This window comes from Kitasatospora sp. NPDC056138 (assembly GCF_042264695.1).
In the GTDB taxonomy this organism is placed as follows: Bacteria; Actinomycetota; Actinomycetes; order Streptomycetales; family Streptomycetaceae; genus Kitasatospora.
The window spans coordinates 1-54,470 of sequence record NZ_JBHJVK010000009.1 but is presented as its reverse complement, the minus strand read 5'-3'; the positions used below and the strand labels follow the sequence as shown (position 1 = coordinate 54,470).

The 54,470-nt window shown below is 70.6% G+C and carries 61 protein-coding genes, 1 tRNA gene and 3 pseudogenes (1 of these 65 running past the window's edge); 41 read left to right on the top strand and 24 right to left on the bottom strand.

Annotation, left to right across the window (positions count from 1 at the left end; all coding sequences use genetic code 11):
- The 7 genes from galU to ACFC1R_RS09010 all read left to right on the top strand — a co-directional run.
- On the top strand, positions 1 to 788 hold the 3' portion of the coding sequence (galU, locus tag ACFC1R_RS09040; RefSeq protein ID WP_375935059.1) for a UTP--glucose-1-phosphate uridylyltransferase GalU. It extends 133 nt beyond the left edge of the window; 788 of the gene's 921 nt are visible here — the last part of the coding sequence; its start codon lies beyond the left edge, outside the window; it ends in the stop codon at positions 786 to 788.
- A gap of 70 nt (positions 789 to 858) precedes the next feature.
- Entirely contained in the window at positions 859 to 2,181 is a 1,323-nt protein-coding gene (gene glp / locus ACFC1R_RS09035; protein ID WP_375935056.1) for a gephyrin-like molybdotransferase Glp, read from the top strand.
- 146 nt (positions 2,182 to 2,327) lie between these two features.
- Complete coding sequence (gene moaC / locus ACFC1R_RS09030) at positions 2,328 to 2,768, top strand: cyclic pyranopterin monophosphate synthase MoaC (RefSeq protein ID WP_375935340.1); 441 nt, start codon at positions 2,328 to 2,330, stop codon at positions 2,766 to 2,768.
- The gene (locus ACFC1R_RS09025; RefSeq protein ID WP_375935054.1) at positions 2,765 to 3,265 is read left to right on the top strand and encodes a molybdenum cofactor biosynthesis protein B; all 501 of its coding nucleotides are present in this window, start codon (positions 2,765 to 2,767) and stop codon (positions 3,263 to 3,265) included. Before moaC ends, ACFC1R_RS09025 begins: the two co-directional genes overlap by 4 nt.
- Positions 3,262 to 3,888: a GNAT family N-acetyltransferase gene (locus ACFC1R_RS09020; RefSeq protein WP_375935337.1), complete on the top strand. Its 627-nt coding sequence runs from the start codon at positions 3,262 to 3,264 to the stop codon at positions 3,886 to 3,888. Before ACFC1R_RS09025 ends, ACFC1R_RS09020 begins: the two co-directional genes overlap by 4 nt.
- Positions 3,889 to 4,040: 152 nt before the next feature.
- Positions 4,041 to 5,138 (top strand): hypothetical protein, encoded by a 1,098-nt coding sequence (locus ACFC1R_RS09015; RefSeq protein ID WP_375935051.1) that lies wholly within the window; start codon positions 4,041 to 4,043, stop codon positions 5,136 to 5,138.
- 103 nt (positions 5,139 to 5,241) lie between these two features.
- Positions 5,242 to 5,315 (top strand) — tRNA-Ala (locus ACFC1R_RS09010).
- A gap of 405 nt (positions 5,316 to 5,720) precedes the next feature.
- Here the strand turns inward: ACFC1R_RS09010 and ACFC1R_RS09005 are convergent.
- Positions 5,721 to 6,887, bottom strand: a complete 1,167-nt coding sequence (locus ACFC1R_RS09005) for a serine hydrolase domain-containing protein (protein WP_375935049.1) — start codon at positions 6,885 to 6,887, stop codon at positions 5,721 to 5,723.
- Positions 6,888 to 6,994: 107 nt separating this feature from the next.
- Entirely contained in the window at positions 6,995 to 7,282 is a 288-nt protein-coding gene (locus ACFC1R_RS09000; RefSeq protein WP_375935334.1) for a DUF4190 domain-containing protein, read from the bottom strand.
- A 343-nt stretch (positions 7,283 to 7,625) separates the two neighbouring features.
- Here ACFC1R_RS09000 and ACFC1R_RS08995 point away from each other — a divergent pair, with 343 nt between their 5' ends.
- Together ACFC1R_RS08995 and ACFC1R_RS08990 are read left to right on the top strand one after the other, a co-directional pair.
- Positions 7,626 to 8,912 carry a histidine kinase gene (locus ACFC1R_RS08995; RefSeq protein ID WP_375935047.1) on the top strand — a complete coding sequence of 429 codons (1,287 nt, stop codon included), beginning with the start codon at positions 7,626 to 7,628 and terminating at the stop codon, positions 8,910 to 8,912.
- A complete protein-coding gene (locus ACFC1R_RS08990) occupies positions 8,909 to 9,613 on the top strand; it encodes a response regulator (RefSeq protein WP_375935044.1) in 705 nt (234 codons plus the stop codon). The genes ACFC1R_RS08995 and ACFC1R_RS08990 overlap by 4 nt, the downstream gene beginning before the upstream one ends.
- A 146-nt stretch (positions 9,614 to 9,759) precedes the next feature.
- On the opposite strand, the gene ACFC1R_RS08985 is transcribed toward ACFC1R_RS08990, so the two are convergent.
- Positions 9,760 to 10,455 carry a TNT domain-containing protein gene (locus ACFC1R_RS08985; protein ID WP_375935041.1) on the bottom strand — a complete coding sequence of 232 codons (696 nt, stop codon included), beginning with the start codon at positions 10,453 to 10,455 and terminating at the stop codon, positions 9,760 to 9,762.
- A gap of 301 nt (positions 10,456 to 10,756) precedes the next feature.
- Here ACFC1R_RS08985 and ACFC1R_RS08980 point away from each other — a divergent pair, with 301 nt between their 5' ends.
- The 19 genes and pseudogenes from ACFC1R_RS08980 (at position 10,757) to ACFC1R_RS08890 (ending at position 32,876) form a co-directional block, all read left to right on the top strand.
- Positions 10,757 to 11,473 carry a response regulator gene (locus ACFC1R_RS08980; RefSeq protein ID WP_375935038.1) on the top strand — a complete coding sequence of 239 codons (717 nt, stop codon included), beginning with the start codon at positions 10,757 to 10,759 and terminating at the stop codon, positions 11,471 to 11,473.
- 716 nt (positions 11,474 to 12,189) lie between these two features.
- Entirely contained in the window at positions 12,190 to 13,140 is a 951-nt protein-coding gene (gene aepX, locus ACFC1R_RS08975; protein ID WP_375935035.1) for a phosphoenolpyruvate mutase, read from the top strand.
- A gap of 39 nt (positions 13,141 to 13,179) precedes the next feature.
- Complete coding sequence (locus tag ACFC1R_RS08970; protein WP_375935032.1) at positions 13,180 to 14,514, top strand: LLM class flavin-dependent oxidoreductase; 1,335 nt, start codon at positions 13,180 to 13,182, stop codon at positions 14,512 to 14,514.
- Positions 14,515 to 14,520: 6 nt separating this feature from the next.
- Positions 14,521 to 15,303, top strand: coding sequence for a class I SAM-dependent methyltransferase (locus ACFC1R_RS08965; protein WP_375935029.1), 783 nt, complete (start codon positions 14,521 to 14,523; stop codon positions 15,301 to 15,303).
- A gap of 2 nt (positions 15,304 to 15,305) precedes the next feature.
- A complete protein-coding gene (locus ACFC1R_RS08960) occupies positions 15,306 to 15,812 on the top strand; it encodes a GNAT family N-acetyltransferase (RefSeq protein ID WP_375935026.1) in 507 nt (168 codons plus the stop codon).
- Positions 15,800 to 18,187 carry an acetyl-CoA carboxylase biotin carboxylase subunit family protein gene (locus tag ACFC1R_RS08955; RefSeq protein ID WP_375935024.1) on the top strand — a complete coding sequence of 796 codons (2,388 nt, stop codon included), beginning with the start codon at positions 15,800 to 15,802 and terminating at the stop codon, positions 18,185 to 18,187. Before ACFC1R_RS08960 ends, ACFC1R_RS08955 begins: the two co-directional genes overlap by 13 nt.
- Positions 18,187 to 19,374 (top strand): MFS transporter, encoded by a 1,188-nt coding sequence (locus ACFC1R_RS08950; RefSeq protein ID WP_375935021.1) that lies wholly within the window; start codon positions 18,187 to 18,189, stop codon positions 19,372 to 19,374. The genes ACFC1R_RS08955 and ACFC1R_RS08950 overlap by 1 nt, the downstream gene beginning before the upstream one ends.
- Before the next feature lie 60 nt (positions 19,375 to 19,434).
- The gene (locus ACFC1R_RS08945; RefSeq protein WP_375935018.1) at positions 19,435 to 20,475 is read left to right on the top strand and encodes a hypothetical protein; all 1,041 of its coding nucleotides are present in this window, start codon (positions 19,435 to 19,437) and stop codon (positions 20,473 to 20,475) included.
- A gap of 49 nt (positions 20,476 to 20,524) precedes the next feature.
- Positions 20,525 to 21,664: a hypothetical protein gene (locus ACFC1R_RS08940; protein ID WP_375935015.1), complete on the top strand. Its 1,140-nt coding sequence runs from the start codon at positions 20,525 to 20,527 to the stop codon at positions 21,662 to 21,664.
- 134 nt (positions 21,665 to 21,798) lie between these two features.
- On the top strand, positions 21,799 to 24,483 hold the full coding sequence (gene acnA / locus ACFC1R_RS08935; RefSeq protein ID WP_375935012.1) for an aconitate hydratase AcnA: 2,685 nt from the start codon (positions 21,799 to 21,801) through the stop codon (positions 24,481 to 24,483).
- A 367-nt stretch (positions 24,484 to 24,850) separates the two neighbouring features.
- The gene (locus tag ACFC1R_RS08930; RefSeq protein ID WP_375935009.1) at positions 24,851 to 25,147 is read left to right on the top strand and encodes a hypothetical protein; all 297 of its coding nucleotides are present in this window, start codon (positions 24,851 to 24,853) and stop codon (positions 25,145 to 25,147) included.
- Between the two features lie 534 nt (positions 25,148 to 25,681).
- Positions 25,682 to 26,263, top strand: a complete 582-nt coding sequence (gene sigK / locus ACFC1R_RS08925; protein WP_375935006.1) for an ECF RNA polymerase sigma factor SigK — start codon at positions 25,682 to 25,684, stop codon at positions 26,261 to 26,263.
- Positions 26,263 to 27,009: an anti-sigma factor domain-containing protein gene (locus tag ACFC1R_RS08920; protein ID WP_375935002.1), complete on the top strand. Its 747-nt coding sequence runs from the start codon at positions 26,263 to 26,265 to the stop codon at positions 27,007 to 27,009. Before sigK ends, ACFC1R_RS08920 begins: the two co-directional genes overlap by 1 nt.
- Positions 27,010 to 27,439: 430 nt before the next feature.
- Positions 27,440 to 28,702: an NAD(P)/FAD-dependent oxidoreductase gene (locus ACFC1R_RS08915; protein WP_375934999.1), complete on the top strand. Its 1,263-nt coding sequence runs from the start codon at positions 27,440 to 27,442 to the stop codon at positions 28,700 to 28,702.
- Positions 28,699 to 29,478: a DUF1365 domain-containing protein gene (locus ACFC1R_RS08910; protein ID WP_375934996.1), complete on the top strand. Its 780-nt coding sequence runs from the start codon at positions 28,699 to 28,701 to the stop codon at positions 29,476 to 29,478. Before ACFC1R_RS08915 ends, ACFC1R_RS08910 begins: the two co-directional genes overlap by 4 nt.
- Positions 29,475 to 30,758: a class I SAM-dependent methyltransferase gene (locus ACFC1R_RS08905; RefSeq protein WP_375934993.1), complete on the top strand. Its 1,284-nt coding sequence runs from the start codon at positions 29,475 to 29,477 to the stop codon at positions 30,756 to 30,758. Before ACFC1R_RS08910 ends, ACFC1R_RS08905 begins: the two co-directional genes overlap by 4 nt.
- Positions 30,759 to 30,844: 86 nt before the next feature.
- Positions 30,845 to 31,261, top strand: a pseudogene (locus ACFC1R_RS08900) (class I SAM-dependent methyltransferase); the annotation flags it as partial.
- Between the two features lie 56 nt (positions 31,262 to 31,317).
- Positions 31,318 to 32,055, top strand: coding sequence for a DUF1295 domain-containing protein (locus ACFC1R_RS08895; protein ID WP_375935331.1), 738 nt, complete (start codon positions 31,318 to 31,320; stop codon positions 32,053 to 32,055).
- Between the two features lie 134 nt (positions 32,056 to 32,189).
- Positions 32,190 to 32,876: an alpha/beta fold hydrolase gene (locus ACFC1R_RS08890; protein WP_375934990.1), complete on the top strand. Its 687-nt coding sequence runs from the start codon at positions 32,190 to 32,192 to the stop codon at positions 32,874 to 32,876.
- A 288-nt stretch (positions 32,877 to 33,164) separates the two neighbouring features.
- On the opposite strand, the gene ACFC1R_RS08885 is transcribed toward ACFC1R_RS08890, so the two are convergent.
- The 5 genes and pseudogenes from ACFC1R_RS08885 to ACFC1R_RS08865 all read right to left on the bottom strand — a co-directional run bounded on the left by ACFC1R_RS08885 (position 33,165) and on the right by ACFC1R_RS08865 (position 36,564).
- Positions 33,165 to 33,701 carry an FAD-binding domain-containing protein gene (locus ACFC1R_RS08885; protein ID WP_375934986.1) on the bottom strand — a complete coding sequence of 179 codons (537 nt, stop codon included), beginning with the start codon at positions 33,699 to 33,701 and terminating at the stop codon, positions 33,165 to 33,167.
- A 263-nt stretch (positions 33,702 to 33,964) separates the two neighbouring features.
- Positions 33,965 to 34,600, bottom strand: coding sequence for a B12-binding domain-containing protein (locus ACFC1R_RS08880; protein ID WP_375935328.1), 636 nt, complete (start codon positions 34,598 to 34,600; stop codon positions 33,965 to 33,967).
- A 144-nt stretch (positions 34,601 to 34,744) separates the two neighbouring features.
- Positions 34,745 to 35,014: pseudogene (locus ACFC1R_RS08875) on the bottom strand (MerR family transcriptional regulator); the annotation flags it as partial.
- Positions 35,015 to 35,464: 450 nt separating this feature from the next.
- Positions 35,465 to 35,920, bottom strand: a complete 456-nt coding sequence (locus ACFC1R_RS08870) for a DUF427 domain-containing protein (protein WP_375934983.1) — start codon at positions 35,918 to 35,920, stop codon at positions 35,465 to 35,467.
- 26 nt (positions 35,921 to 35,946) lie between these two features.
- Positions 35,947 to 36,564, bottom strand: a complete 618-nt coding sequence (locus ACFC1R_RS08865) for a sigma-70 family RNA polymerase sigma factor (RefSeq protein ID WP_375934980.1) — start codon at positions 36,562 to 36,564, stop codon at positions 35,947 to 35,949.
- 508 nt (positions 36,565 to 37,072) lie between these two features.
- Here ACFC1R_RS08865 and ACFC1R_RS08860 point away from each other — a divergent pair.
- From ACFC1R_RS08860 to ACFC1R_RS08835, 6 genes are all read left to right on the top strand, one after another.
- Positions 37,073 to 37,357 carry a hypothetical protein gene (locus ACFC1R_RS08860; RefSeq protein WP_375935325.1) on the top strand — a complete coding sequence of 95 codons (285 nt, stop codon included), beginning with the start codon at positions 37,073 to 37,075 and terminating at the stop codon, positions 37,355 to 37,357.
- A 137-nt stretch (positions 37,358 to 37,494) separates the two neighbouring features.
- Positions 37,495 to 37,926 carry an SRPBCC family protein gene (locus ACFC1R_RS08855; RefSeq protein WP_375934977.1) on the top strand — a complete coding sequence of 144 codons (432 nt, stop codon included), beginning with the start codon at positions 37,495 to 37,497 and terminating at the stop codon, positions 37,924 to 37,926.
- Between the two features lie 24 nt (positions 37,927 to 37,950).
- On the top strand, positions 37,951 to 38,754 hold the full coding sequence (locus ACFC1R_RS08850; RefSeq protein WP_375934974.1) for an SDR family NAD(P)-dependent oxidoreductase: 804 nt from the start codon (positions 37,951 to 37,953) through the stop codon (positions 38,752 to 38,754).
- An 80-nt stretch (positions 38,755 to 38,834) separates the two neighbouring features.
- Positions 38,835 to 39,038 carry a hypothetical protein gene (locus ACFC1R_RS08845; protein ID WP_375934971.1) on the top strand — a complete coding sequence of 68 codons (204 nt, stop codon included), beginning with the start codon at positions 38,835 to 38,837 and terminating at the stop codon, positions 39,036 to 39,038.
- Positions 39,039 to 39,316: 278 nt separating this feature from the next.
- Positions 39,317 to 39,589: a hypothetical protein gene (locus ACFC1R_RS08840; protein ID WP_375934968.1), complete on the top strand. Its 273-nt coding sequence runs from the start codon at positions 39,317 to 39,319 to the stop codon at positions 39,587 to 39,589.
- A 101-nt stretch (positions 39,590 to 39,690) separates the two neighbouring features.
- Entirely contained in the window at positions 39,691 to 40,332 is a 642-nt protein-coding gene (locus ACFC1R_RS08835) for a carbonic anhydrase (RefSeq protein WP_375934965.1), read from the top strand.
- A gap of 68 nt (positions 40,333 to 40,400) precedes the next feature.
- Here ACFC1R_RS08835 and ACFC1R_RS08830 read toward each other — a convergent pair whose 3' ends face one another.
- Both ACFC1R_RS08830 and ACFC1R_RS08825 read right to left on the bottom strand, forming a co-directional pair.
- A complete protein-coding gene (locus ACFC1R_RS08830) occupies positions 40,401 to 40,511 on the bottom strand; it encodes a hypothetical protein (protein WP_375935322.1) in 111 nt (36 codons plus the stop codon).
- Complete coding sequence (locus ACFC1R_RS08825) at positions 40,508 to 40,906, bottom strand: alpha/beta fold hydrolase (protein ID WP_375934962.1); 399 nt, start codon at positions 40,904 to 40,906, stop codon at positions 40,508 to 40,510. The genes ACFC1R_RS08830 and ACFC1R_RS08825 overlap by 4 nt, the downstream gene beginning before the upstream one ends.
- Positions 40,907 to 40,923: 17 nt before the next feature.
- On the opposite strand from ACFC1R_RS08825, the gene ACFC1R_RS08820 reads away from it, so the two are divergent.
- The 4 genes from ACFC1R_RS08820 (at position 40,924) to ACFC1R_RS08805 (ending at position 44,316) form a co-directional block, all read left to right on the top strand.
- Positions 40,924 to 41,490 carry a hypothetical protein gene (locus ACFC1R_RS08820; protein WP_375934959.1) on the top strand — a complete coding sequence of 189 codons (567 nt, stop codon included), beginning with the start codon at positions 40,924 to 40,926 and terminating at the stop codon, positions 41,488 to 41,490.
- Positions 41,491 to 41,982: 492 nt separating this feature from the next.
- Entirely contained in the window at positions 41,983 to 42,300 is a 318-nt protein-coding gene (locus ACFC1R_RS08815; RefSeq protein ID WP_375934956.1) for a hypothetical protein, read from the top strand.
- Between the two features lie 292 nt (positions 42,301 to 42,592).
- Positions 42,593 to 43,231 (top strand): hypothetical protein, encoded by a 639-nt coding sequence (locus tag ACFC1R_RS08810; RefSeq protein ID WP_375934953.1) that lies wholly within the window; start codon positions 42,593 to 42,595, stop codon positions 43,229 to 43,231.
- Positions 43,228 to 44,316, top strand: coding sequence for a YihY/virulence factor BrkB family protein (locus tag ACFC1R_RS08805; protein WP_375934950.1), 1,089 nt, complete (start codon positions 43,228 to 43,230; stop codon positions 44,314 to 44,316). Before ACFC1R_RS08810 ends, ACFC1R_RS08805 begins: the two co-directional genes overlap by 4 nt.
- A gap of 65 nt (positions 44,317 to 44,381) precedes the next feature.
- Here ACFC1R_RS08805 and ACFC1R_RS08800 read toward each other — a convergent pair.
- The 4 genes and pseudogenes from ACFC1R_RS08800 to ACFC1R_RS08785 all read right to left on the bottom strand — a co-directional run.
- A pseudogene (locus ACFC1R_RS08800) lies at positions 44,382 to 44,639 on the bottom strand (ISL3 family transposase); the annotation flags it as partial.
- 47 nt (positions 44,640 to 44,686) lie between these two features.
- Entirely contained in the window at positions 44,687 to 44,917 is a 231-nt protein-coding gene (locus tag ACFC1R_RS08795) for a DUF6296 family protein (RefSeq protein ID WP_375934947.1), read from the bottom strand.
- 142 nt (positions 44,918 to 45,059) lie between these two features.
- On the bottom strand, positions 45,060 to 45,560 hold the full coding sequence (locus ACFC1R_RS08790) for a hemerythrin domain-containing protein (protein ID WP_375934944.1): 501 nt from the start codon (positions 45,558 to 45,560) through the stop codon (positions 45,060 to 45,062).
- Position 45,561: 1 nt separating this feature from the next.
- On the bottom strand, positions 45,562 to 46,128 hold the full coding sequence (locus ACFC1R_RS08785; protein ID WP_375934941.1) for an STAS domain-containing protein: 567 nt from the start codon (positions 46,126 to 46,128) through the stop codon (positions 45,562 to 45,564).
- A 253-nt stretch (positions 46,129 to 46,381) separates the two neighbouring features.
- Between ACFC1R_RS08785 and ACFC1R_RS08780 the strand changes: the two genes are divergently transcribed.
- Positions 46,382 to 46,684 carry a helix-turn-helix transcriptional regulator gene (locus ACFC1R_RS08780; RefSeq protein WP_375934938.1) on the top strand — a complete coding sequence of 101 codons (303 nt, stop codon included), beginning with the start codon at positions 46,382 to 46,384 and terminating at the stop codon, positions 46,682 to 46,684.
- Positions 46,685 to 47,188: 504 nt separating this feature from the next.
- Here ACFC1R_RS08780 and ACFC1R_RS08775 read toward each other — a convergent pair.
- The 7 genes from ACFC1R_RS08775 to ACFC1R_RS08745 form a co-directional block, all read right to left on the bottom strand.
- On the bottom strand, positions 47,189 to 47,371 hold the full coding sequence (locus ACFC1R_RS08775) for a hypothetical protein (RefSeq protein ID WP_375934936.1): 183 nt from the start codon (positions 47,369 to 47,371) through the stop codon (positions 47,189 to 47,191).
- A 66-nt stretch (positions 47,372 to 47,437) separates the two neighbouring features.
- Positions 47,438 to 47,698 carry a DUF4235 domain-containing protein gene (locus ACFC1R_RS08770; protein ID WP_375934933.1) on the bottom strand — a complete coding sequence of 87 codons (261 nt, stop codon included), beginning with the start codon at positions 47,696 to 47,698 and terminating at the stop codon, positions 47,438 to 47,440.
- Between the two features lie 104 nt (positions 47,699 to 47,802).
- Positions 47,803 to 48,279 (bottom strand): ferritin-like domain-containing protein, encoded by a 477-nt coding sequence (locus tag ACFC1R_RS08765; RefSeq protein WP_375935319.1) that lies wholly within the window; start codon positions 48,277 to 48,279, stop codon positions 47,803 to 47,805.
- 190 nt (positions 48,280 to 48,469) lie between these two features.
- A complete protein-coding gene (locus ACFC1R_RS08760; RefSeq protein WP_375934930.1) occupies positions 48,470 to 49,390 on the bottom strand; it encodes a Rieske 2Fe-2S domain-containing protein in 921 nt (306 codons plus the stop codon).
- 122 nt (positions 49,391 to 49,512) lie between these two features.
- Positions 49,513 to 50,220, bottom strand: coding sequence for a glycosyltransferase (locus ACFC1R_RS08755; protein ID WP_375934927.1), 708 nt, complete (start codon positions 50,218 to 50,220; stop codon positions 49,513 to 49,515).
- 1 nt (position 50,221) lies between these two features.
- Positions 50,222 to 50,869, bottom strand: coding sequence for an SAM-dependent methyltransferase (locus ACFC1R_RS08750; protein ID WP_375934925.1), 648 nt, complete (start codon positions 50,867 to 50,869; stop codon positions 50,222 to 50,224).
- Positions 50,866 to 51,501: a PIG-L deacetylase family protein gene (locus ACFC1R_RS08745; RefSeq protein WP_375934922.1), complete on the bottom strand. Its 636-nt coding sequence runs from the start codon at positions 51,499 to 51,501 to the stop codon at positions 50,866 to 50,868. Before ACFC1R_RS08745 ends, ACFC1R_RS08750 begins: the two co-directional genes overlap by 4 nt.
- Before the next feature lie 248 nt (positions 51,502 to 51,749).
- Here ACFC1R_RS08745 and ACFC1R_RS08740 point away from each other — a divergent pair, with 248 nt between their 5' ends.
- A complete protein-coding gene (locus ACFC1R_RS08740; RefSeq protein ID WP_375934919.1) occupies positions 51,750 to 52,400 on the top strand; it encodes a hypothetical protein in 651 nt (216 codons plus the stop codon).
- A 58-nt stretch (positions 52,401 to 52,458) separates the two neighbouring features.
- Here the strand turns inward: ACFC1R_RS08740 and ACFC1R_RS08735 are convergent, their stop codons facing one another.
- From ACFC1R_RS08735 to ACFC1R_RS08725, 3 genes are all read right to left on the bottom strand, one after another.
- Entirely contained in the window at positions 52,459 to 52,632 is a 174-nt protein-coding gene (locus ACFC1R_RS08735; protein WP_375934916.1) for a hypothetical protein, read from the bottom strand.
- A 333-nt stretch (positions 52,633 to 52,965) separates the two neighbouring features.
- Positions 52,966 to 53,136, bottom strand: coding sequence for a hypothetical protein (locus tag ACFC1R_RS08730; RefSeq protein WP_045303992.1), 171 nt, complete (start codon positions 53,134 to 53,136; stop codon positions 52,966 to 52,968).
- A 148-nt stretch (positions 53,137 to 53,284) separates the two neighbouring features.
- Complete coding sequence (locus ACFC1R_RS08725; RefSeq protein WP_375934912.1) at positions 53,285 to 53,821, bottom strand: hypothetical protein; 537 nt, start codon at positions 53,819 to 53,821, stop codon at positions 53,285 to 53,287.
- 402 nt (positions 53,822 to 54,223) lie between these two features.
- Here ACFC1R_RS08725 and ACFC1R_RS08720 point away from each other — a divergent pair, with 402 nt between their 5' ends.
- A complete protein-coding gene (locus tag ACFC1R_RS08720; RefSeq protein WP_375934909.1) occupies positions 54,224 to 54,418 on the top strand; it encodes an HAD hydrolase-like protein in 195 nt (64 codons plus the stop codon).
- Positions 54,419 to 54,470: the final 52 nt, after the last annotated feature.

The following is a 54,470-nucleotide window of genomic DNA, read 5'->3' as shown; positions in this document are numbered from 1 at the left end:
AGTACGTCGTCGAAGAGGCCGCCGCCGCGGGGCTCTCCGACATACTGATGGTCACCGGGCGCAACAAGCGGGCCCTGGAGGACCACTTCGACCGGGCGTACGAGCTGGAGGAGCTGCTCGCACGCAAGGGTGACCGGGACAAGCTCAAGCGCGTCCAGGAGTCCGCCCGGCTCGCCAACATGCACTACGTCCGGCAGGGCGACCCCAAGGGCCTCGGGCACGCCGTCTCGGTCGCCGAACAGCACGTCGCGGGCCAGCCGTTCGCCGTCCTGCTCGGTGACGACCTGATCGATCCGCGCGACCCGCTGCTCTCCCGGATGATCCAGGTGCAGCAGGAGCTCGGCGGTTCGGTGGTCGCGCTGATGGAGGTCGACCCCTCGCAGATCCACCTCTACGGCTGCGCCGCCGTGAAGCCCAACGGCTTCGGCGACGACGTCTTCCGGGTCACCGACCTGGTGGAGAAGCCGGAGACCGCTGACGCGCCGTCGAACTACGCGGTGATCGGCCGCTACATCCTCGACCCGGCGATCTTCGACGTGCTGCGCGAGACCAGGCCCGGCCGGGGCGGCGAGATCCAGCTGACCGACGCGCTGCGCGAGCTCGCCCAGCGGGACGAGTCCACCGGCGGCCCGGTCCACGGTGTGATCTTCAAGGGCCGCCGTTATGACACGGGCGACCGCGCGGACTACCTTCGCGCTATCGTCCGGCTTGCGTGTGAGCGCGAGGACCTGGGGTCGGAGTTCCGTTCCTGGCTCAGGGAGTTCGTGGCCACCGAGATGCAGGACTGAGCTGCGGGCGATCGGCGGACGATCGGCCGCTGGGCTGCGACCGAGCTGCGAAGAAGGCGAGCGTGAGGCGATGACCGGGACGAACGACCCCTGCTGCGAAGGGACTCCGGTCCCGGCCGCGCCGCGGATGTGGACGGTCGACGAGCACCTCGCCGACGTCCTCGGGGGGATCGCCCCGCTCCCGGCGATCGAACTCCGACTGCTGGACGCCCAGGGCTGCACCCTCACCGAGGACGTCGTCGCCGCCACCGACCTGCCGCCCTTCGACAACAGCTCGATGGACGGCTACGCGCTGCGCACCGCCGACACCGCCGGCGCCACCGGGCAGTACCCCTCGGTGCTCACCGTGGTCGGCGACATCGCGGCGGGCGCGGGCGAACTGCCCAAGGTCGGCCCCGGGCAGGCCGCCCGGATCATGACCGGTGCCCCGATGCCGCCCGGCGCCGAAGCCGTCGCCCCGGTCGAGTGGACCGACGGCGGCACCGGCACCGGACAGGCTGCCGACAGCATGGGAGCTGCGGTCGAGAACGAGGAGGTACGCGTCCTGCGCCCGGTCGGCGAGGGCGCGCACATCCGCCGCCGCGGCAGCGACATCGCCGCGGGCGACCACGTGCTCCCGTCCGGGACGGTGCTCGGCCCGACCCAGCTCGGCCTGCTGGCCGCCATCGGCCGGGGCACGGTCCGGGTCCGGCCCCGGCCGCGTGTGGTGGTGCTCTCCACCGGCAGTGAACTGGTCCAGCCCGGCGAGCCCGTGGGCCCGGGGCAGATCTCCGACTCCAACAGCTACACCCTCACCGCGGCCGCCCGGGACGCGGGCGCCATCGCCTACCGGGTCGGCGGCGTCCCGGACGACGCCGCGACCCTGCGGGCCGTCCTGGAGGACCAGTTGGGCCGGGCCGATCTGATCATCACCAGCGGTGGTGTCAGCGTCGGCGCGTACGACGTGGTCAAGGAGGCCCTCCGGACGGTCGAGGGCGGTGCGGCCGCCGGTGTCGACTTCCGCCGGCTGCGGATGCAGCCCGGCAAGCCGCAGGGCTTCGGCCGGATCGGCGCGGGGGCCGGCGTGCCGCTGCTGGCACTGCCCGGCAACCCGGTCAGCTCGTACATCTCCTTCGAGCTCTTCGTCCGCCCGGTCATCCGCACCATGCTCGGTGCCACCGACATCCACCGCCCGGTCGTCCGGGCCGTCTGCCCGGCCGAACTGCGCTCCCCGGCGGGGCGGCGGCAGTTCCTGCGCGGCTGGTACGCGGACGGCGAGGTGCGCCCGGTCGGCGGCGAGGGCTCACACCTGGTCGGCGCGCTCGCCAGGGCCAACTGCCTGATCACCGTTCCGGAGGAGACCACCTCGCTGGCCCCCGGCAGCACCGTGGATGTGGTCCTTCTCACGGACTGAGCAGGGCGGGGAGGTACCGTAGCGCGGTATTCGTACCCGCAGCGCGGTGTTCGCGCCGCGCACCCTGGCCGTACCCATGGAGTTTCCCCGTGACCGCACCCTCCGGCGACCGTCTGACGCACGTCGATGACACCGGCGCCGCCCGCATGGTCGACGTCTCCGAGAAGGCGACCACCGTACGGACGGCCGTGGCCGCCGGACGGGTGCGGGTGGCACCGCGCGTGATCGAACTGCTGCGCGGCGAGGGCGTCCCCAAGGGCGACGCCCTCGCCGTCGCGCGGATCGCCGGGATCATGGGGGCCAAGCGGACCCCCGACCTCGTCCCGCTCTGCCACCCGATCGCCATCTCCGGCGTCAAGGTCGACCTGACCGTCACCGACGAGGCCGTCGAGATCACCGCCACGGTGAGGACCGCCGACCGCACCGGCGTCGAGATGGAGGCCCTCACCGCGGTCGCCGTCGCCGGCCTCACCGTGATCGACATGGTCAAGGCGGTCGACAAGGGCGCTTCGATCGAGGACGTCCGGGTGGTCAGCAAGACCGGCGGCAAGAGCGGCGACTGGCACGCGCCGGAGGCCTCGCGATGAGGGCACTGGCCGTCACCGTCTCCAACCGCGCCTCGGCCGGGGTCTACCAGGACAAGGGCGGCCCGCTGCTGGTCGCCGGTCTGCGACGGATGGGCTTCGAGGCGGACGGGCCGCGCGTGGTCCCGGACGGCGAACCGGTCGAGGAGGCCCTGCGCGAGGCCGTCGCGGCCGGGTACGACGTCGTGCTCACCACCGGCGGCACCGGGATCTCGCCGATGGACCTCACCCCCGAGATGACCGCACGGGTGATCGACCGCCAGATCCCCGGCATCGCCGAGTCGATCCGGGCGTACGGGCGCGAGAAGGTGCCCACCTCGGCGCTCTCCCGGGGCCTGGCCGGCCTGGCCGGACGCACCCTGATCGTCAACCTGCCCGGCTCCACCGGCGGCGTCAAGGACGGACTGGCCGTCCTGGAGCCGTTGCTCGCCCACGCGGTGGACCAGCTCGGCGGGGGCGACCATCCCTGGCCCGCCGCAGGCGAGGGAGACGGGAACTGAACGGCGGCTGGCAGGTCGAGCTCCACGAGGGGGACGTCACGCTGCGCCCGATCAGGGCCCGCGACCAACGGGCCTGGCAGGAGGTCAGCCGGCGGAACCGGGACTGGCTGCGGCGCTGGGAGGCCACCGTGCCGCCCGCGCAGCCCGGCCGGGTCTCCGGACCGCGTCCGACGTACCGGCAGATGGTCCGCTACCTGCGCGGCGAGGCGGCGGCCGGCCGGATCCTGCCCTTCGTGGTGCTGTACCGCGGCGAGCTGGTCGGCCAGCTCACGGTCGGCCAGATCACCTGGGGATCGATGTGCTCGGCCAATGTCGGCTACTGGATCGACGAGGCGGTGGCCGGCCGGGGGATCATGCCCACCTCTGTCGCGCTTTCCGTGGACTATTGCTTCGCGGTTCTCGGCCTGCACCGGATCGAGGTCTGCATCCGGCCGGAGAACGGGCCGAGTCGCCGGGTGGTGGAAAAGCTCGGCTTCCGCTCGGAGGGAATGCGTCCACGATATCTCCACATCGACGGGGACTGGCGGGATCACCTGGTCTACGCGCTGACCGCCGAGGAGGTCCCGGAGGGCATGCTGGCCCGCTGGCGTGCAGTCAGCGTACGAGGTCAGTACGGTAATTGAATATATGTTCGATAACATGATATCGATATGGCATCGCCACCCCCGCGAGTGGTCACAAATACCGGCAAAATAGTCGGAGAATCAGCTTGATCACACGACACGCCGTGCCAAATTGCTGCCGGGCCTTCCCTGACCCCCGTACCGTGTGAAAGGTGAGCAGTAGCGGCCTTATCTACGCGGTCATCGTAGGGGCCTGGGCTGCCTATCTGGTGCCGATGTGGCTCCGCAGGCAGGACGAGCTCAACGAGGCTCGTCCGACGGAACGCTTCAGTACCGCGATCCGCCTGCTGGCTGGCCGTTCGGCCCTGGAGCGGCGGGTGGCCCGGTCCCTCGGTGACGATGACGACAGTCCGGCTTCGGAGCCGGGTACCGACTCGGGCGCGGCCCCCTCGGGCCCGGCTCCGGCGTCCGACGGAGCCGGGGAGCGGGCCGAGTCCGCCGACCGCGGCGACGCGGACGCGGATCCCCAGGGTCCACCGCACCGGGGGGCGCAGGGGCGCCCCGCCGAGCGGCGGGCCCGGCTGCTGGCGCGGCGCCGGCGGATGGTCACCACGCTCTTCCTCGCCTTCGCGGCGGGCGCGGTGATCGCCGCGGTGGCGGGCGTGGCCTTCCTCTGGGTTCCGGGCGTCCCGGCGGTCCTCCTCACCCTCTACATCGGCCACCTCAGGCGGCTGGAGCGCCAGCGGTACGAGGTCAAGCTGGACCGCGCCCGTGCCGCCCAGGCCGCCGAGCGTCTCCGCGAGCGGGAGCGGGCCCGTACGGCCGACCCCGAGGCCGTCCTGGCCGACGCCGTGCGGCCGGGCGAGCGGGCGGCCGAGCTGTCCGAGGAGCGTGCGGCGGAGCGGGCGGACGACCGGCCGGCCGAGCGCGCGGCGGAGCACTCCGCCGACCCCGAGCGTCCGTACCTGCGCCTGGCCGCCGACCCGGTCGGCCACCGCGAACCGGCGGAGAACTCGGCCGCGGCCGTGGCGGAGGCGACCGACCACGAGGAGTGGGTGGACGGCATGCGGGAGAACGGTGCCGCCGGCCCCGAGTCCTGGGAGCCGGTCCCGGTCCCGCTGCCGACCTACGTCACCGCCCCGGTCGCCCCCAGGGTCACCCGCGGGCTCGACCTCAACGCCCGCGACGCCTGGGACTCCGGCCGTGCCGCCGAATCCCGCAGGACGCCCCTCTTCGACCAGTACGCGGAGGCCGCCCCGCCCCCGCCCGGCGAGGACTACCTGTCCCGCCCCCGGGCCGCCAACGAATGAGCCGCCCCGCCCCGCCGCCGGTCAGCGCCCTGCGGCGGGGCGCTCGGCTGTCAGGGGGGTGGTCACGAGCCCCCTCCAAAAGGTGCTAGAGTTCTTTCTCGTTGGGGCTGTGGCGCAGTCCGGTAGCGCACCTCGTTCGCATCGAGGGGGTCAGGGGTTCGAATCCCCTCAGCTCCACCCAACGTCAGAGGCCCTCCCGGGATCAACCGGGAGGGCCTCTGATCGTATGTGCGGCAGTGAAGTGCGGCAGTCACTCCGGAGCTTGCCCCGAGTGATCCACATCACCCGGGACGTGCCTCCGGATTTCTCCAGTGCGCGACGGGCCGCCTCCGAGGGCACGTGCGGGTGGAACTCCACCGTGACGGCGAGCCTGCTCTGCCGGAGGGTCGACATCGCGATCCGAGGGGTGCACGTCCAGGGCGGCGAGCGGCGGGCCGCAGGTGTGCCGGGCTCCGGTGAGCGGGACGCGGTCGGCGCTGCCCGGCTCGGCTTGTCGGGAAGCGGTAACTCGCTGCCCGGGGAACGGTCTTCGAGCGGTGTTCCCGGTGCCGTTCGTCCAGGGGCCCTCGTGGGAGGCGTGGTTCAGTGGCACAGGGCCGTGTCCACGGCGCTCTCGACGTGCTCCGTGGCCGCTTCGGACGGGATGCTGGTCACCGCGACGCTGGCGGCGCGGCCGTCGTCGGTGACTCCGCCCCGGGTCTCGTATCCCGGGATGTCACCGCCGTGGCCCCAGTAGACACCGCCGCACGACAGCGGCCTGCTCACGATCCCCAGTCCGTAGCGGACGCCGGAGCCCCCGACGGGGACGGTGGTGCGCATCTGGGCGAGCTGGGCCGCCGGCAGGAGGTGGCCGGTCAGGAGCGCGGTGAAGAACCGGTTGAGGTCGGAGTTGGTGGAGATCAGCTGGCCTGCCGCCCAGCCCGGAGAAGGGTCCATCTCCGTGAAGTCGTGCAGGGGTCCGCCTGCCGAATCCCGGTGGTAGCCCTCGGGGTGGGGCTCCCGGATGGTCATGTCACCGGGGGTGGGGAAGTAGGTGTGGCGCAGCCCGACGGGTTGGATGATGCGGCGGTCCATCTCCTCGGCGAGCGGCCGGCCGGTGACCTGCTGGACGATCAGGCCGGCCAGCACGTAGTTGGTGTTGCTGTACTCCCACTTCGTGCCGGGGGCGAAGTCGGCCTTGTGCCGGAGGGCGATGTCGAGCAGCTCGCGGGGTTCGAAGTACCGGTGTCGAACGGCATCGTCGTCGAGCTGGTCGCCGTAGTCGGGAAGCCCGCTGGTGTGCTGCAGGAGCTGACGGACGGTGATGCGGCGTCCGTCGATCCCGTCCCCGCGCACCAGGCCCGGCAGATAGGTGTCGACCGTGGCGTCGAGGCCGATCCTCCCTTCACCGACCAGTTGCAGCACGACCACCGCGGTGAACGTCTTGGTGTTGCTGCCGATCCGCACCTGACCGTCCTTGGGCACCTTCGAACCGGTGGCCAGGTCACCGACCCCTGCGGTGTAGGTCCGGGTGCGGCCTGCCCGGTCCCTGACGCTCGCCAGCGCGGCGGGCACGCCGTCGTCACGCACCAACGCGTCCAGGCGCCGCTGGACGCCGTCCGGTTCGGCGGCGGCCGCAGCCGCGGGCGGTGCCAGGGCGCCCATCGCCATGACGCCGACGACCACCGCGGCCGCGGCCGGCACGGCTCGTCGCCGGCCGCTCTGCTGTCGACTGGAGGATCGAAGCCTCCGCCGTGTCTGCTCGCGCATGAGTCAACTCCTGTGGAATCGTTGGGAAATCGGCGGTACGGGCGGAGTGGCCGCTCGGGTGGTGCGCCGGGGCCGTGGGCATGGCCGACTGCGCCCCCGGCCACCGGTCAGTCTTTGCCGAGCTGTTGGTGGACGCACTGCCTGTACTGCTGGAAGCTGTCGGGCTGGTAGCACTGCTGCGTCTTGTCGGCGTACCAGACCATGAGGACGGCGACCAGGACGGACACCAGGATCGCGATGGACGACGTCACCACGGCGGTGACGGACTCGCCCCGGCCGACGCCGGTCCGCCTGGCCGTCCTCAGGGCGACGATGCCCAGGACCAGGCCGATGCCGCCGAGCAGGCCACCGACGAAGACGATCGAGGTGGCCAGGCCGATGATGCCCAGCACCATGGCGGTCACGGCCAGTCCGTTCTTGCCGGCCGGAGGCCGCAGGCCGTAGCCGGGGCCCCGGGGGCGGGAGCACGGCTCCGCCCCGGCGGCCCAATCCGATGCCGTTGGACTCGGCGCTGCCCGGGCCGACGTCGACGCCGTCCACCTGGATGCGGCCCCAGCCGACGCCGGGTCACTCGGAGCGGTCTCTGTCCCTCGTGTGTTCATCAGTCGTCCTCTCGTCAGCCGGGCAGGACACGATCATGGGTTCCGGGGGCTCGGGTGCGCATCGCGGGCGGGAGGGAGAAAGTGCTCCCTCGATCGGGGGAGGCCGCCGGTGCGCCGCCCGGCCATACTGACGATCATGATCAGGGGAATCCGGCCGCTGCTGCGCGGCTCCACGTACGCGGGTGTGCTGTTCGCCTACTGCGGCGCGTTGGCGAGCCTTCCGCTGCTGCCTTTCGCACTGCTGCCGGCGGTGGCGTGGCGATCCGCTCCCGAGGGAGTGCGGATCGTTCTGGTCCTGCTGGTCTGGGCGGCACTGGTCGGCGTGGTCGGGCTGGCCCGCACCACGCGGCGGGTGCTGATCGTGTCGGCCCGTCGACTGCTGCGGGTGCCGCTGCCGGATCCGGTGGCCGGTCGTCGGCCGGCGAGCCCGCCCGGCACCGGGCCGGCTCCTGCCGCGCCCGTTCCCGCCGTGCCGTCCGGCGCCGACCGTTGGCGGACTCCGCTCTGGCTGCTGCTGCACGTGGCGCTGGGGTGGACGGGGGCGTTGGTGAGCGGTGTGCTGGTTCTCATGGGCCTGGTCATGCCGGGGGGTTGGCTCGGTGCCGAGGCCAGGGTGAGTCTGTTCGGCTGGTCGGTGCGGGTGACGGACGGCTGGAGCTGGGCGGTCGCGCTCGGCTGCGTGCTGCTGGCGGCGGCGGTGTGCGTGCTGGTGACGGGGACCCTGCGGTGGTCGGCGCCAAGGCTGTTGGGGCCGTCGTCGGCCGAACGGCTCGCGCTGGCGGCCGAGCGGGAGCTGCTGCTGGCCGAACGCAACCGACTGGCCCACGAGTTGCACGACTCGATCGGGCACACGCTGACGGCGGCCACGATCCAGGCGGCGGTGGCGGGCGAGGTGCTCTCCGCCGACCCGGTGGCGGCGCGGGCGGCCCTGCGCAGCATCGAGGAGTCGGCCCGGGCCGCGCTGGAGGACCTGGACTACGTGCTGGGCGTGCTGCGCGAGGAGGAGGCGGGGGCCGCGCCGACCCGTACCTTGGCCGACCTGCCCGAGCTGCTGGACCGGTTGCGGCACGCGGGCGCGGTGGTGGAGCCCGAGCTGGCGGGCGAGTTGGCGCAGGTGCAGGGGACGCTCTCCCGGGCGGCGTACCGGATCCTGCAGGAGGGGCTGACGAACGCGTTGCGGCACGGGACGGGCGGTCCGATCGAGGTCCGGGTGACGGCCGCGTCGGACCGACTGGAGCTCAGTGTGGTCAACCGGACGGGGGCGAGGACGGGCACGGGCACGGGTGCCTTCCCGACGTCCGGGCACGGCCTGCCCGGGCTGGCCGAGCGCGTGCGGCTGCTGCACGGTGAGATCGAGGCCGGCCCGGACGGGCCGCAGCACTGGCGGTTGGCGGTCCGGCTGCCGGTACGGTTGTCGGCGTGATCCGTTCCGATGCGGGCGAAGCCGCCGCCACCAGCCCGGCCGGCGCCGCCGTCGCACTCCTGATCGCGGACGACGACGAGGTGACCCGCAGCGGTCTGCGCACGCTGCTCGCGGCACAGCCGGGGATCGCGGTGGTCGGGGAGGCCGCCGACGGCGTCGAGGCGGTCGAGCAGGCGCGGCGGCTGCGGCCGGACGTGGTCCTGATGGATGTGCGGATGCCGCGCCGCAACGGGATCGAGGCCACCCGGCAGCTGCTGGCCGAGTCGGCCGAACCGCCGAAGGTCGTGGTGATCACCACCTTCGAGAACGACGGCTACGTCACCGCGGCGCTCAGCGCGGGGGCCAGCGGGTTCGTGCTCAAGCGGCTTCCGGTCCGGCAGATCGCGGAGGCGGTGCGGGTGGTGGCGGCCGGGGAGGCGATCCTCTTCCCGTCGGCACTGCGCCGGATGGTCGCCGTCCGCCCGCTGGGCTCCGCCGAGGCGTTGCCGAGGGCGGCGCTGACGGGACGGGAGGAGGAGGTGCTGCGACTGATGGCCACCGGCCTGTCCAACCCGGAGATCGCGCAGTCGCTCACGGTGACTCTGGAGACGGTGAAGACGCACGTCGGGAACGTGCTGACCAAGCTCGGCGCGCAGAACCGGACCCACGCGGTGGTGATCGCGTACGAGTCCGGTCTGGTGGTGCCGGGGTTCTCCGGCTGACGCGGCCTGAGGGGGCCTGCCAGGGCCCGAGGCGGGCCGAGAGGGTCTGAGGGGGCCTCTGGTCGTGCGGGCGTCGGCCGGTCCGGGAAGGAGCGGCCCTGAACGCCCGGTCGGGGCTTCAGGGCCGGGGGCCGGGTGCCGGCGGGTCAGTTCAGGCGGGCCAGGTAGCCGTTGTCGACCAGCCACAGGACGTTCAGGCGGGTCGGGGCGCCCAGGACGAGGGCGCCGTCGAGCTGGTACTGGAGGCCGTAGCCGGGCTGGCCGAACCACGGGGCGATCGGGCCGGCGTGGACGGTGAACGGCTTGAGGACGCGGTAGTCGCGGTAGTTGCAGCCGGCGGCGGGGTTGCCGTCGAGACTCTGCGGCGGGATGGAGCGGGCGGCGTACGGAATGCCCTCGGGGGCGAGGAAACTTCCGTACTCGCTGCCGTAGCGGTCGATGTCCTGGCCGGGGAGGAGACTGACGGTGAACTCGACCGGGGTGCCATCCGGGCGGAGCACGTAGCCGTCGGACGGCGGGTATATCCAGCCAGGGGAGCCGGAGTTGGCGGTGGGGCTGTAGTAGGTGGCGAGGAACTTCTCCTCGGTCAGGCCGCCGGTGCGCCGGTAGCCGGTCAGCTCGCGGCCGACCGGGCCGCTCCTGGGCAGGTCCTGCGGGCCGAGGCGGGGATCGCCGCCGTGGAAGCCGGCGGAGCACTCGTTCGCGGGAGTCGCAGCGCCGGCGGTGACGGGGCCGACGGCAACGGTGGTGGTGCCGGTTCCGGTGGCGGCCGAGGCCGGTGCGGCGGGGGCGAGCAGTGCGGCGGCGGCGATGACCGGCGCGAGGAACAGGCGAAGGCGCACGTTGTCTCCGTGAAGGGAGTGCGGGGCGGCCCGGAGGTGAGAGCTGTCACCCTCCGTGCCCGGGTCGTCGCATAGGCAATCCGATCGGATGACCGTCCGTCAATCGATCGACCGTAGAAATCGAAGCGGAGGACCGGATTTCGGCCAACCGCCCGCACTCCGCGCTCGCGGGGTGGTGCAGCGCGGCGGGGGGCGGGGGGGGCGGCCGCCCCCCCATCACCGCCAGCCGGCCCCCCCCGCGGCCTGACGTCGACCCGCCCGCCGCGCCCACCGAACTCCTCGCGACCCCGGAGCCCATCCGATGACCACGCCCCCTGCCACCACCACCGAAGTCCGCGTCCTGCTCGCCGACGACCAGCCGCTGGTCCGCGCCTCCCTCGACATGATCATCACCGACGCCCCGGATCTCACGGTGGTCGGCGAGGCCGGCACGGGCGCCGAAGCCGTCCGCCTGGCCGCCGAACTGCGGCCCGACGTCATCGTCATGGACATTCGGATGCCCGGTATGGACGGCATCGAGGCCACCCGGCTCATCACCGCGGGCGCCCCGGACGCCGCAGGCGTCCCGCGCGTCCTCATCCTGACCACCTTCGACCAGGACGAGCACGTCTACGGCTCCCTGCGCGCCGGCGCATCCGGCTTCCTCGTCAAGGACATGGCGCTGGACGACATCCTCGCCGCGATCCGCGTCGTGGCCGCCGGCAACGCCCTGATCGCCCCGACGGTCACCCGGCGCCTGATCGCGCACTTCGCGCGCCAACAGCCCGCGTCCTCCCCAGCCACGGAGCCGGCCAACGCAGTCGGCCCGGCGAGGCCCGCCGCGATCACCGACCGCGAGCGCGAGATCCTCACACTCGTCGGACTCGGCCGCTCCAATGCCGAGATCGCCGCGGAACTCTCCATCACCACCGCGACCACCAAGACCTACATCTCCCGCCTGCTCACCAAGCTCGACGCCCGGGACCGCGTGCAGCTGGTGATCACCGCCTACGAGTCAGGGCTGGTCGGGCGCAACTGACCTGCGGTTTTCACGATGCACACCGCTCATTGCGGGCCACGGCGAAACCGGTGAGGGGCAAGTGCGTAGAGACGGTCCGCGACGGCGTCGAACTCCTCCATCACCACTCCCGTACTCGCGTGGCGGCGCGCGGGGTAGCGGCAGGGACCTCCGCACGATCGGGGGCCCGGCGGGCGGTCCCTGCCGCAGGCGCGGCATCCGACCGCATCCCCACCCTGACGGACCCACCGCACCAAACGCCCGCCGGCTCGACCATTCGGCTGCACGTCCAGCGGCCTTCCATCGCGCGGTCCAGCGTTTGCAGCCCTGCCCGGAGGAATCGGAACTCATGACAGCTATGTAGGCGCAACTTGAGGGCGGCGGCCTCCCCGGGCCTCACTGTGCAGGGCGGCCGAAAAACGGGGTCGGTGACGGTTGCGTGCGCCATGACCTCGCCGATCCATTGCTTCGATCGCTGCTGGGGGACGGCCTTGGCGTGCCGGACCTCAGGACCGGGCCGATTCGGCCGGTAAGAACACCGAAAGCACACGTTCTATCGATCATATCCGGTGTGATCGCCGCAAGTTGACAGAGATGACCAGTTTCCATTGTCTGCTGCGCGCTCCGGTGGAAGGTTTGACGGCACAGTGAGAACTCCGGTCTGTAAGGGACGTACTCGCACTGCCTGGTGCACCGCCTTCCGGGCGTCCCGCAGACAGCAATCACAAGGGGACAGCATGCGCATTCAGTCCGTCACGAACGATGTCCGCCGGGCGAGTTTGAAGAGCCTCCTCTCCACCGGGGAATGCCTGCGAATCATCGAGGTGCACAACCCCGTCTCGGCGATCATCGCCGAGAACTCAAGTGCCCTCGCCGATGACGGTTCCGGTGTTGTCCGGTTCGACGGTTTCTGGTCCAGTTCGCTCACGGATTCGACGCTGCACGGGCTGCCCGACATCGAGGTGCTGGACACCAGGGCGCGGCTCAGCAACGTCTGTGACATCTTCTCGGTCACCAGCCGACCGCTGATCATGGACGGTGACACCGGCGGCCAGGTGGAGCACTTTGAGCTCGCCGTGCGGGACCTGGAGCGGGCCGGTGTCTCGGCCGTGATCATCGAGGACAAGACCGGCCTGAAGCGGAACTCGCTGCTCGGGACGGAGGTGGCACAGACCTCGGCCGACATCGACGAGTTCGCCGAGAAGATCCGGCGGGGCAAAGCTGCGCAGACCACCGAGGACTTCATGATCATCGCGCGGATCGAGAGCCTGATCCTCTCGCGCGGGATGCGCGACGCCCTGGAGCGGGCGGACGCCTATGTGGCCGCGGGGGCGGACGGGATCATGATCCACAGCCGTCAGGAGAACCCGGCTGAGGTGCTGGAGTTCGCCGCCGAATTCCGCCGCTCCTACCCCCGGGTGCCGCTCGTCTCGGTACCGACCACCTACAACTCGATCCACGCGGAGGAGCTCCGGCGGGCCGGGTTCAACATCGTGATCTACGCCAACCACCTGCTGAGGGCAGCCCTGAAGGCCATGCAGGACGTTTCCCACGACATCCTGCGCAGCGGCCGGACGGCCGAGGTCGAGGAACGCTGCATCGACCTCAAGGAGATCCTGCACATCTCACCCGGCGACCCGGCGTCGCTCCGTCCCCGGAGCGCCGATCTGGCGCTGGCGGCCCAGTAGTCCGGGCCGCGGCACGAACGACAGCGAGTGGTAAGGACAATGAGCCAGATCAAGCACAGGAAACTGGTGCTGGGCGCGTACCTCTCGTACGGCACCGGCCACCACGCCGCCTCCTGGCGGCATCCCGACGCCCAGGCGGACGGCGCGCAGAACATCGGACACTACGTCGACCTCGCCAGAACCGCCGAACGCGGGCTGTTCGACTTCATGTTCCTCTCGGACACCCCCTCGGTCTTCAACGACGACCGTGACGGCTACGGCAGCCGGGTGGTGGTCCTCGAGCCGATGACCCTCCTCTCGGCGCTCGCCATGCACACCACCCACCTCGGGCTGGTGGCCACCGCCTCCACCACGTACAAAGAGCCGTACAACATGGCCAGGGAGTTCGCCTCGCTCGACCTGATCAGTGGTGGGCGGGCCGGCTGGAACATGGTGACCTCATCCAAGAGCGACGCGGCGTACAACTTCGGGCTCGGCGCCCACCCCGACCACGGCGACCGCTACCGGCGTGCCTCGGAGTTCTTCGACGTGGTCACCGGGCTCTGGGACAGCTGGGACGACGAGGCGTTCGCCAGGGACAAGGAGGGAGGCGTCTTCTACGATCCGGCCCGCCGCCATGTCCTGGGCCACAAGGGCGAGTTTTTCGACGTCCGGGGAGAGCTCAACATCTCCCGCCCGCCGCAGGGCTACCCTCTGATCGTCCAGGCCGGCTCCTCCGAGGACGGCAGGGAACTGGCGGCCCGCACCGCCGAGGTGGTCTTCACCGCCCAGTCGGACCTGGCGAGTGCCCAGGAGTTCTACCGGGACCTCAAGGAACGGCTGCCGAAGTACCCGCGGCTCAACCCCGACCTGCTGGTCCTGCCAGGACTCTGCCCGTTCGTCGGCGCCACGGACGCCGAGGCGCAGCAGCGGTTCGAGGAGCTGCAGGGCCTGATCCACCCGAGGCTCGGCGTCAGCATGCTCTCCGACCTGGTCGGCGGCTTCGACCTGTCCTCGTACGACGTGGACGGCCCGCTGCCCGGGCTGCCGCCCTCCAACGGCAACCAGAGCCGGCGGAAGCTGATCGAGCAGATGGCCGAGGGGCTGACCATCCGGGAGCTCTACCAGCGGCTCACGGTCGCCCGCGGCCATGTGGTGATGATCGGCTCCTACCGCACGGTGGCCGAGCAGATGGCCGAGTGGCTGACCACGCGGGCTGCCGACGGATTCAACATCATGCCGCCCCATCTGCCCGGCGGGCTCACCGAGTTCGTCGAGCACGTGGTGCCGGAACTGCAGAGGCTCGGCGTCTACAAGGACGCCTACCAGCCCGGAACGCTGCGCACCAAGCTCGGTCTCGCGCGCCCCGGCAGCCGCTACTCGGAAGAAGGTTGACCGCTCATGGCGGAGCAGAAGCAGAAGTTCGACGGACTCTCCCAGGACTACGACCGGTTCCGGCCGCGCTACCCCGAGCAGCTGCTGCGGCTGCTCGTCGGCAGGCTCCCGGCCCGGGAGCGGCTGCTGGTGGTGGACGCGGGTGCCGGGACAGGGGTCGAACTTGAGGGGCTGACGCCGTTGTTGGCGGCGGACACCCGGTACCGGGCGGTGGACCTCTCCTTTGACATGGCGGCACAGGGGCAGGCCAAGTTCCCGCAGGTGGAGTGGACCGTGGGCGAGGCCGAACCCTTCCTGGAGCAGGCCGCGGAGGTCGACCTGATCATCGCCGCCCAGTCCTTCCAGTGGATGGACCGGCCGAGGTTCCTGCGGGCGGCGGCCGGCTGCCTGACTCCGGGCGGTGTCGTGGCGATCATCCAGAACAACCGGGACTTCGGCCGCAGCCCTTTCCTGGACGCCTACGAGTCGCTGCTGGAGGAGCTGAGCCCCGGCTACAGCCGCCACTACCGGGTGTTCGACTTCGCCGCCGAGCTCACCGAGGTCTTCGGTGCGGCCGGTGGCACGGTCGAGGTCGCCACCGCCGACTGGGCGACCACCATGAGCGCGCAGGACTTCGTGGGGATGTCCAAGTCCTCGACCCAGGCGCAGCGGGCCATCACCGCCCACGGAGAGGGCTACCTCAAGCGGCTCGAGGCCCTCGTCCGAGACTTCGCGACCGGCGGCGAACTCGAAGTCCCCTACCACAGCGAGCTGTTCACCGCTCAACTGCCAGCCGGCGGCAAGCGCTAGCGGTGGATACCACCGCGGCGGAGGCCACCGGCCACGACGTACCGCAGATCCTCGCCGTGCTGGCCGAGGCGTTCACCCCCTTCGGGGTAGCCTTCACACCCACCGCGTTGCGCCTCGACGAGGGGACGGTCCGCAGAGAGCTCCGGCACTGGCTGGTGGCCCGCAGCGGCGGTGCGGTGGTCGGCTGTGTGTTGCAGTACCCGGAGGACCAGCGCCCCGGCGACGGCAGCTACACCTTCTGCTTCCTGGCCACCCGGCCACACCTGCGCGGGCGCGGGATCGGCTCGGCGCTGGTCGAGGAGGTCGGTGAGCGGGCCCGGCGGGCCGGGTGCCGTCGGGTCCTCGTCGCCGTGCGGCGCACCCTGCCGGAGAACGTCGGATTCTTCACACGCCGGGGCTTTCGCTATCTGGAGCCTTTCGGAACCGGCCCGCACGACCTGTATCAGCACGACCTGTGCCGGCCCGGCCGGCAGCAGCTGGAAGCAGAGGCAAAGCCATGGAAACCGTGATCGTCCTTGGGTACCGCAAGGGCATGCAGGACGCGATCTCCCGCAGGGGGTTAAACGCGTTCTACGTGGTGGAGAAGTACAAGGAGGGCCTGGCCGGGCAGCGCTTCCGGCTGGTCCGGAGCCTGGAGGACGCCCAGGAGGTGCTGCGGGCGGTCCTGGGCGCCCAGCTCATCGACGTCGTCGGTGTGGTGACGGGCCATGAGGAGGGAGTGTTCAGTGCCGCCGTGCTGCGGGCCGCCCTCGGTCTGCCGGGCGACCGCGACTTCGCCGGAACACTCACCTTCCGGGACAAGTACCTGCAGAAGACCGCTCTGCCGGACAAGATCGCCCGTGCCCGGTGCGCGTACGTCGGGGCCGCCGGCTCCTTCGAGGAGCTGGCCCACGAGCTGGGCACGCCCTTCGTGGTCAAACCGGCCAACGGCTTCGGCTCGGTCCGTACGGCTGCCGTGGCCTCCGCCGGGGAGCTGGCCGAACTGGTCGGCTCCGGCCCGGCGGGCGGGGGCAGTTCGGATGTCGCCTTCGTTGCGGAGTCCTTCGTCGACGGTCCAGAGATCCATGCGGACGGCGTCTGGGAGGACGGCCAACTGCTCTGGTTCTCGGTCTCCCGCTACCACCAGGCGCCGATGCAGTGGTCGCAGGGCGGGATTTTGGCCGACCAGGTCCTGTCGGCCGAGCAGAACCCGGAGCTCTTCGCCAGGGTCGAGACCCTGATCGAGCAGAGCCTCACCGCCCTGGCTGCCCCGGACAGCGTCTTCCACCTGGAGGCTTTCGACACCGGCGAGGAGCTGGTGTTCGGAGAGTGCGCTGTGCGGATCGCGGGCGCGCTCGCGCCCGAGGTCATCAGACTCACCCACGGGGTGGACCTCTTCGAGCTGCAACTGGCGCTCGCCCTGGGCGAGCCCGCTGCTGGGGCGCTCAACCCGGTGGCGCCCGCGGAGTACTACGGCTATCTCTTCCTGCGGCGTTTCGAGGGCGTCGAGCTGACCCAGGCCGACTTCGAGGAGCGCTTCCCGTTCGTCGAGATCGACTTCCCCAGCGGCGGCCGGACGGGCGCGTACGGCCGGGCGGGGTACGCGATCGTCTCCGACCCCGACAACGAGCAGCTCCGCAGGCTCATCGCCGAGATCGCCCGGTTCGGTGAGCTGGGCCCGGTCGGCCGTGCGTTGGTTCTCGACACCGCCAAGCCGCTGTTCGACGAGGCCCGTTCGGCCTTCACCGAGGAGGTCGAGTACCTGGACCTCAGTGAGGGAGCGGTAGCCGGGGGCGGGGCGACGGTGGTCCCGGTGTTCGCCCCCGAGCGCCGGACACTGGAGATCGTGGACGCGCTGATGGCACGTCAGCCGTTCTCTCATGTACTGGCCACCTCCGAGAGCAACCTCGCCTTCGCCGCCTTCCTGCGCAGCCGGTACGGACTGCCCGGCCTGCAGTTCGACCAGGCGCTGGAAGCCACCAACAAGTGGCGGATGAAGCAACGGCTGCACGAGGCCATCCCGGCCGCCGACTTCTGGCTCTCCGGCGACTTCCTGCAGGAGGCCGGACGGCGCACCTACGCACCCTTCGTCATGGTGAAGCCGCTCTCCGGATCCTCCAGCCGGGGGGTCCAGCGACTGTCCGCCGCCGATGCGATCGACCACCTCTCCTCCTGCGAGGAGCTGCTCCTGGTCGAGGAGGCCCTCGAGGTCGAGTACGAACTGCACTGCGACGGCGTGGTCCGGGACGGCCGCCTCCTGGTGGCCATCCCCTCGGCCTACGACCGTCCGGTACTGGGGGCGGTCGGCACCAGCCGGGCGAGCATCCACCTGCCGCCGGACGACCCGCGGTACGGGTGCGTGGTGGAGGCTGCCCGGAAGGTCACCGGGGCGCTCGACATCCCGGACTTCGTCTTCCACCTGGAACTGTTCAAGGTCGGTGACGAGCTGCTGTTCGGCGAAATCGGCCTGCGCCCAGCCGGCGGCGGGGTGGCCGAGTCGCTCCGGCACTTCTACGGTGTGGACATCTGGAGCGAGTTCGTCCGGCTGCAGCTGGACAGGCCCTCCGGCCTGCCCAAGGCACCCGCCGCACCGCTCCGCGAGGGCTACCGCGGAGTGATCGGCGTGGCGGCCGGCGCCTCGGCGGCCGGTCGACCGCTGTGGACGGCCGACGCGCTGCGCCGGATCCCGGGCATCGTCAAGGTCTCGCCGGGCAACTACCCGACCGAACTGGACGCCGTGCCGGACGGTTCCTGTTCCTTCAGCCATCTGGTGCTCTTCGAGTACGGCAGCATGGCGGAGGTCCGCGAAACGCTGGCCATGCTCGATGGGCACCCCTTTGCCGCGGATCCGACGGGCATCCGGCCGTCGCAGGCCGACCTGGCCGGCATTGGACGGGTGGGCTGATGCGTTCCCTCGTCCTCTTCTTCGTCTTCTCCTCCCTCGCCGAGGGCGGGCAGGCGGTGGTGCTGCTCTGGCTCACCTACGCGCTGACCTCCAACGCTCTGCTCATCGGTGTGGTGGTGGTGCTCGGCTACCTGCCGGCGGCGCTGGTGGGGCTGTTGTTCAGCCGCGTCGCCGACCGGGGGCGGGCGGACCGGATGGCCAGGTCCACCAACTCGGTGCTCTCGGTCACCTCTTTCCTGTTGGCGGCCCAGCAATTCACCTCAGGTCGCAGCGTGGCACTCTCCATGACGGTGATCTCGCTCAGCCAGGTCGTGCTGTCCATCGCGAAGATGACCAACAAGGCGGCGCTGAACCGGCTGATCCGCAACCTTTTCGACCGAGACACCGCCAGACGCCTCATGGGCCTGACCTCGTCGTCCTCGCTGATCGGCCAGGTCGTCGGCGCAGGACTGGCCGGGCTGTTCCTCGCCCAGCGGTGGGTCGTCGGCGGACTCCTGTTCGCCGCGGTGGCGTACGGCTTGAGCGCGCTGTTCATGACGCTCGGAACCCGGGGGTACACCGAGCCGGGTGAGCGGGCCGAGGAGGAGAGCGGGCAGCCGGAGGGACAGACACCGATGCGCTGGAGCTTCGGCCTGGTAGCGGTCCTGCTGTTCTCGATACCGAGCAGCGGCGGGCTGCAGTTCATGACCACGCTGCTGGTGCCGCTGGCCGATGCCGTCGCCCCGAACCAGCCCTCGTTCTACGCGGTGCTCAACATCGTCTCGATCGGCGGCGGCTTCCTGGCGGGTGTGCTGCTCTCCACCAGTGTGGTGTCCTCCCGGCAGGTGCTGGCGTGGGCGCTGCCGATCGCCGGCGCACTCGCTCTGCTGCTGGCCTTCTTCCACCTCAAGTACCTGGTGGTGCTGGAATGCTTCGCTCTGGTCCTGGTGATCACCTGCCATGTGATCTGCATGCAGGTGATGACCAACCAGGCGCCGCGCGACCACGAGATCGGCCAGTTCGCCGTCATGCGCAACGTGGTGGCCTCACTTGCCAAGGCGGTGTTCTCCTTCGCGGCCGGGGCACTGGTCGGACTGTGCGGGATCAGCGGCACCTCGGCCGTCCTCGCCGCCGCACTGGCCTGCTTCGCGCTGGCATGGCCGGCCCTGCGCTCCAGATGGCGGGTGCCCGGAATCGACGTGCCGTGACCGCCCGGCCGATCTGCCGTGAAGTGTTGTGTCGATGTCTCGTGAAGGAGAGGTGCCACGGTGCCGACACCGTTGACGGTCCGGCAGGAATTCGCTTCCTGGCTTCGGTCGAAACGTGACGAAATCATCGCCGATTCGGGCGACGAGGATTTCCAGGAATCCCTGGAAATCCTCGGCCTGGACGACCGCTCGCTCGCCCGGTTCGCGACGGCCGAGAATGTTCTGGTCAGCCTGCCGCATGCCAGCCCGAATGTCTTCTTCCCCCGGGTGGGCGTCTCCTGGTACGTCCGCCATCTCCAGCAGGCCGACGACTCGGCTTTCCACCTGCGGGTGGTCCTCACCCATGTGAACTTCTCCGACCTGGGCTGGCGCCCCTACGCCTGGTGGTACCTGGACACCGAGGGTGCACTGCGCCGCGAGACGCTCTTCACCAGGAACAAGAAGGCCAAGCATGTCGTGGTGGCCAGCCAGGGCCCGCTGCAATCCGTACCGAATTCGGCCGGAAATGTTGACAGGAAAGCCGCACGCCTGGCAAAGTCGGGTATCAACCGAGCCATTTCCTATATGCTGCTCATGGCAACGGTCGAGGAATCGGCAGGCCTCTCGGTTTCCGGGAGTACGCTGTATGTACCGCTCAATCTCGTCGTGGAGTTTTTCCGCGACCGCCGTCTCGGGCCGGGCTCCGACTCTCATCAGCGCTGGGCCGACGCCCTGCTGGAGTCGAGCCCGCAGGCCCGCAGCCTGAGTCCGTCCGGGGAACTGGCGGCCTCCGAAGCCCCCGGCACGGCATTCGTCCTGGACAACAGCTCGAACATCGCGCTGCTCTCGCTCCTGTCGTGCACCGGCATCGTGGGCGGAGCCAAGATGGCCGGCTACTGGCACGAAGTCGGCGACCGGGTCACGGCGGCCGACCGGGCCGCAGCCATCGCAGTCGCCCTTCCCTCCCTCGTCCGGCTGCCCGACGGGATCGACTACCTCCGCCCCGTCCCGCCCTCCCCGAGGCTCGCCCGCGAGCTGGAAGCCGCAGGTATCGGCTACTCGCAGGGGATGGCGCTGGCCGAGCACGGCCGCTTCGCCGAGCGGATCGACCCCTTCAACTGAGCCGCACCCAGCCGGAGCACCGGTTCACACACATCAGAGAGGTTCCACCATGTCCATCCGTCATGACATCGTCCTCGAGGACACCACCCTGCGCGACGGCGAGCAGACTCCCGGCGTGGCCTTCTCCAAGGAGACCAAGACCAAGATTCTCAACTCACTGATCGAGGCCGGAGTGAGCTCGGTCGAGATCGGCATCCCCGCGATGGGCGGCGAGGAGCTGGACTTCATCCGCTCCTGTGTGGACCGGCAGGACGAGGCGCGGCTGGTGGTCTGGCACCGCGGTGTCCGTGCCGACGTCGAGCGCTCGCTGGACATGGGCTTCAAGTCGGTGCACATCGGCCTGCCCACCTCCGAGGGCCACCTCAAGGCCAGCGTCCGCAAGGACCGCACCTGGCTGCTGGCCACCGCCAAGGATCTGGTCCACATGGCCAAGGACCGCGGCGCCTTCGTCTCCATCAGCGCCGAGGACATCGCCCGCACCGAGATCTCCTTCCTCCAGGAGTACGCCGGTGTGGTGCACGAGGCCGGCGCCGACCGCCTGCGCCTGTCGGACACCGTCGGCCTGCTCAGCCCCGAGGGCTACGGCGAGCGGGTCGCCGCCGTGGTGTCGACGGCCGGGATCGACGTCCAGTGCCACGCCCACAACGACTTCGGCCTGGCCACCGCCAACACCATCGCGGGTCTCAAGGCCGGTGCCCGCTACTTCCACGTGACCGTCAACGCGATCGGCGAGCGGGCGGGCATGGCGGACCTCGCACAGGTCGTGGTCGCCCTGAAGAAGCTGTACGACCGGGACCTGGGCATCGACCTGTCCAAGCTCAAGGAGATGAGCACTCTGGTCGCCCAGGCGGCCAACCACCCGGTGCTGCCCTGGCAGCCCGTCACCGGTGACAACGTCTTCGCCCACGAGTCCGGGATCCACGCCAACGGCATGTTCCGTGACACCTCCAGCTTCGAGCCCTTCCCGCCGGAGCACGTCGGCGGCGAGCGCCGCTACATCCTCGGCAAGCACTCCGGCCGGGCCCTGGTCGCCTGGGCCCTGGAGCAGCAGGGCATCGAGCCCCAGGAGGAGCTGCTGCCCCACTGCCTGGACGAGGTCCGGGCGCTCTCCATCCGCCTCGGTGGCGCCGTCTCGCAGGAACAGCTGGTGGAGATCTACCGGAACGCTCAGGTGACCGTGGCCGCCTGAGACGGTCCGTCCCTCGGTACCGCCGCGCGGCGTACCGCGAGCAGCCCTGGACGGGTGCCCGGGTCGCCGCGCGGCCGGGACCACCCGGCGACCCGGGTCCGGTACGCCCTGAAAACTCTCGGGAGAACAAGAGCGTGACAACCAACCATCCGTCGGGTGACGGCCTTTCGGCCCGCCACCTGCTGACCACCCTCCAAATGCCCGGGGGCGAGGCCAGGTTCGTCAGTCTGGCGGCCGCCGAGGCAGGCGGTCTGCCGGAGATCGCGACCGCGCCCCGCACCGTCCGGATCCTGGTCGAGAACATCCTGCGCACCGCCCTGACGACGACCGAGGACGATCCCGACGCGGCACAGGCCGCCGTCTCCACCGCGCTCGCCACGGCCGCCGCGCTGATCGCCGGCTGCACGGGACGGGGTACGGAACAGGAGATCGATTTCCGGCCGACCAGGCTGATCCTCCAGGACCACACCGGGGTGCCGGTCCTCGCCGACCTCGCCTCGCTCCGCTCGATCATGGCGCAGCGCGGACTCGACCCGCAGCTGGCCAGGCCCGCCCTGCCGGTCGACCTGGTGATCGACCACTCGGTCGAGGCTGGGGCATGGGCCAAGCCCGAGGCCGTCTCGCTGAACATGGCCCGGGAGTTCGAGCTCAACCGCGAGCGCTACCGCTTCCTGCGCTGGGCGCAGCAGGAGATCCCAGGGCTGCGGGTGGTGCCGCCGGGGCGCGGGATCGTCCACCAGATGAACCTGGAGCACCTGGCGCGCGTGGTGATGCCGGACCCGGCGGGCCTGCTCGCCCCGGACATCGTGCTCGGCACCGACTCGCACACCCCGATGGTCGGCAGCCTCGGCGTACTCGGCTGGGGCGTCGGCGGGATCGAGGCGGAGACCGCGCTGCTGGGTCACTCGATCTCGCTGCTGAGCCCCCCGGTGCTCGGGGTCCGTCTGGTCGGCGAACTGCCTGCGGGCAGTACGGCGACCGACCTCGCGCTGACCATGACCGAGTTCCTACGGCGGACCGGCGTGGTCGGCCACTTCGTGGAGTTCTTCGGTCCAGGCGTGGCGAGTCTGGGTGTGCCGGACCGGGCGACGGTCTCCAACATGGCGCCGGAGTACGGCTGTACGGTCGCCTTCTTCCCGGTGGACGAGGCCACCCTGGACTACCTGCGGCTGACCGGCCGTCCGCCCGAGGAGGTCGCCCGCGTCGAGGCGTACACCAGGGCGCAGGGCCTCTTCGTCCCGCTGGACAGCCCCCAGGAGCCGGTCTGCGCCCGGACGGTGGAGTTCGACCTGTCCGCGGTGGAACCCAGTGTCTCCGGACCGCGGCGGCCGCAGGAACGGATGCCGCTCGCCGCCGTCCCGGGCAGCTTCACCGGGCAGGCCCCGAAGCCCGTCGATGACCAGACGGTGCCGGACGGTGCCGTGGCGCTCGCGGCGATCACCAGCTGCACCAACACCTCGAATCCCCAATCCATGGTCACCGCAGGACTGGTGGCCCGGAAGGCCGTGGAGCGCGGACTCACCGTCCCGGAGTGGGTGAAGACCACCCTGGCTCCCGGTTCCCGGGCCGTCGTCCACTACCTGGAGGCCGCCGGACTCCTGCCCTACCTCGAGAAACTGGGCTTCGGGGTCGCCGGATTCGGCTGCACCACCTGCATCGGCAACTCGGGCGGCCTCACCCCGACAGCGGAAGCGGCCAAGGACGCGGGTGTCCGACTGGCTGCCGTCCTCTCCGGGAACCGGAACTTCGAGGGGCGGATCCACCCCGACGTCGCGGCCGCCTACCTGGCCTCCCCCGCGCTCGTGGTGGCGTACGCGCTGGCCGGTACGGTGACGACCGACCTCGACCCACAGCCGGTCGGCACCGATCCCGAAGGCCGCGAGGTCCTGCTCGCCGAACTGTGGCCGAGCCCGGCGGAGATCGCCGAAGCGGTCAGCCGGGTCGCCCGCGAGCACTTCGAGCGCGAGAAAGCGGAGCTATTCCTCGGCAGCGCGGACTGGCTGAACCTCACGTTCCCGTCCGGCCCGGTGTACGACTGGCCGCAGGACTCGGGCTACCTCGTCCGCACCCCCTTCTTCGACCAGGAGCACGCCCGTCCGCTGGCCGATCTGCACGGTGCCCGGGTGCTGGTCTTCGCGGGTGACTCCACCACCACCGACCACATCTCCCCGGCCGGTTCAATCCAGCCCCACTCCCCGGCCGGCCGGTACCTCCAGCAGGCTGGGGTGCAGCCCGCCGAGTTCAACTCCTACGGCTGCCGCCGGGGCAACCACGAGGTGCTGGTCCGCGGTGTCTTCGCCAACCCGAAGTTCGCCAACCGCCTCACCCCCGAACTGCGAGGCAGCCACACCGTCCACCTGACCAGCGGCCAGGTGATGAACATCCACGAGGCCTCCCTGACGTACGCGGCCGAAGGCGTCCCGGTGGTGATCCTGGCCGGTCGTGACTACGGCTTCGGCAGTTCACGTGACTGGGCGGCCAAGGGCCCCGCCCTGCTCGGCGTACGCGCTGTCCTGGCCGAAAGCTTCGAGCGCATCCATCGCAGCAACCTGATCGGTATGGGCATCGTGCCGCTGCAGTTCCTCCCTGGTGAGAACGCCGACTCCCTCGGTCTCACCGGCCGCGAACTCCTCGACGTCCGGGGCCTCGACGGCGTACGTCCACGCGGTGAGGTCACGGTCCGTGCCCTCGACGGCACATCCGGCGCCGTACTCGCCGAGTGGCAGATGCACGCCCGCGTGGACACCACCCGCGAGCTCGACTACGTCCGCCGAGGAGGCTTCCTCCGCGCTGTCGCGGCCAAGCTGCTGGGGAACTGACCGCTACGGAACCGACCACGAAGACCGGGTGGGCCGCCGACTCGTACGGCAGCCCACCCGGAGGCGTTGCCTCCAGTGCCGTGTCCTTTGCCATCGAACGTTGACCGATTGCCACGGAACCTTGACCACTGCCGGTGCGTGCCCCGGGCGGGTTGAGTACAGGTACTCATGACACTGCGCGCGCCGGGTGAAGGTCGCTGGGTGAACGCAAAAGCCGAACGTACTGGCAAGGGCGTGGCCGTGACCCTGGCCGTGGCCGAGCTGGCAGCCCTCTCTGATCTGGCTGTCCTGGGCGTCGTCCTACTTTTCGTGGGACCCGCAGCACTACGGCGCCCCGCCGGACCCTTTTCTGAAGAAGGCTGCGTTCGTGGCTGCCGCCGCCTTGGTTGCCGCTGTCGTGGCCGGGATCCGGCGCGTACACACGGTCGCCATCGGCCAGGTCGTGATGTTCATCGCCATCTGCGCGATCATGCCCAGCGCGAAGGCTGCGGGAGAACGCTTTTACGAGTCATCCTATTGGAACGCCTGTCACGCGGGTGCGATCTGCGACACCCCCCGCTCGCTCGGTAAGCCGTTCACGGCACCTGACGTCACCGCATACCAGGGCGGTCAAGGCTCGAGGGCAGTCGCTCAAGGTTCAACGGCCGAGGACACGTGGTGGTAGGTGACGGCGCGGCAGTGGTGGGAACACTCCAAGATCGGTTTGTGATCGTTGTCCCCCGACGTGGCTCCTGCCCGTGCCAGTACTGTCGCAGACTTGCAAGACGCGGTGGCCAGTTGGTCGCCGCGTCCTTGTCCCGGCCGACCCAAGGACTGGCGTCGTGAACGAGCGCGTGTTGCGGCAGGCCGAGAAACCGGCCTGCTGGCACCGCGCCGCTTGACGTGGGCTGGTGGCAGCCCGTCAGTCCCTGAGTGCCTGTCAGGCAGATCCGTGGGGTGCGGACCGGTCGCAGTAGGTGGAGGGCCCGTAGAAACGGCGGCCGCGGGCGGAGGAGGCAGGTCGGCGAACGGATCCGAGAAGTCATGGCAATCCGTTTGGGCAGTGTCTCCGAAAGTCAAGTGTGGAGTGTGTCCGAGGATCGGTGGACGCCGTGTCGCGTTGGAGGTTCCCTATGCCCGTCATCCGCGGGGTGTGCAGGCCGCACACTTACCCACTGCGGCCGGTCGCCCGGACTTCCCGCTGCGGGTGGGTGGCCGGGTGAGCGCCGTGGTGCATCTGTCCGGGCCGCAGCGGCGCGGCCCCGATTTGAGGGAGTTGGTCGCCAAGGCGGCGTTCGGCGACCAGGACGCATTCGCCCGCCTGTACGACGCGGTGGCAGGACCGGTACTCGGTCTGGTGCGGCAGGTGCTGCGGGACCCGGCTCAGTCGGAGGAGGTCGCGCAGGAGGTGATGCTGGAGGTGTGGCGTACCGCCTCGCGGTACCAGCCAGAGCGCGGCGAGGTGATGCCGTGGCTGCTGACGATCGCCCACCGCCGCGCGGTCGACCGGGTCCGGGCGGTCCAGGCCGCCGCCGACCGTGACCAGCGGGCCGCCGCCCAGACGCACACGCCGGTCTTCGACGAGGTCGCCGAGCAGGTCGAGGGCAGAATCGAACGTGAGCAGGTGCGGCGCTGCCTGCGGACACTGACCGAACTCCAGCGAGAGTCGGTCGTTCTGGCGTACTACCGGGGCTTCTCCTACCGGGAGGTCGCCGGCATGCTCGGCACGCCGTTGGGCACGGTCAAGACACGCATGCGCGACGGGCTGATCCGGCTGCGCGACTGCCTGGGGGTGGGATGATGACCAGTGCCGCCGACCTGCACACGCTCACCGGAGCGTATGCGGTCCATGCGCTCGATGAGCCGGAGCGGAAGGCTTTCGAGCGCCATCTCGCCCAGTGCGACGCGTGCACGCAGGAGGTGAGGGAGTTCGCCGCGACGCTGGCCCGGCTCGGTGCCGCCGAGTCCGTGATGCCACCGCCTGAGCTCAGGCACCGGGTGATGGCCGTCCTGCCGTCCGTCCGGCAGCTTCCCCCACTCGTCTCACAGGATCACGGGGCCCGTCACCGCCAAGCCCGACTCGTCCGGTACTGGCCCAAGTTCGCGCTCGCGGCCTCCGTGGCCCTGGCAGCGGCCCTCGGCGGGGTCGCCGTCCAGCAGCACGACCAGGCCCGGCAGGCCGAAGTCCAGGCGTCCAGGCTCCAGGAGCAGCTGGCCCGTCTCGATGCGCTGCTGACTGCACCCGACTCCCGGACAGCGACCGGCAGGGCCGGCTCCGGGGTGGGTACCGTGGTGTGGTCCAAGAAGCTGGGCCAGGCCGGTTTCCTCGCGGCCGGAATGCCCGCCCTGCCCCACGGCAGGACATACCAGCTGTGGTTCGACGACGCGGGAACCATGCGCCCGGCCGGTCTGCTGCCCGCCGGTGACGGATCGCTGGTCCTGACCGGAGCAATCGACGGTGCAGGCGGGATCGGGGTGACCGTCGAGCCTGACGGCGGCTCCCAGCACCCGACCGGGCGGCCGGTGATGCTGCTGCCGTTCAGCTGACACACACCCGGCCCCTCCCCCGGCCTGAGGAGCGCCCTGGTTACAGTAACGGGCGCCGGTTGCCCTCCCCAGGGCATTGACCGGTGGGTCCGCGCGCCGTGCGCGGACTTCGCCGGTCACGGCCCATCGCAGCGGGTCATGACGGCAAGCCGAAGGGCTGCGCCTTGCGGTGGGCCCAGTCGGCCGCTGCCCGGTGGAGCTGGGCCCCATCGGCTGTCTGCGGCGTTCCAGCAGCCAGCAGGCGCGTGTTTCCGCCGTGGGCCAATTTGGAGCAATCCGCTCGTCCGAGGGCTCCGAATGGCCGGTGGAAGCCATGGAGTGGCCCCGGCTCGGGGCCGCGTTAAGCCGGAGGGGCCTTGTGACACTGCCCGTGAGCATCTCGACAACCGTGCCGGGCCGTAGGCGGCCGGACGCCCGGTTCCCACGCAGGGTGGCTGTGGTGGGGGGTGGTGTGGCGGGTCTGACTGCCGCCCACGAGCTGCAGCGTTCAGGAGTACAGGTGGACCTGTTCGAAGCGGACACCAGGCTCGGCGGCCACGCCCACACCCAGGAGGCCACCGGTCCGGACGGCCGCACGGTGCCCTTGGACACCGGGTTCCTGGTACACAACGAGCGGACCTACCCGCACCTGGTCAGGCTCTTGCGTGAACTCGGCGTCGAAACCCGCGACAGCGACATGAGCATGTCGGTGCGCTGTGAAGGCTGTGGCCTGGAGTACGCGGGCGCCCGGGGGCCGGCCGGGTTGCTCGCCCGGCCCGCCTCGCTGGTACACGGACGCTACCTGCGGATGCTGTCCGAGGTACCACGGTTTCACCGCCGGGCCCGCCGCCTGCTCTCCGACCCCGGTGGGAGCGACCCGTCGCTTCGCGGGTTTCTCGCCGAAGGCGGCTTCTCCCCCTATTTCGTCAGCCACTTCATGACCCCGGTGGTCTCCGCCGTATGGTCCTGCGCCCCGGACCTGGCCGGCGACTATCCGGCCCGGTACCTGTTCGCCTTCCTCGACAACCACGGCATGCTCAGCGTCACCGGCTCGCCGACCTGGCGCACCGTGGTCGGAGGCTCGCGAACCTACGTGGAGCGGATCGCCGCGCGGCTGACCGCCGTCCACCGCGCCGCCCCGGTACGCGTCGTCCACCGCCATCCCGACGACATCGAGGTGGTCACCGAAGACGGCCACCGCACGGAGGCGGACGCGGTGGTGATCGCCACACACGCCGACCAGGCGCTACAGCTCCTCGCCGACCCTACGACCGCCGAGCAGGAGGTGCTCGGGGCGTTCCGCTACTCCCGCAACCCCACCGTGCTGCACCGCGACGCTTCCCGGCTGCCGCGCGCGGCCTGGGCGCGCGGCTCGTGGAACTACCTGATGGCCGACTGCGACGGGACGGCCAACGGGGTGCAGGTCTCCTACCACCTCAACCGGCTGCTCGGCCTCGACACCGCCGAGGACTACCTGGTCACCCTGAATGAGGACCGCCACCACCCGATCCCCGCCGGGCGGGTCGTCTCCCGCACGGTCTACGAGCACCCGATCTACACCGGCGAGAGCGTCGCCGCCCAGCGCCGCCTGCCCGAACTCACCCGGGGGCGGACGGCGTTCGCGGGGGCCTACCACGGCTGGGGCTTCCACGAAGACGGCTGCCGATCCGGCATCGACGCCGCACGCACCCTGCTCGGGGTGAGCACGCCATGACCGGACCGCTGTCCGGCCCGTGGGGAGCGGCCCTGTACGAGTGCCGGATCACTCACGTGCGCACCACTGCGCTGAGGCACGTCTTCCAGCACCGGACCTACCTGTGGCTGGTCGACCTCAACCACCTGCCGCAACTCCCTTGGCCACTGCGCGTGCTGGCCCGGTTCCGCAGCGCGGACCACCCCGGCGACCCGACGTTGACGCTCCGCCAAAACCTGGACCGCTACCTGGCGGCCCACGGCATCGACCTCGCGGGCGGCCGTGTCCTGATGCTCGCCCACGCCCGCTCGCTCGGACACGTCTTCAACCCGATCACCGTCTACTGGTGTCATGGACCCGGCGGCAGGCCCGTGTGCACGGTCGCCGAGGTCCACAACACCTACGGCTCCCACCACCGCTACCTTCTTCGCCCCGACCGGTACGGGCGAGCCGAGGCGGCCAAGGAGTTCTACGTCTCGCCGTTCTTCCCCGTCGACGGCCACTACCGGATGGACCTGCCGGAACCCGGCGAAGAGCTCGACCTGACTGTCCATCTGGAGCGGTCCGAAGGACGAGCCTTCACTGCCACCGTGCACGGCACCCGCCACCCGGCCGGGCCGCTCACCCTCCTGCAGGCGGCCGTACGGCACCCGCTCTCGACGCTCGCCGTCAGCCTGCACATCCGCTACCAGGGCATCCGCCTGCTACTGCGCGGCCTGCCCGTCCACCCCCGCCAGGCACACAAGCCCACGAAACGCACAGCGCACACGCCCCAGGATAAGGTGCCCACCCCGTGACTCTGCCCGCCTGCCGAACCACCCCGGCACGAGCCACCATCGACCCGCACCGCTGGCCCGACGTCGCCCAGCTGCCCGACGTCCCCCTGCGGGCAGCGGTGGCGATGCAACTGCTGCGCCGCATCGCCCGCCTGCGCGGCCTTCGCGTCGAACTGCCAGGCGGACGCCCCCTTGTACCCGCGCCCACGGGCGCACCGGTGCTGCGCCTGAACCGGCCGGCGGCGTTTGCGCACCGGGTCGGCGCGAGCGGCCTGATCGGCTTCGGCGAGTCCTACCAGGCAGGCGAATGGGACTCACCCGACATCGTCGCCCTGCTGACCGCACTCGCCGCAGCCCCGCAGACCCTGGTTCCCGCCGCCACCCGGTGGCTGCGCCGCCTGTACGTGCAGCGGCCGCCGAAGGACGAGCGGTCCACCGTCGAGGGTGCCCGCCGTAACATCCACCGCCACTACGACCTGTCGAACGACCTGTTCGCGCTGTTCCTCGATGCGACCATGACCTATTCGTCGGCGATCTTCCCCACCGGCGCCGGACAGCAGCCGATCGCCACCTGGGGAGGTCTCCCGGAGGCACAGCACCGCAAGATCGACCAGCTGCTCGACCTCGCCCAGGTCGGCCCCGGCAGCCGGGTGCTGGAGATCGGTACCGGGTGGGGTGAACTCGCACTGCGCGCAGCCGAACGCGGCGCCAGGGTGGTCAGCCTGACTCTCTCCCACGAGCAGATGGTGTTGGCCCGGCGCCGGATCGCCGCAGCGGGATATGCCGATCGCGTGCAGGTGCGGCTGTGTGACTACCGTGCTGCCGAGGGAAGTTACGACGCCGTCGTCAGTGTGGAGATGATCGAGGCCGTCGGGCGCCCGTTCTGGGCGCTCTACTTCGCCACCATCGAGCGGCTGCTCGCGCCCGGCGGCCGCGCCGCCCTGCAGGCGATCACGATGCCGCACGAGCCGATGCTCGCCAGCAGTGACACCTACACCTGGATCCTCAAGTACATCTTCCCCGGCGGCCAGATCCCCTCGCTGAAGGCCATCGCCAAAACCGCCCGCACCACGGGCCTCCACGTGGACACGCACCAGGGCTACGGACCTCATTACGCCGAGACCCTGCGGCTGTGGCGCGAACGTTTCACCCAGCGCACCGACGAGGTCGCCTCCCTCGGCTTCGACCACGTCTTCCACCGCATGTGGGAGCTCTACCTCGCCTACTCCGAAGCCGGTTTCCGCAGCGGCTACCTGAACGTCCACCAGATCCTCCTCACCCGCAAGGACCACACCCGATGACCGCCGCGGCCCTGCTCGCCCCTGTGCTGACCGACCTGATCGGCTCGCCGCCCCCGTTCCGCCTCAGAGCCTGGGACGGATCCACGATGAGGCCTCAGGGACGACTGCTGGTCCACCAGATGTCCCGCGGTACAACTGCCCCGGGCCGCGGGGCGTTCATCGAGACCTACACCGCCCCCGACATGCACATGCGTCCGGTCGGCGAGATCGTCGGCCTGCTGGAAGCGGTCGGGCTGGAGGTGCGTCAGGTTGAGTCGATGCGCGAGCACTACGCCCGCACCATCGACGCCTGGCACGACACTCTCCGGCGATGCCGGGCCGAGTTCACCACCATGGTCGGCGCACCCACGGTAGGGCTGTGGGAGCTGTACATGGCTAAAAGCTCACTCGCCTTCACCGAAGGCCGCCTGGGCCTGGACCAGATCCTCGCCGTCCGCCCGGCCACCGACGGGGCCCGCGGGGTGCCCGCCTCCACCATCGAGTGGTACCAGGAGCCACAGTGAACAGCGGCGCGTTCACAGTCAACCTGCTCGCCACGCTCGGCGTCGCGTCGGCGGTGATGCTTGCCGCGTTCGTCCAGGGTCTGCGCAGCGGCCGCCACCGAGGCGTCGATGTCGCTTGGGGGCTCGGCTTCACCGCGGTCGCCGTCACCGGCTACCTCTTCTCCGCCGAGCACGGCGATCCGTACCGCCGACTGCTGGCCACCGTGCTGGTCACCATCTGGGGGGTGCGGCTGTCGGCACACATCTGGTGGCGCTCCCGGGGCGCGGAGGAAGATCCGCGCTACGCCCGCATGCTCTCCCGTGCCCCGGCCGGACGCGCTCGCACGCTGTATGCCCTACGCACGGTCTACCTCCTCCAGGCTGGAATTCTCTGGTTTGTCTCGCTGCCGGTGCAGGCTGCCCAGTACCTCCCCGGGCCGCCCGGGCCTTGTGCCTGGGCCGGCACCGGGCTGTGGGCGGTGGGCCTGTTCTTCGAAGCGGTCGGGGACTGGCAGCTGACCCGTTTCAAAGCCGACGCGGCCAACCGTGGCCGCGTGATGGACCGCGGGCTGTGGCGCTACACCCGCCACCCGAACTACTTCGGAGACGCCTGCGTCTGGTGGGGCCTGTTCCTGCTCGCTGCCGACACACCGATCGGCTGGGCCTTCCTCCTGAGCCCCGTCCTGATGACCTACCTGCTGGCGTTCGGCAGCGGCAAGCCGATGCTGGAACGCCAACTGGGTTCCCAAAAGCCGGGCTGGGACGCCTACGTCGCACGTACCAGCGGTTTCTTCCCGCGTCCACAACGGCGCTGAAGCATCAGCCCTCGAACCACGCCTCCCGCACGCCTGGGAACCCATCCACCGGGGATGGACAACAGTCAGGCCGCCCCGACCAACGCTCCTCGCCTGCGGTGCACCGGTGGATCACATCACACGACAGGAAGACGATGAAAGCCAGCACCCAGGAGACAACCCCGCGCAGCCAGGCCATGCTGCAGCTGCGCAGCACGCCGCGCCACGCCAGGGCAGCGGTAGTTTTCCTGCACGGTGGCAGGGCGGACAGTCTCAGGCCACCGTCCTCACTGAATCTGCCCTCCCTGCGCATGTATCCCTTCGCTTCGGCACTGCGGCGGAGGTTTGAGGGACAGGAGGTGCTGTTCGCTTCTGCCCGCTACCGCTATCGGGGGTGGAACGGGCAGCTCGCCCACGCCGCGCAGGACACTCGGCAGGCCCTCGCGGAGCTGGAGGCGCTTGCCCCATACGTGCTGGCCCTCCTCGTCGGCCACTCCATGGGCGGCCGCGCGGCGCTGGCAGCCGCGCGGCATCCGCAGGTTCAGGGTGTCGTTGCGCTGGCCCCGTGGTGCCCCACCGGGGAGCCCGTCGGGCACCTGCGTGGCAAGACCGTCGTCCTCCTCCACGACCATGACCGGATCACGAAAGCCCGCGACTCGTGGGCTTTCGCCCACCGGGCCGAGCAGGCGGGAGCACTCGTCCGTGCGGTCCGCATGCAGCACGGTGGCCACGCCATGCTTCGCGACGCACGCCGCTGGCACCGGCTCACCGCCGACTGCGCCCAGGCCATTCTGGACGGCACACCCCTGCCAGCTCCCCCCGGCACCGTGCAGCTGCCGTGACCGACAGCCAGCCGCCGAATCCGCACGTCGGCCTCCGGAGACTGCGCTGGTGTTCGTCTGAAAGCTGGTGGTGGTCTGGTCGGCCCCCAACGGCCGGACCACCGCTTACTGTAACGACGTGGTGTCAGGTCCTGTGCCTGACGGCGGATGGTTTCCGATCCGTTGCCATCGGGTGCTCCTGAAGCAGGCTGCACGAAGGGCAGAAAGCTACTCCTACGCGTCGACCTGCGGATGGCGTTCACTGGCTCCGTCCCTTCGGTTGACCTCCCGGGGTCCTGGTAAGGGATCTCAGTCCGGGTGCACGCCCGTGACGCAGCCGGGCGGTAAGAGCTTCCGGGTCGATGATCGGGGGCGGGTAATCGCGAGAGAGCAGCCGGGCCGGTGGACGGCGGGGCCGGGCAGGTAGGCGAGTTCGGGCACCCGGCGGCGCACGTAGTCCCCGTCGAGGACGTAACGGTCGGCCTGGCGCAGCGGGTTGAGGAGACGGTTGGGCCGGGTGCCGGTGCCTGCGACCCACTGCCAGTTGAGCTGGTTGTTGGCCACGTCGCCGTCGACGAGCAGGAAGAGGGAGTGGGTGGCACCGATGCGCCAGTCCAGGCACAGGCTCTTGGCGAGGAAGCTCGCCGTCAGGAGGTGGGCGCGGTTTTGCATCCAGCCCTCGTGGGCGAGTTGGCGCATTCCGGCGTCGATGATCGGGTATCCGGTGCGGCCCTGGCGCCATGCCTCGGCCTCACGTTCGTCGTGCTGCCAGTGGTCGTCCCTGGCGTGGTGGTCGCGGTGGGCGGTGTCGGGCCGGGCTGAGGTGACCCCGCCCTGTAGTTGCACCCACCTTTCGGAACCCACCCGGGCGCGGATTGGCCCGACTTTCCAGTTGGGCGGAAGGCTGCTCCTCGCACTCGGGTCAGCGGTGCGCTGGTGGCCACGTGTTCTCGGTCCCCCCGAGACCGACGAGAGCCGGCACTCCCCCGCCCGGCGTTGTCGATAGCCGCCCGCGCGGCTCGGCCGGCGGTGCATGCTCCGGTGACCACCCGGGCGAAGCGCTGCACGGGACGAGCGGTGTCCGGGCGGGAAGTGAGGAGGCGCGAGCTTCAGCCCGTGACCGCCTGTTCGAGGAGGTCGACGGCGGTCGCGAGGGTGCGGGGACCGGCGGTGCCGGCCGGGGGGCGGGTGCGTGCCCAGCCGGGACCGGCGGCCACTACCACCGCCCGGCCGCGGGAGCCACGCGGACCCCACACGCTGCCACTCACCCGGCGCACCAGCTCGAGGTTCGCGGTGTGCTGGTCCTGGGACCAGATCATCACGGCGCCCGGGCCCAGCCGGTGGACGGCGTCGAGTAGCGCCCGAGGCGGAACCGCCGCGCCCAGCATCCGGAAGGGAAGAGCGCGTTCGGTCAGCGCTGCCGCTGTGGCCTCCAACGGGAGGGTGTGCTGTTCGGCGGGCGTCGCCGCAAGAAGGACGGGCTGTACCGGGCGGGTTTCGACGGCCTCCACGGCCACGCCCCGCAGGACACTGGAGACGTGCCAGGAAAGCATGTGCTCGACCTCGACGTACTGCTCGCCGTCGGCCGCCCATTTGCGGCCTGCGGCGCGCAGGGCGGGCATCATGACCTCCGTCCACGCGTCGATCACTCCGAGTGCCTCGACCGTTTCGCGCAGGATCCTGGCGACCTCCGGCGCGTCCAGCCGCACCGCAGCCCGGGCGAGGCCACGGCATTCGGGGCGCACCGTCCCGACATGCAGGGCACGGCCTCCGCCCGGGCCGCGAATTCCCGGCGCATCGCCCGGCCCGGCCGGTTCGGGCTGCCGGTGGGAGGGAGGCGGGCCGGCCTGATACAGGGCCCGGCGCTCGGCCAGCGCGACTCGGGCGGCTTCACCCGGTGCAACTCCGCGGGCCGTCAGACGGCACATGGTCTCCAGGACGGCAATGTCCTGTGGGCTCCAACGGCGATGGTGCCCGGCCTCACGGCTCGCGGGGCCGATGCCGTAACGGCGTTCCCACGAGCGGACCGTGGTGGGTGACACACCCAGGTGCCGAGCCACACCTCCGGTGGGCAGCCCCGCATCCTCCACGGCGTCCGACGCTCCGGGCCGACCACCGCCCGGCGGTCCGGCATCGCGCTCGGTCGGCAACGTCACCATCCCGCGATCCTCCCCACGGCAAAGCCCACGCAGCACACCACCACAGCGGCGATCACCAGCAGGGGAATCCAGCCACGCCAGGCTGTGTACAGTTCGGTCGACTCCGCAGTGGAGATGCCCGCGCAGGTCGACGCCCCGCATGCGGGCGTCCCATTGGGAAGACTAGCGGGCCCAGGGCGCTCGTGTGCGGGTAGCTGTTGGTCGAGAGTCATGGTGTCCTCCCGAGGTTGAGATGTTCCAGGCGTCTGCGCCACAGGCGCCGCCCCGGGACCGAAGCGGCGGGTACGCGCCGGCCTGACGTGAGCTCACGACGGCGCCTCGGCCCCGCCGGCATCCCCGGACGATTGACGCCCCCATGCTCGCTCTGTCGGCTCCCTTCACCTAATCGCAGCGTTTTCGCACCGTCCTCCGCGAAGAGCACGAGCCGTGCACCAGACCTGGGTACGGTACTCACCAGCCCGAGGTACCCGGGCCGCCCTTGTACGGGCCGGTGATCTCGCTGGTGATCCACCCTCCGTAGAACTCGCCCTCCTGAGCGCGCACAGCCTCACCGTCCACCGTGCAGCGATCGACCCGCCCGGGGTAGAACGCCAGCATGTCGCGAAGTTCCCGGTACGCGGGCAGCGGCTCCGGGTAGCTCCACGCCGCTCGTACTGCTTGGCGAGAGCCCACCTGCAGGTCCCAGTACTGGGCCTGCCCCTTCCATTCACAGAAGCTCAATCCCTCGCCCGGCGTGATCAGTTCGGTGACCACATCACGGGGCGGCAGGTAGTACACCGGCGGGTGGCTCGTCTCGAGCACCCGCACAGCGCGTCTGGTGGATGCGACCAGCCTTCCGCCGAACCACACCTCGACCAGTCGGCCGGAAGCAGCCACGACCGTCGGCGGGCGGGGATAGTCCCACACCGACTCCGTACCTCGACTCGCCTGTCTCATGGTTTCGCCCCTGCCTCGTGGCCAGGTCCTGAGCGCGACGCCGCCAGCACCTTCATGGAGCCCGATCGATCCGAGTCGAGCGCGAACGCGGTCCTGAGCCGGCTCAGCCCGTCGCGGATCCGGGTCTTGACAGTTCCCAGCGGCACGTCCAGCAGATGCGCGATCTCCCGCTGCGAGTACCCGCCGTAGTAGGCCAGCACGACGGCCTCACGCTGCACCCCACTCAGACCCGCCAGTGCGGACCGTACCCGCAGCTGGTCCAGCGAGCGAACCACCTGCTCGTCCAGCGGATCACCCTCCACCGGTTCCAGAGATGCGACGCGCAGATCACGCTCGGCGGCCGCCCGGGCGGAACGAACGCGGTCCACGGCGCGGTGGTGTGCGATGGTCAGCACCCACGTCATCACGGATCCGCGCTCGGGCCGGTAGGCCGCAGCGGCACGCCACACCTCGAGCAGTACCTCCTGCGCAACTTCCTCGGCGTGCACCGGATTACGCAGCGTTCGCAGCGCGAGGCCGTACACCGGCCCAGCCACCGCGCGGTACAACAGCTCGAACGCCGCTTCGTCGCCCCGCGCCGAGAGTGCCAGGAAACGGCGCAGGTCCTCAGCCACCGACCCGGGCCTGCCGGAGGAAGGGGCATCCGTACGCGGCTGCGTTCGCGAAGTCACAGCGCCACGGTGCAGCGATTCGACCCTATCGGCCCAGTCGCGCTGTTTGTGCAGCGTTTAGACAGGCGCGTGAAGCGCGGCCCGGACCAGCAGCCATGCGCGTGTGCGATCGGTGACGCAGCAGCTCGGCGCAGTGCTCCGATCGGCCATGCCGTCGGTGCTGCAGCCGAAGCGGCCACCTCTGCACCGGGGCGGGGCCATGGGCGAGATGCCTCCGGAGGTGAGCGGCCGATCAAGCCCGCAAAGCGATGCGCCAGCGCTGCAACTGGTCCACAAGGCGCCCGGAACCGAATCTGAAAACGAGGCCACCGGGCTGCGCGCCCACCCGACCGCGGCACACCGGCGCCACATCTGCGCACCCTGCGACGGAGCCGATAGTGATCGGCCGTCCGGGCGCGGCTCGCAGCCTGAGAAGACACCAGCCATCTCGGTACAGATCCTCGGAGTGATCATGAACATTGTCCGCCGGCTCCACGAAGCCGGAATCACCAGCGAGCACGCCTACGTTGCGGCGTTCGGATCCATCGGCCTGTCCCTGCTGAGCTGGCTCGCGTCGATGAAGGCCGAGCAGGCCGGAGTCGAGCGGGCCGACCGATGGGGCATTTTCGTGGGTGAATGGGCACCCACCTTCTTCGGTCTCGGCCTTGCACTCGCCGGATACGAGCGGGAAGAGCCGGCCACGACCAGGCACTCGCGCAGCGCCTGGCTCGACCACCCGAGCGAGAAGGCAGGATGACCAAAGGACCCGGCCGACCCGGCCCTGCAGCTCAGCCTGCGGGGCCCGCGGCATCGGCCGCCATCCACCGACGCGTCCGCGACGAAGAAGAGGGCGACGGCCTGTAGCGCAGCAAGTAGGAGTCGGCGGGAGACCTGATGATCAGTGTGGAGCGCACCATGGTCGTCGAGTGGCCGGCCGGGGAGGTACTGCACTACCTGGCCGACTTCGGGAACACGCCAGAGTGGGATCCCGGGACCGAGAGCTGCGCGCGCCTGAACCCCGGTCCGGTCGCGGTAGGGGCGTGCTGGCGCAACATCTCGCGTTTCAGGGGGCGGCGTACCGAGCTCCTCTACTGTCTGGAGCAGTACGGGCCCGACCGGTTGGTGTTCGTCGGAAGCAACCGCACCGTCAAAGCCACTGACGACATCACGGTCCGGGCATCCGAGGGACGCACGGTGCTGGTCTACCGCTCGTCCCTGCGGTTCAACGGCCTCGCGCGTCTTGCCGCACCGTTCCTGCAGGCAGAGTTCGAGCGTCTCGCGGACGCAGTGGCACTTCGGCTGCCCCTGGTGTTGGCGGGACCGTGACCAGCGGCGGTACGGGCTGTCGGCGTGGCCGGTATCCCGGCTCCCGCCAATCTCCTTGCGGAGCTCGCCGAGTGGGAGAAGGTCGTGGAGATGAACGGGTTGAGACTGATGGTTGTCGGGGCCACAGGAGTGATCGGCGGTGAAGTGACGGCCGCCGCGGCCGCCCGTAGGGTCCGCGTCGCGGTGGCCGGCCGGGATCTCGACCGCCTTGCCCGCGCGGCGCAACGCATGGGTGCCGGCCAGGGGGAGGTGTTCGACGCATACGACCTGGAGTCCTGCCGCGCCCTCGCGGCGCGGGCGGCCGAGAGGATCGGTAGCCTGAACGCGGTGCTCGTCGCCGTCGGCGCGATCGCATTCGGCCGAACCGGGGAGGTTCCGCTCGCGGTCCAGGAGCATCTGATGACGGTGAACACACTGGCCCCCATGGCCGTGCTCGAAGGAGCGCTTCCCGTCGTCGGACCCGGCGGTGCGATCGGCGCGCTGACCGGTGTCGTCGTCGACCGCCCGTTCCCGGGGACCGCCGCCTACCGGACGTCCAAGGCCGTACTGGCGGCCTGGCTCGAGGCGGTTTGGGCCGAGTACCGCCGGGAGCGGGTCACCGTCCTCGACGCACGCCTGCCGCATCTGGACACGGGGTTCACACTGCGTCCCCTCAGCGGGACCGCGCCACCCCTGCCACCCGGTGCGGCTCGGGAAACGTGGGTTTCGGCGGTGCTCGACGGCCTGCTCCACGGGGCCGCCGTACTCAGGCCCGAGGGCCCCAACGCCCGCCCCCTCCACTCGCCCGGGCCGACGGACGCTGCGACCCGCTTGCGGGGTGGCGGGTGACCTCCGCGCGCAGGCAGGGCCGGGCACCTCACGACCTGGTGGAACGGATCTGCCGTGCGGTTGCTCGCGGCGACGGTGCCATGCTCGAGGTGCTCCTGGCCGTGCTGGAGGTCGTCGCCGACGACGCCCTGCTGCAACAGCTGACTGACGCCATGATGCGCATGGCCCTGCCCGCTCGCTTCTCCCGTGGCGGTGTCACCATCGCCGGGCGGGCGGGCTGCGGCTCCACCCGGCCGCTCCCCTGCCGCCCGACCGTAGTTCCGGTGCCGGGCCGCCGACCGTGAGCGCACGCGGCATCACCCCGCAGGGCACGCACCCTCTCCAGGAACGAGGGCCGTTGCCTCGGGCCTACACACTCCCCACCCTGCCCTTGGAGGCATCCTCGCCTTCCCACCCTGCGCTCGGAGGGCACCCGTGGCCCCCAATCCGGTTCGGGTTCGCCTGGCTGGGAGCGAAGCCGACGTTACGGTCCCGGTGATTTCCCGTCGCCTGACCAGCCGGTCGGGCCCGGGCGGACGCGGTTGCATCGCGCTCTCGGGATCCGCTGGCGAGGATCGCGCGTATGACGACCACACTTGACCGCGGTATACGGGAGGGTCTCACCGCGCTTGTCGACCGGCTGCCGGTGGTGCCGGGAAAGGAAGCGACGAGTGTCCGGGTGGACGAGGCCTTGCTGGAGGTCGCGATCGTGATGCTCGGGCAACTCTCGGCCGCGTTTGCCGACGAGCCGATCGGTCGGGCAGCCCGGATGGTGCCGGGCCGGCTCGAGCTCAACGTGCCGTTGACGGCGATGATCGCGCTGAAGAACAAGCTGGGGTCCGGCTCGGAGCCGTGATGGCTACCACTGGGATGCAAGCGGTCGCGACCGCCGCCGGGCGTCAGCTTGTGCCGGAGTCGGTTGTGCGGTGCGGACGATCGGGCCGTAGTCTGCGGCCCATGACTGATGCCCCGACCCTGACGCCCCGGGAAGCCCTCGAGATGCTGCTGGCCGGCAACCAGCGGTTCGTCGAGGGATCGCCCGAGCACCCGAACCAGGATGCCGCTCGCCGCACTGCGACCGCCCCTGCACAGATGCCGTTCGCGGTGCTGTTCGGCTGCTCCGACTCCCGTCTGGCGGCGGAGATCATCTTCGACCGGGGGTTGGGAGACCTGTTCGTGGTCCGCACCGCCGGGCACGTGATGGGTCCGGAGGTGCTGGGCAGCATCGAGTATGGGGTGAGTGTGCTGGGCAGCCCACTGGTGGTGGTGCTGGGCCACGACTCCTGCGGTGCGGTCGCCGCCACGCGGTCCGCCGTCGCGGAAGGCGCCACCGCCGAAGGTTACGTGCGGGATGTGATCGAGCGGGTGACCCCCAGCGTGCTGGCCGCTCGCGCAGCCGGGCACACCGAAGACGCGGACTTCATCGCTGAACACATAAGGCACACCGTCGACTTGCTGCTGGAGCGCTCCCGCACCCTCGCCAAGGCGGTCGACGCGGGCCGGGCCGCAGTGGTGGGCCTGTCCTACCGCCTCGTGGACGGCACCGCCCACCTGGTCACCGTACGGGGCCTGGAGCCGCAGGCGGACATCGCGGCGTGATGCTCAACGTTCCCGCAGGCCGGGCACGACCTCACGCAACCGCCCTGTGCTGATCGCACCCGCACGGATCAGAACCGGGGCCCGGTCGGTGTCGGCCCGGCATCGAGGTAGACGGCTGCCGCCTCGCCGAGCATGCTCCGGGCGGCGTGGTAGTCCTGCGGGGACGCTTTGCCGGTCAGGTTGGCGCTGGAGACGGCCAGCGGTCCGGTCTGCCGGACGACGAAGTCGGCGATGAGCTTCTGCCATTCCTCGGGCGCTCCACCATGGGCAGGTGGCCGGTGGGGATCTCGACGGGCTGGGAGCCGGGGATGGTGTCAGCGAGCTGGCGGTGCTGGCGTGTGGAGGTGAACCAGTCCTGGGTGGTGGAGATGACCAGGGTGGGTTCCTGGATGTGAGCGAGGTCGCCGCGGACGTCGATCCGGTCGACGAGTTCGGCGTGCTCGGGGGAGCCTTCGGCGCTGTTGGCGGCGGTGTGCGCCACGGCCTGCTGGACCTGCTCGGGCGGCGTGGCCTCCAGCGCGTCGGCGCCCATGGCCATCATGACCAGGAAGTGGGCCAGCAGCTCAACGATCACAAACCGAGAGAGCGCGGGTGGCCGGTCGCGAGACGGAACACGTCGAGCAGCTGCAACAAGCCCTCGCCGTTCTCGGCGCCAACTGGCAGCCCGATCAGGTCACCGACGACGCGACCCGCGCCGTGATGCTGGCCACCGCCCTGCTTGGCGTGGCCAAAGCCCACCTGGTCGGCGCCGAGATGGACGCCGAGCAAGCTGGCGCCGACATCGAAACGCTGCGCACCGCATACGGGCCGGTGCACAACGAGGTCGTGGCCGCCGCCATGCCCGTCACGGCCGACACCGAGCAGCTGCTGCTGGTGGTGGTGGTGGTGGTGCGCCTGGGGCGGCCGGTGACGGACCTGAGCCGGGCGGCCGGGCCGGACGAGCAGGCCCCGGACATCGAGGCTCTGGCCGCCGCGCGCGACCTGGCCAGTGCCGCGACCGCGATGGTCACCCATCACTACGCCGCGTCCTTCGACGACGGATTCAGCGTGCCGCTGGCCAACGAGTCCCTGGGGCTGGCGTTCGCGATGGTCTATCAGGCCGCCGGCCGTCTCGCCCGGATCGCCCAGCTCCCACCGGACGACGAGCAGGACCAGTGATGCGCAGACGGCGACGCCAACCCGGCCGACGACACAGCGCGCGACCCACGGATCACTGATAGGACGCCTTCACCACCGACAGACTTCCACCACCCCGCCGGCCCGAGCCGCTGACATGCGGTGGGAGTTTCGTCTCCGAGGTACTGGTGAGTTCGCCCGCCCCGGACCCTGCTGGCGAGTTTCGGGTGCCGACGCAGGCCAGCAGCCAGCGAGAACGGCAGGGCTGCTCCGTTTAGGTGACGGCGGGGTTCGGCAGGGCGGTGCGGTGGGCAAAGCCTGCGGCATGACGACACCCTCGACCAGGCGCCCCCGGCGGCGGCGCCGTCCGGCCGCACCCGCCGTCCCCGCACCCGCTTCGCCCGCCCGGGCCCACGCGCCGCAGCCCACGCCCTCGGCGCGGCCTCGCGGCGCGGGCGAGTGCTGCCGGACCTGGTCCAGCGAGCACCTCTCCCCGGGCGGCATGGTCGTGCGGACCACCTGGCATGAGCCCGCGTGCCGGACCTGGGGCCGGCCGTGACCGCCCCCACCGGACCAGGAGTCCGGTTCGAGCCCGGCACCACCGTCTGGCGCCAAGACATCCACGCGCACGGCCGCCGGCTCGGCTTCATCGCCGACGAGAACCACCGCCTGGTCGAGCACGCGCGCAAGCCGGCCCTCGGCCTTCCCCAGGACCGCAGCGGGGCCGTTCGCCGCCCCGTGACCGGCCTGGCGCCGGATGCGGTCTGGCCGCTGCCCGCCGGGTCACCGGAGGCGGATCGCGAGGGTCGGGCCCGCTGGCAGCCGACCTGCTGGGGTCAGTGGCGGCCATGACCGAGGCTGCCTTCAGGGGCGTCCCACGAGATTCTTGAGGGGGGTCGGCAAGCGCTGATTCGGCGGGGCGTCGTTGGCACCGTCGACCAACTGCAGCTGAGCCCGGGTATGCGGCCATGCAGCCGGATGGTCGAGCCGACGTGCGCGGTGCACGGTGGGTCCGTCAGGGTGGAGATGCGGTCGGCTGCCGCGCCAGCGGCAGGGACCACTCCGCCGGGCCCCCCACGCGTGCGGGCGGTCCCTGCCGCTCCCCCGCGCGCTGCGCGAGTAGCTACCGGTAAGGGAGGTGGTGATGGAGGAGTTCGACGCCGTCGCGGACCGCCGCCCCATTCCCGAGGGCATCGGAGAGCTGCTCGGCCTCGGCCGGGCCCTGCGCGACGCCCAGGCCCGCCTCGACGATGCGCGGATGCGCGAACTGACGGCACAGCGCCATCGCCTGGTGATCGGGCTCATTGCCACGGCCCGCGCGGCGGCGGCCGTGGCCGGACACCGAGCGGGTGACAGGGCGCTGGCCGAACTGGAACAGACGCTCCTGACCGCGCTCACGGGTGGCAGTGCCGGGCTGGCACTCACCGCAGGCCAGCTCAGCAGTGCGCTCGAAGCGTCAGTCACCGGCACGCTCGCCTCCCTGCCCCTGCCGTCCCCGCCCACGCCGAGGGCTGCCGCAGGCGCGTCCGCTCCCGCGGTCCGGGCCGACGCGAGCACACGGAAGGCCTGCAGGACACACGAGGCGACCGACCGCGAACCCCGGTTCGCTGCGCGCGGCATGACCGTGATGCCCAGCGGTCACGGCCTCCCCATGATTGCTGGAGCTGACGGACACCGCGAGACGCCCCCACTCAGCCTGGGCCTGAGCTGCGAGCCACGCCAGCGGGGCGATGGAGGGCACTACGGATTCGGATCCCCTGGGAATCGTCGGAGGACGCCATGAACCGGGTGGAGATCGCGGTCCGCCGTTTCGACCAGTTCCAGCAGCGCCACAGTTTCGTCGGCCTGCCGTTCGCTGTCTTCCAGAAGTTCGGCAACGATCAGGCTGGCGGCAAGGCCGCGCTGATCGCCTACTACGCGCTGTTTGCCCTGTTCCCGCTGCTGCTGCTGTTCGCCACCATCCTCGGCTTCGCCCTGGTCGGGCATCCGGAACTGGAGCACCGGCTGGTGAACTCCGCGTTGGCAGATTTCCCGATCATCGGTGACCAACTGCGGGACACCGCACATCCCCTGCGCGGCAGCGGCCTGGCACTAGCCTTCGGGATCGCGGGCACCGTCTACGGCACCCAGGGTGTGGGTCAGGCCGCGCAGAACGCCATGAACACGGTGTGGAACGTGCCGTTCAAGTCCTGGCCGGGCTTCGTCGGCCGCCGGGTGCGCGGGTTCGCGGTCCTGCTGGTGCTCGGTATGGCGATCCTGCTGACGACCACACTCGCCGGCCTCGCCTCCGGGCCGGGCCTGCTCAGCGGGACGTGGACCGTGGTGGTGTCGACGGTGGTGAACCTTGCCGTGTTCCTCGCCGCGTTCACCATGCTGACCGCGGAGACGGTGAAGGTGCGTCAGGTCGCGGTCGGGGCCGTGCTCGCCACCGTTTTCTGGCAGGTCCTGCAGGCCATCGGCACTCTCTACGTGCGCCATGTCCTGGCGCACGCGGGCGAGGTGTACGGATTCTTCGCGATCGTCATCGGCCTGCTGTCCTGGCTGTACACGGGAGCCCGCCTGACACTCCTCGCGGCGGAGATCAACGTCGTCCTCCACTACCGGCTGTGGCCGCGCTCGATGACCCAGCCACCGTTCACCGACCAGGACAAGGCCGCCTTCGAACTGCTGGCCAAGATGGAGGAACGCCGGCCCGAGGAGACCGTGACCATTACCTTCAGCCCGGAAGCGGACCGCCAGCCCCTCGACCAGGTCGCCACCTCCCACACCCGGCGCCGCCGCCCAAAGGCCGTGCTGGCAAGGCTCCGCGCCCTCCTGCCCCACCGCACCAAGCGGCGGCAAGCCCGCAGACCCACGCATTCCCCCTGAACGCTTACAGGAGTCTGTACGGTCTTCGACTCTGCCCCGTAATCGGTGGTGACGCTGTGTGGCGGTCACTGGAGGAGGATGGGGTGACGGAGGAGGGAAACCCGGCTCGGCCGTGCATCCGCTTGTTTCGCGCATTCACGCCCTCGGTGCGGCCGTTGTGGTACGGGAGGGCAAGTCCGGCGTCGACGGCTGCGCGGTCGAGCTCGAGGCCCGTTCGCGAAGGAGTGCAGGTGGGTCAGGTCGGCGGCGCGAACCGTGGTGATCCAGTCAGTGAGCTTCGCGTTGTTGCCTTCTACTGGAGTCAGTAGCTCAGCGAACTCGCCGGTGAGGCGGGTAAGTTCGGCACGGGACGCTGGCCGTCGAAGCGGCATCAGGTCGCGTCAGGGAGGGGTTCGGCGTGGATGGGCGTGTCCGGGACCCCGTCGCCGGTCAGAAGGTAGGCCAGGCCGCCCCCGGTGATCTCCACCCGGATCCTGCCGCTGGGATCAGCGTAGAGCGCATGACCGCCTGAGCCGGCCGTCCCGGTGTACTCCACGACCACCGTCTCCTGGTCGGCATGGCCGCCCTGCATACCCGGGAAGGTCAGAACCCATCTCTTCACGGTCGAGTCCACTACGGCCTCCGCCCTCTGTCTGTTGAACCGATCCCCCAACTTGAATTTTCCCGAGAGCGACTCGCGGACTTCGGCTCTTCCGGCAGGGCGTCCGCGCACCCGAACTCCCTGCGCAGCGTCGGGTAGAGGGCTACCCGAGGATCACGTCTGTTGCCCTCTTCAGGAACCCAGGGTGTCCGGGCCTTTGGGGCGCGGCATCTCTGATCTCGATCATGCGGGCGCCGAGCTGCTGGAGCGCTGTGCGTCCGAGCGCAGCTCGCACTTTCGGGAACCAGTCCTTCTCCTCTTCGTCAATGTGCTGGCGCACCACCTCGATGAGGACCGCCGTCTTGGCGTCGAAACGCTCGTCATCGGGGCCCATCGCATCCAGCTCCCCGCACAGAACGTCGGCGACGTGGTGCTCCTCGTAGGACTCCAGGATGTCGCGCTCCAGCTCCGGCACAAGCTCGCGGACCTTCGGGTACATGACCTCGTTCTCGATGTAGGTGTGGACCGTGAGCGCCTCCACGATCTTGTCGACGAGGTTGTGCTTGGTCGCTTTGGCGTCCTCACCTGCGGCCTCGAACTCACGGAACAGGCGCCGGATCTCCTTGTGGTCCTCTTTCAGGACCACGATGGCATCGGTTGACATGTCACTCCTCCAAGCGCTGCACGAGATCGGGCATTTCGCCTCCGCCGCGCGTCGGCCGCAACGGGCCCGGGCCGTTGCGGCGCCCCCGGTCCAGGATCGGCGCCCGGACATCCACCGTCCGTCGCGAATGCGGCCGCAGCAAGTCCAGGCTTTGCGGAACTCGCGGCAGGCACTGTTCTGCCGGCTGTGTTACCGGACTCAGAGATGTGGCGGCCCAGGTCGCCCGCGGGACTGCCCGGACGACGGTGGGGACCCGATCGCCGAGCCGACTACTGCCGTCGTTCTCCCAGGGGTGCCTGCGGCGAGCCAGGGCCGAGTGGGCAAAGAGCTTGGCGGTGCCAGTCAGCTCCAGTAGCCGCTGAACCCTGGGACCGGCGGCGACCAGCCGCAGGACCCCACCGGCGGCTAGACAGCGGACGCGCACCCCGAGCAACACGCTCAGGCCGACGCAGTCGCAGAAGGAGACAGCGGCCAGATCCAGGTCGAGACCGGCAGGGCTCCTGGCGGCAGCGGAGTTGAGAACGTGCCGGAGTTCCTTGACATGATCCAGGTCGATCTCGCCAGCCACCACGGCTGTCAGACGCCCGCTGGGGCCGCGGACGAGACGAACACTCAAGCGGCTGCCGCGCGAAGAAGGGCTGTCACAGTACGGACCGCGGCAGCAGAGCGGGTGCGGTAGGTCGGACATGGCGGGCGCTCCTCGCGGTGCAGGGAGATGTTCCGTAAACGATCGTGCTCCCCGCATCAGATTCATGTCAAGGAATACAGGAATAGTTCTGCGCCTGTTGGAACTCGCGAATCAGAGATCGTACGCTGGGGCCATGGAGCCCGTGCCCGAACGCCGCAGCGCGTGGACCTTCCTCACCAACCACGCCCGCGTACTCTCCGTGATCGCTCGCGACCCGACCGTCCGCCTGCGCGATGTCGCCCAGGTGTGCGAGCTCACCGAACGGGCCGTTCAGGCCATCGTCGCGGACCTCGAAGCTGACGGATACCTCGAGCGCATCCGTGAGGGACGCCGCAATCGCTACCGGATCGCGTCCGACACCCGCCTGCGCCACCCTGCAGAGGCCGGCCTGCCCGTCAGCGCTCTGCTTGAAATCCTCACGGACGCGCCGCACTGATCCCCCGAATCCGATGGTCGTAGTTCTCCGCGTTGTGCAGGGCTGCGCAGTCCCGGCCGGGGCGGGCGGGAAATGCGGGACCACCCGCCAGGCAGGAGCGGTGAGCGCGCGGCAGCTTCCATCGCACAAGTGTTCGGGCAGTCCTTGCCAATCACCCGGGTGTCAGTTCCAGATTCCGCTGGCCGTGGCGGTCACCGGCTCGCAACCTGCTGAGGTCGCGATCTCCGGAGAGCTTTTCGAAGTCACGTGGCCCTCGCAGGTTCCCGGCACGCGGCCACCGGATCGGGGTGGCTCCCCGAGGGTACGGGAAATATCCATGGCCTGGACTTCGCAGGCCTAGGTGCTGCCACCGAACAGACAGCAGGAGCTGCACCGTGGGCAGTGCTTCCTCCGACGAGAATGGCGCCGACGGCCGCTACCCCGGCATCGAGCGCTTCCTTCCTAAGCTTCGTGACCGCAGAGGCGGCAGCAGCCGCGCAGCGCAAGGGGTAACTACAACTCGAACTACTCGGTGTGTGACCGCTGCCTCTGCCCAGCGACATCGTCCGCAGGATCAGGGCGGCGACTATCATCCTCGTCGCACCGAGCCCGCTCGATGTGTTCAGTGTTCTTCTCGTCGGCCTCGTCCTTGAGGTGCGACAGGTCCTTGGACTTCCTGGTGGCGCGCTCACGGTCGAACTCGTTCAACAGACTGCCTTCCTGTGTCAGCCCCGGGGTCCGTCGAAGACGGGTGGTCCGCGCGGACCTGCGGTATCAGTCGGGCCAGACGCCGGTCAGGCGGCTGGTGCCGGCGGCGCCGCCGCGGTCGATCGCCGCCTTGACCAGAGCGAAGACCGCTCCCTGCAGGGCGGCGGCAGTCAGCACCTCCTTCCAGGTACGGTCCGGCTCGGTGGCCTGCGGCGCGGCGCCCTGATGTCCAAGGAGGGCCCACAGACGGTTGAAGACGGCGCCCGCGACTACCCCGCCGAAGGCGCCAAAGAGTAGTCCGAGCGGCTTGTAGAGGATCTTGACCATCGCGAACTCCTCAGGTGCGACAGCTCACCGCCGCGGCTGGACGGCTGGTGTGCGTCTGTCCGAGACGAGCACGGACAATCCTCGAAAGGACTCCGACGGGTGGATCAGAGGGCGAGGAGGTCAGTGAGGTCGTCCGCGTGCTCTTCCTCCTCCTCCAGGATGGATTCGATCAGGCGCCGGGTGGTGGGGTCGTGGTCGCCGAGCCAGCGGGCGATCTCCTGATAGGTGGAGATGACGATGCGCTCCGCCAGCAGGTTGTGCTCCAGCATCGCCTTGAGGTCCTTCTCGTCCGGCGCGGTGTAGTCGGTGTGGGCGCGCTGGGCGAGGGTCACGGGGTCGAAGTCCGGTTCACCACCGAGCTGGGCGATCCGCTCGGCAGCCCTCAAGCCGTGCCGCATCTCGTCGGCGGCGTGCTCGGTGAACTCGGCTACCACTTGCGCGCGGTTGATGCCCGTGGCGGAGATCGCATGCCGGGTGTACCGCAGCCAGCAGACCATCTCGGTGGCGACCACGTCGTTAAGGACTGCGATCACCTTCTCCGTATCCAGCCCGTAGGTGCTCGTCACCGCCCCCTCGGCCATCTTCTGGCGGGCCTCGTCCCGGATCCGGCTCACGTCGATCACGAAGTCGTCGCCTGCCACGGTGTGCTCCCAGAGGTTGAGTGAGAATCACGATCCGGGCACGCTTTCCCCGTGTTACGGGACCCGATGCCCGGCGCCGCCCGATGCCACCGGTTCGCAGTAGAAGCCGCAGAGAAGCGGGCCGAGAAGCTCAGCTGGCGTCCGGGAGGCGTGCCTGGAGGCTGCCGTCGCCGTCGGTGCGGGCGGTGAACCTCGGCTGTGGGGCGGTCGCTGGCCCGCCCACGTTCCAGCCGTCCGACAGGCGGAAGACACTGCCGTGCCAGGGGCACGTCACACAGCCGTCGACGGCCTCGCCCTCCGAGAGCGGGCCGGAGAAGTGGCTGCACCGGTCAGCCAGGACGTGGAACACCTCGTCTGCCTCCCGGACGACCACGACGGGCACCTCCCCGATCATCCGGCGCACGGGCCGGCCGACGGCGAAGTCCTCGGCACGCCCGAGCGTGTGCCATCCCGGCTCAACCAGGTGCGCAACGGGCTCCGCCTTGTTCGCCCCGGCAGCCTGCCGGTAGGCGAGATGGCCGCCGACCGCCGCCCCGCTGCCGACCACCACCAGACCGGCGAACCCCAGGGCCCGTCCAAGACCGTTACAGCCGTACGAGCGGGCCGCCCACGACGCCCCGTACAGGCCTGCTGCGGCCGCCATCGACGCGGCGTGCAACAGGCCAGTGCGCATCTGCTGCTCGTGCTGCTCGGCCCAGTCGACCCAGCCCGTCAGCGCGGCAGGCGCAGCGGCGACCACCCCGAGGGCGACCAGGAGGCGGGCGGGGCGCTCGTAGCCGGGAACCAGGTCCAGGACTGTGGCGGACATCCAGGTTCCGACGGGAAGCTGGACGAGTGCCGGATGCAGCGGGTGCCCGAGAGGGCGGCCGTGCAGGATCCCGCGCAGCCGCCCCAGCGGGATTGCCTGGACGGCGCACTTGGTCAGCTCGGTGACCAAGTCGAGCCTGTCGGAGCGGCCGACCGCGTCGAGGGCCCTCAGTACCCAGGTGCCGGCACCGTCGGAGCTGTCCGCCGTAGCGGTGTTCGTGACGCGCGCGAAAAGTGTCCCCATGGACGCTAACGCTGCCGCATCCGGCACTGCGGGGCCCCCGGGACCGGGCTGAATGGAGTACGGGCCGATTTCGCAGCTGCGCGGCGCCAATGGCGGCTCGACTCATCGGTGCTGACTGACCGTCAGGATGTGGGACTGAGCAGGAAGTCGCCGAATCCGCCGCGCGCTCGGGCGTCGCGGCGCGCAGAGGTGGTCACAAGGTGCAGGCTTGTGCGTTTGACCGGGTGCCCCGCTTCGTTCAGAGCGGCGACGAGCACCCGGTCCTCGCCGACGGCCAGCGGTGCGAAGCCGCCGACCGCGCGGTAGGCATCGGCCCGCACGGCAAAGTTCGCACCGTGGACGTGCGGATGCTCCTTGGGGTGCCGGCTTCCCCGGTAGTGCCGCCGAAAGGCGGCGGCGGTGGCTGCAGGGTGGCCGGTCCAATCGGCGATGCGGACGGTGCCCACGACAGCGTGCCAGCCGGATGCCACGTAGGCGAGCTGGTGAGCGAGCCAGTCGGCCGGGACGCGGGAGTCAGCGTCGGTGTGGGCCAACCACACGTTCTGGAGAGCGAGGTCCCGTCTCGAGGTGAGGGAGAGGCCAAGGGCTTGGTCTCTTCCGGCCGCACGCGCCGCGCCGACGTTGCGCACCTCCAGTTCGAGCACGTCGGTGCCGTGCTGCCGGGCGAGGGCCGCAGTACCGTCCGCACAGGCGTCGGCAACCACGGTCACGTGCACCGGCATGTTCCGCACGCGCGGGTGACGGGCGGCCAGACGCAGCGAGTCGAGGCAGCCGCCGAGCAGTTCTTGCTCGTCGCGGGCGGGGACGACAACCCCGACGGCCCGGATCACGTCAGGCCACCGAGAGCCGGGCGGCGGGGGTGGCCGGCTGATCCGGGCGGATGAGGACGTCGAGGAGGAAGTCCGGTTCGGCGTGCGCGGCGATGCGCACCAGAGCCGGATGGGCGCGCACCTGTTGGTGCACCGCGTCGGCGCTCCGGACGTGGTCGGCAACCACGCGGCGCCAGTGGACCAGCACCAGGGTTCCTCCCGGTTCGAGCGCGTGCACCGCCCGGTCCAGCACGTCGGCGGCGACCACGCTGGTGAAGTAGTACATCAGTTCGTACAGGACGATGAGGTCGAAGCTGCCCTGCGGCCAGTCCTCGGGCAGGACGCGGCGCTCGACGCACACGTGCGGCTGGTCCGCCAGGCGCTGCCGGGCCTGTGCCACGGCTCGTTTCTCACGGTCGCAGGACAGCAGGGCCTGGCACCGGGCGGCGAGAAGACCGGACAGGACCCCGACCGAGCAGCCGGGCTCGAAGGCACTACGGTAGACCGGCCTCGGCAGGGCCGCGACGGTGAGCGCGTGCTTGCGGTGCTCGTACCAGCGGTCGGCCAGCCGCCACGGATCGTCGTGGTCGGCATGCATGTGAGCGAAGTAGGCGCCCGGCGTGCCCGATTCCGACATCGCCTGCGACCGGCTCCGGCGAGAGCCGGTCATCGCCAGATCACCTCGAAGTCCCGGCGGAAGTGGTCGAGTTCGGCCGGTGGCAGAATCGGCTCGTCGCCCGGCGCGTCGCCCAGCGGCCGAGTCTGGCTGCGGAAGCACGCCAGCGCCTCGTGCTTGCGGGTCACGGCCGAGGACGGCAGCGGGATGCGGGCCGCGCGGTGCCAGAGCAGCCGAGGGTCACCGGGTACGGCCCAGTGCCATGCCCAGACCGGGTACTCCCACACCGGCACGCCCCATGCCGTGCCGGCGGATAGGGCGCTCCGGCCGACGGCCTCATGGTCGGGATGCAGATCCCGGTGGAACGGCGCCACGCACAGGTCGCACTCCCGCACAAGATCATCCAGTCTTTGAGTCAACTCCCCTTCTTCCCTCCTGACCTGACCGTCAGGAATACCCAGGGGCACGCTCTGGACGTCGGTACCCAGAGCGCTGAGCGCCTGCCGCAGCTCCCGGGCTCGCACGGCCGCCAGCCTCCGGGCCACCGGGCTGCGGCTGTGCGGGTGAAAGGCTTCGCCGTCCGTGACGGACACCAGTCGTGGCCGAATGCCCGCCGCGGCGAGGACGGCCACCGTTTCGCCGAAGCCGAGGACCTCGTCGTCCGGATGGGCCGCGACGACCAGCACGCGGGGCGCGCTTCCGCGAACGGCCGGAAGGTGGGCGAGCGGGTCGAGGACGGGCGGCGCCGCCAGACCTGGCCAGGCACGCCACCCCTCTTCGGGAGTGCCGGGAGCCCGGATCGGGTCAGCCGAAGCCACCGATGGCTGCGGTTCAGGCACGGGCAGGGCCGGCACGGGACGCCTCGTCACGTGTCCCTCCAGTCGGAGCGCACAGCGGCCACGGCCTTCCCGAGCGCAGCGAGGTCGCGCTCCGCATGGTGCTGACGGAGATAGACGGTCAGGTCCGCGACGGCGCGGGCGTGGGCGGCGTCGTGGCCGAGCGGAGCTGCGCCGAGCGCCCGGCCTACCCGACGCAGCACATCGCCGGCCGCATCCTCGACGGCGGCGCGCACGCGCATCGTACGAAGGCCCGCGGTGCCGTCCCGGTCGTGCGGGTCCGCGTCGACGGCCGCGGCAGTACTGTCCAGCAGTACATCGACGGTGGCCAGGCGCGCATCAACGGCACCGAGGTGAGCGAGGGCATGCGGGTCCAGGCCCCAGTTCCGCGACGCGGCCAGGAGGGTGCGGGCGACCGCGCAGGCACCGCCGAACCAGCACGCGGCGACGCCGATCCCGCCGTGGTGAAACCCGGGGCGCGCCAGGTAGGCGCCTGGTTCACCGACCGGAACGGCCAGCACGGCGTCGAAGGTCACATCCAGCGTGTCACTGCCGGCCATACCCGGGCCGGGCCAGCTGTCCGGCAGCGCCGCAATGCCCCGGTGGCCGACCTCGACGGCGAACAGCCGCCGGGTATCCCCCCTCGCGCGGTGACCAGCGCGTGCGTGCACACCCGGGCACCCGAGCAGAAAGGCTTCACCCCCGACAGCCGCCACCCGCCGGGCACCCTGCGCGCCTCCAGCGCGTAGCCGGGCGGCTCTGCCGCCCACACCCCCCCAGCACACCCCGGCCCCAACAGCGGGGAGGTCACCCCCCGACGTGCACCTCGAGTTCGGCCAGGATCGCCAGCGCGTCCGTGTGCCCTTCGGCGAGGCGCGCCAGCGACAAGTCCCACTGGGCCCACCGTGTGAGTGTCTCCCACCGGGTGCGGGTGCGGCCGCTCCCGGGCAGCGGCAGATCCAGTTCCCCGCGTGCCGCCATCCGCGTGAATACCTTGGCGACGAACTGACGATACTGCTCGGCATCAGCCCCGGAGCCGAGGCCCCCCGCCCGCACCGACCCGGGCACCAGCCGCGACGGCCTCGCCGCTCATCGGGGATCTGCCCTGCGCGGATCGGCCTGGCGAGGCAGTCGTATGGGCCACGGCGGCAGCGTGGACGGTCGGAAGGACACTCCAGCGGTCACACCATGCTCCTCGGTGTCGGGCCGGGGGACACGCACCGCGGGCTCGCCGACTTTCGTTCAACTCTGTACGGTGCACTGGTCCGCCGCACACCCAGCGGCCACGACCTGTCCACCGCCGGTCCCCGGGGCCTACCAGCGATACCAGCGACCGCGGCCACCCGAACCGCTGGTGCCCCGGGCAACGAACCCGATCAGCCAGATGACGAGCACGGCCAGCGCCACCCACCAGAGGATCTTCAGCGCGAACCCCGCGCCAAACAGGATCAGGATCAGCAGCAGTACGAGCAGCAGGGGAACCATCGTCAACCACCTCCATGGTCGGCACAGTCGCCTTCAGCCACTCATCTGCCCCCTGCGTGGCAGTCCTCGCATACGCAGGCCGGGAGGAGGTGGCACCCGGTAAGCATCCTCCAGCGGGCTTATGTGATCGACAACTGGAGGCTGCGTGTCACGGGGACGACGACCTCATGCCGTGGCCGGGTCTCCCCTCGTCCTGAGGCAGGACCTGGGCGCTGACCGCCCGATGCCAGCGGTTCAGGGCGCGCGCTTGATCGTCGGCGCGCTGGGCGAGGCGGTCCAGCGCGTCCGGGTCCAGGCGCGGGTCCTGGTCCGCGATTGCGCGAAGCGCCCGCCACAGGGCGGCCTTGCCCTCAACGCCGGTGCGCATCGCTTCCAGCTCCAGCAGGTCGGACAGCGGGGAGCGGTGCACCAGCGTGCCGTTCGGCTTCAGCCGGCCCACCCGCTCGGCGGCGATGCCAAGCCACATGCGGTAGTGGCGGACGGGCACGCCGAGCCGGGTCATGATCCGCACGAGTTCGTCCCGGTCCTCCGCCACCTGCTGGGCCAGCGAGCGCAGTTCGGCTGCCCGGTGATCGTCGGCGTGGGTGTCGGCCATTCGGTGAGCCAGCGCGGCACCACCGAACGCCCCGGTGAGGTGGTCGTTCAGGTAGACACTCAGGGGCTGCGCCAGGAGTTGAGGAGACATCACGAGCCCTCCGGAGTGAGACTGCGAGAGATGGCCGGAGTGTGGGCCGCCGGGTCACCGCCGTCCGGTCGGGGGCCGGGGCAGAGTACAGCCGCCATTCCTCCCATCGTCCCCCTCGCCGGGAGCCAGCGCCTGGCGAGCGCGTGTGACTGCACCGGAGTGCGGGCAGATGCTGGGTGGCGGGTCCACGCCTGTCGCACGCCCGCCGGTCCGGGCGGTCCGATGGTGTGCCGGTGGCGCGGCCCGTAACCGCGACTCGGTGCGCTGATGCCCGTCAGGTGTTCAGGCGGGTCGGCGTACGGACGCGCTGGGTGCGGTGTGTCGCGTTTCGAGCGGAGCCGCCGTAGCGTCCTTGACCGGATCAACCGCTCCGGACAACCGCTCCGGACAGGAGGCAGCCAAATGGCACCGACGGCGCTGTTCGACGTCGACGGGACACTCCTCGACACGAACTACCTGCACACACTGGCATGGGCCGAGGCCCTCGCCCAGTACGGCCACACCCCGGCGATGGCCCGCTTCCACTCCTCGATCGGTATGGGCGGCGACCAGCTACTAGGGCCTGTTGCGAAAGTGCTGGTCAAAGCCATTCATTGATGGCCGCGACCAGCACTGTTGCCTCGTAGCGGACGGCGAGCTCGTCATAGCG

Excerpts from the sequence above, each read along its gene's own strand:
- ACFC1R_RS09005 (WP_375935049.1), bottom strand. The coding sequence starts at position 6,887 with ATGCGCGAGCAGACACGGCGGAGGCTTCGATCCTCCAGTCGACAGCAG.
- ACFC1R_RS08720 (WP_375934909.1), top strand. The coding sequence starts at position 54,224 with ATGGCACCGACGGCGCTGTTCGACGTCGACGGGACACTCCTCGACACG.
- ACFC1R_RS08950 (WP_375935021.1), top strand. The coding sequence starts at position 18,187 with ATGCGTTCCCTCGTCCTCTTCTTCGTCTTCTCCTCCCTCGCCGAGGGC.
- aepX (WP_375935035.1), top strand. The coding sequence starts at position 12,190 with ATGCGCATTCAGTCCGTCACGAACGATGTCCGCCGGGCGAGTTTGAAG.
- ACFC1R_RS08890 (WP_375934990.1), top strand. The coding sequence starts at position 32,190 with ATGAAAGCCAGCACCCAGGAGACAACCCCGCGCAGCCAGGCCATGCTG.
- ACFC1R_RS08920 (WP_375935002.1), top strand. The coding sequence starts at position 26,263 with ATGACCAGTGCCGCCGACCTGCACACGCTCACCGGAGCGTATGCGGTC.
- ACFC1R_RS08840 (WP_375934968.1), top strand. The coding sequence starts at position 39,317 with ATGACGACCACACTTGACCGCGGTATACGGGAGGGTCTCACCGCGCTT.
- ACFC1R_RS08725 (WP_375934912.1), bottom strand. The coding sequence starts at position 53,821 with ATGTCTCCTCAACTCCTGGCGCAGCCCCTGAGTGTCTACCTGAACGAC.
- ACFC1R_RS08765 (WP_375935319.1), bottom strand. The coding sequence starts at position 48,279 with ATGGCCGAGGGGGCGGTGACGAGCACCTACGGGCTGGATACGGAGAAG.
- ACFC1R_RS08910 (WP_375934996.1), top strand. The coding sequence starts at position 28,699 with ATGACCGGACCGCTGTCCGGCCCGTGGGGAGCGGCCCTGTACGAGTGC.
- ACFC1R_RS08995 (WP_375935047.1), top strand. The coding sequence starts at position 7,626 with ATGATCAGGGGAATCCGGCCGCTGCTGCGCGGCTCCACGTACGCGGGT.
- ACFC1R_RS08740 (WP_375934919.1), top strand. The coding sequence starts at position 51,750 with ATGGTGCTGACGGAGATAGACGGTCAGGTCCGCGACGGCGCGGGCGTG.
- ACFC1R_RS08780 (WP_375934938.1), top strand. The coding sequence starts at position 46,382 with ATGGAGCCCGTGCCCGAACGCCGCAGCGCGTGGACCTTCCTCACCAAC.
- ACFC1R_RS08980 (WP_375935038.1), top strand. The coding sequence starts at position 10,757 with ATGACCACGCCCCCTGCCACCACCACCGAAGTCCGCGTCCTGCTCGCC.
- ACFC1R_RS08770 (WP_375934933.1), bottom strand. The coding sequence starts at position 47,698 with ATGGTCAAGATCCTCTACAAGCCGCTCGGACTACTCTTTGGCGCCTTC.
- ACFC1R_RS08805 (WP_375934950.1), top strand. The coding sequence starts at position 43,228 with ATGAACCGGGTGGAGATCGCGGTCCGCCGTTTCGACCAGTTCCAGCAG.
- ACFC1R_RS09025 (WP_375935054.1), top strand. The coding sequence starts at position 2,765 with ATGAGGGCACTGGCCGTCACCGTCTCCAACCGCGCCTCGGCCGGGGTC.
- glp (WP_375935056.1), top strand. The coding sequence starts at position 859 with ATGACCGGGACGAACGACCCCTGCTGCGAAGGGACTCCGGTCCCGGCC.
- ACFC1R_RS08940 (WP_375935015.1), top strand. The coding sequence starts at position 20,525 with ATGTCCATCCGTCATGACATCGTCCTCGAGGACACCACCCTGCGCGAC.
- ACFC1R_RS08855 (WP_375934977.1), top strand. The coding sequence starts at position 37,495 with ATGATCAGTGTGGAGCGCACCATGGTCGTCGAGTGGCCGGCCGGGGAG.
- ACFC1R_RS08835 (WP_375934965.1), top strand. The coding sequence starts at position 39,691 with ATGACTGATGCCCCGACCCTGACGCCCCGGGAAGCCCTCGAGATGCTG.
- ACFC1R_RS08735 (WP_375934916.1), bottom strand. The coding sequence starts at position 52,632 with ATGGCGGCACGCGGGGAACTGGATCTGCCGCTGCCCGGGAGCGGCCGC.
- ACFC1R_RS08760 (WP_375934930.1), bottom strand. The coding sequence starts at position 49,390 with ATGGGGACACTTTTCGCGCGCGTCACGAACACCGCTACGGCGGACAGC.
- ACFC1R_RS08970 (WP_375935032.1), top strand. The coding sequence starts at position 13,180 with ATGAGCCAGATCAAGCACAGGAAACTGGTGCTGGGCGCGTACCTCTCG.
- ACFC1R_RS08730 (WP_045303992.1), bottom strand. The coding sequence starts at position 53,136 with ATGGTTCCCCTGCTGCTCGTACTGCTGCTGATCCTGATCCTGTTTGGC.
- ACFC1R_RS08810 (WP_375934953.1), top strand. The coding sequence starts at position 42,593 with ATGGAGGAGTTCGACGCCGTCGCGGACCGCCGCCCCATTCCCGAGGGC.
- ACFC1R_RS08750 (WP_375934925.1), bottom strand. The coding sequence starts at position 50,869 with ATGACCGGCTCTCGCCGGAGCCGGTCGCAGGCGATGTCGGAATCGGGC.
- ACFC1R_RS08895 (WP_375935331.1), top strand. The coding sequence starts at position 31,318 with ATGCTTGCCGCGTTCGTCCAGGGTCTGCGCAGCGGCCGCCACCGAGGC.
- ACFC1R_RS08790 (WP_375934944.1), bottom strand. The coding sequence starts at position 45,560 with ATGTCAACCGATGCCATCGTGGTCCTGAAAGAGGACCACAAGGAGATC.
- ACFC1R_RS08965 (WP_375935029.1), top strand. The coding sequence starts at position 14,521 with ATGGCGGAGCAGAAGCAGAAGTTCGACGGACTCTCCCAGGACTACGAC.
- ACFC1R_RS08955 (WP_375935024.1), top strand. The coding sequence starts at position 15,800 with ATGGAAACCGTGATCGTCCTTGGGTACCGCAAGGGCATGCAGGACGCG.
- ACFC1R_RS08860 (WP_375935325.1), top strand. The coding sequence starts at position 37,073 with ATGAACATTGTCCGCCGGCTCCACGAAGCCGGAATCACCAGCGAGCAC.
- ACFC1R_RS09000 (WP_375935334.1), bottom strand. The coding sequence starts at position 7,282 with ATGGTGCTGGGCATCATCGGCCTGGCCACCTCGATCGTCTTCGTCGGT.
- ACFC1R_RS08845 (WP_375934971.1), top strand. The coding sequence starts at position 38,835 with ATGCTCGAGGTGCTCCTGGCCGTGCTGGAGGTCGTCGCCGACGACGCC.
- moaC (WP_375935340.1), top strand. The coding sequence starts at position 2,328 with ATGGTCGACGTCTCCGAGAAGGCGACCACCGTACGGACGGCCGTGGCC.